This is a genomic window from Pantoea leporis (assembly GCF_028048155.1).
Lineage (GTDB): Bacteria > Pseudomonadota > Gammaproteobacteria > Enterobacterales > Enterobacteriaceae > Pantoea > Pantoea leporis.
The window spans coordinates 1-57671 of sequence record NZ_JALMEU010000002.1; the positions used below are offsets into that span (position 1 = coordinate 1).

Genomic DNA, 57671 nt, shown 5'->3' on the forward strand with positions numbered 1-57671 from the left:
ATGGCAGATAAAGAGAGTGAAAACAAGGCGTTACTCGAGCCTTTTCTGTCGGTGACAAAAAACAGCGGTGAAGTTATTCAACTCCACCCCAATAAAAATAACACCGTACAACCGGTCGCTTTAATGCGCCTGGGTCTGTTTGTTCCTACATTGAAGTCCACCGCGCGCGGTAAATCAGGCGCAATGGCATCGACCGATGCAACGAAAGAGCTAAAGAACCTTTCTTTAGTGAAATCGGAAGGTTATGAAAAGATTACCATTACCGGCGCAAGGCTGGACATGGATAATGATTTCAAAACCTGGGCCGGAATTATTCAGTCTTTCTCGCGTTATCCCTCAAAGGGCGACACCGTGACGCTGCCGTTTATCGATTTCGTTAAAATGTGCGGGATCCCTTCGGCAAATTCTTCGGCTGCGCTACGTAAGCGCTTAGATGCCTCTCTGCGACGCATTGCTACCAATACGTTGTCCTTTGAAGGTAATGGCAAAGCCTATCACACTCACCTTGTTCAATCGGCGTATTACGATCGTGAAAAGGATCTGGTGCGTATCCAGGCCGATCCAAAGTTGTTCGAGCTCTACAACTTCGACCATAAAGTGTTACTGCAGCTGCGAGCCATTTCGCGTTTAAAACGTAAAGAATCGGCTCAGGCGTTGTATACCTATCTCGAAAGTTTGCCAACGAATCCGGCGCCCATCTCTCTGGCGCGTCTGCGTATGCGTTTAAACCTGGGCTCGAAAACCACCACGCAAAATCACGTGGTGCGACGTGCGATGGAGCAGCTTAAAGAGATCGGCTATCTCGACTATTCGGAAGTGAAACGCGGCCGCTCAGTGTTCTTCATCATCCACAGCAGGACGCCAAAACTCGACGGCATCAGCAATCTTGAAAGTATCGATTCGCTGGAAGATATTGAGTTCGAAGAATGATGTTGCCCGCTTACTGTAATTAGTAATTTTCCTCAAGCTGTGTCACTTTTTGAGCAAAAGTGACACATGCTCCTCCGCCAACATTCACTGCAATCAGCTGTCCTCGCGTCATTCACTGTAATCAGCAACGTTCACTGTAATCAGAAGCCTTCTGCTTTTGTAGTGTCTTATGCGATGTTTTGCACCACGTTGTAGCCTTTCTAAGCGACTTATAAAGATAGTGAGCACTTACAAGGGCGGTGGCGTAGTACTCAACTTTTTTTTTCACTGCCTTTCTACTGATCACAGTGAACGTTTGTTGGAGCGCTCGCTATCACTGATTACAGTGAATGCGAATTAGAGGCTGCATACTGAATACAGTGAACGATCAACTGCAACTTAATGATTTCTAAATATTAAAAACGCCTGTTTCGAACTGATTCACTGTAATCAGCAATAAAACTGTGAATACAGCCAGTAAAAGTGACAGGGTTGGTCACTAAGCTGATTACAGTGAACGTTTGGTTTGCCTTCTCACTACAGTGAACTGAAACGTGAGACGCTCGTGCTGACGCTCATATACTGCTTGAACAACATGTCACGCTGTCACTGATTACAGTGAACATTACCAACTCGTCCCCTGCCCTGCCAGGTTTGCAGCATGAAACAAACTCGCTCAGCGCGTCTTTTTTTACTGAATACAGTGAACGTTGGGCGTTTTAATTAGCAGCGTGTATTTACTGATTACAGTGAATGTTGTTGACGACATTGTGGATATTTCGCTGTATCGCACATGGCGATTCCGGGCATATCAGTTTGTAGGCAAATAACACTCTACTGATTACAGTGAACGTTCGTCTTATCATGCTTATCATGCTGTACTGATTACAGTGAACGTTCTGTACAGCGTTATAACTTTTACTGATTACAGTGAATATTATCTCGGTCTGGCCAATTTGACTTACTGATTACAGTGAACGGTTTATCGCAGCGCGACAACGTCTACTGATTACAGTGAATCTTTGCCGATGACGAGTACAAGGCTTTTACTGATTACAGTGAACGTTTAGCGTTATGTGAAAACGTCTTCAGGATTTGCTGATTACAGTGAACATCTCACCAGCATGACACTTATCGTTGTTCTCTCACCTGCTTTTTATTTCCACGCATCATTTACTGATTACAGTGAATCTTCAGCCACCGCTCGCTGATCACAGTGAACCTTTTACTGATTGCAGTGAACGTTGGGCATCGGCGCATTTTTGCTAGCTGATTACAGTGAACGTTCCAGCAATTTCAGCCGCCACAACCCTTCTCCTTTCTCTACTTAAAGCATACAGGGTAGAAATCAGCTACTGACTACAGTGAATCTTTGCCCCAATCAACGATAAATCAGCGGTTCAAAATCGTACAAAAAACCAATATGGCTAAATTACCATCACTGATTACAGTGAATATTTTCGTTAACGTGCTCTTAATCAAGGTGTTTTCACATAACTTATTCTTCCTGTGCAGAAGAGATATATTTGCCTCGTGTGCTGGATTTATGTATAAAGTCGTAAATCCTACATGTGTGGAGCAAGTATGGCTAACGATGAGAAGCAAGTTCTGAAGGTCGCACAACGTTCAGAAAGAATGCTGATGAGCCTGACTGAACAGATTCAGGCGCAGAAAGAAGAATTGCGGGAAAACACGTTCTATCAGGTTTACGCTAAAGCGGCGTTAGCCAAACTGCCCAAATTAACGCGTGCGAGCGTGGATTACGCTGTCAACGAAATGGAAGAAAATGGTTATCCGTTCGATAAGCGTGCAGCGGGCAGCTCAACCAAGTATGCGATGTCGATTCAGAACATCATCGATATCTATCACCATCGCGGTGTGCCCAAGTACCGCGATCGCCACCATGAAGCCTTCAGCATCTTTGTTGGCAACCTCAAAGGCGGCGTTTCGAAAACGGTCTCTACCGTTTCGCTGGCACACGCATTACGTGCGCATCCGCATCTGCTGTTTGAAGATCTGCGTATTCTGGTCATCGATCTGGACCCGCAATCTTCCGCCACCATGTTCCTGAACCATCAACGTTCAGTGGGATTAGTGGAAGCGACCGCCGCCCAGGCGATGCTGCAGAACGTCAGCCGCGAAGAGTTGCTCAACGAGTTTATTGTTTCGTCGATTATTCCAGGCGTCGATGTGCTGCCGGCGTCAATTGATGACGCCTTTATTGCCTCGCGTTGGGAAGAACTGTGTGCTGCTCACCTGCCCGATCAAAACATCCACGCGGTGCTGTATGACAATGTAGTGGCCAAGCTGAAGAAAGATTACGACTTTATCTTTATCGACAGCGGCCCACATCTTGATGCCTTCCTGAAGAACGCCATTGCTGCTTCAGACTTACTAATGACGCCAGTGCCGCCCGCGCAGGTGGATTTCCACTCCACGCTGAAGTACTTAACGCGTTTGCCGGAGTTGATTGGCATCATTGAAGAATCGGGCGCAGCCTGCCGTTTGCAGGGCAACATTGGCTTTATGTCTAAACTGTCGAATAAAGCGGACCACAAGCTGTGTCACAGCCTGGCGAAAGAGATTTTTGGCGGCGATATGCTTGATGCTGCATTGCCGCGTCTGGATGGCTTTGAGCGCTGCGGAGAGTCGTTTGATACGGTTATCTCAGCCAATCCATCAACCTACGTGGGCAGCACTGAAGCCTTAAAGAATGCGCGTTCAGCGGCGGAAGATTTCGCGAAAGCCGTATTTGACCGTATTGAATTCATTCGCCTGAACTGAGGTTACTATGAGCGCAAAAAGAATCACTATTGGCCGAACCTTCAGCCAGACACCATTGCAGACTGAGGAAAGCGCGGATGGCCATTCTCAGACATTTATTCTGGCGACGGGTAAACGCGCCCTGTTCACGCTGGAGCACATCCCGGCGAAGGAAATTGAAGAGAAAACCTTCGTTAAGATGGAAACCAATGGCCGCGATCAGTCTGGCCTTACGCCAGAATCGCTGCGCGACATCATTCGCACCATCAAATTGCAGCAGTTTTTCCCGGCGATTGGCGTAAAGCGTGACGATCGCATTGAGATTCTCGATGGTTCACGCCGTCGTGCAGCGGCTCTGCACTGCAAAACTGGGCTTGATGTGTTGGTTACAGACGTGGCTATCTCGGCGGAAGAAGCGCGTCGTTTAGCCCAGGATATTCAGACCGCGCGCGAGCACAATCTGCGTGAGGTGGGCATGCGTCTGCTATCGCTTAAAGAGAGTGGATTGTCGCAGAAAGAGATTGCGCAAAGCGAAGGCTTATCGCAGGCCAAGGTAACGCGTGCATTGCAAGCGGCAAGCGTGCCGCTTGAGCTGGTAACGCTGTTCCCGAATCATTCAGAGCTGACCTATCCTGATTATAAATCGCTGCTGCAGGCGTATGAGAAGCTACAGGAAACCGGACAAACGGTTGATGCCCTGATCGATACTATCGGCATGGATGTTGATACCGTATGCGCGCGCGATGGATTGGCCGAAGACGAAGTGAAGAATGGCATTCTGCGTTTAGTGCGTAACGGTAGCCAGACGCTGATTCAGTCACCGGCAAAAGATAAAACCGTGGCGACGCCATTGTGGAGTTTCGCCGATAAAGACCGCTTTGCGCGTAAGAAAACGCGCGGACGCATGTTCAGCTACGAGTTTAATCGCCAGTCAAAAGAGTTGCAGGAAGAGTTGGATAAAGTGATTAACGAGACGCTCAATAAGTATCTTAATCAGTAATTGAAATGCCGCCTCCGGGCGGTTTTTTTATGCCCTTCACAATGCCTCGCCAGCGCAATTTCATCGCTAACTGTATGAAATATAGCTTATCGACGCGGAAATTTCAGCCTGAAATCGCCACTGTTTTAGCCAGCAGCTCAAGGTATCCATTAATAAATCACCAATACCGATTAACTGACTGCAGCCAATTTAACCAGCTGTGCGCGAAAGCGACAACAGCCAGCAACAGCAGAATTGCCGTCAAGCCAGCGAGTGAAAATTCATCTGCTCGCCCAATCGATTTCATCTCTATTGTTATGAAATTTAAGGATTTTTAGCTAAAATTTCAGGCTGAAATCGCCAATTAACTTTTAGTTTCAGCCACCCTCAAAAATCCATAGGCGAGATTAGCCAGATGATATTCAATGATTTATCCACAGAAAACGTGGATAACTTTCAAGACTCACCTTACTCAATTAACGTTAAAGCTGATGAAAATTGCCAGACCGCATCGCGCACGCGCACCGGTTTATTAATCAGCCCCAACGCATAAAAGCGATCGGCGATGGTCTGCTGCTCTTTGATTACTTCGAAGGCCATCGCACGTGTTTTGTGGCTGCGGCGAGTCAAGGCACGTTCAACTGATGCGATTTCCAATCCAAGCTCCTGAGCCAATAACATTGATGCTTCGTGGCGATGGCTATCGATGAACAAACCCGTTTGTTGCAAATTCTCCACCAGCTGTCTGAGGATGTCATCGTGCTGTTCAACGTAATCACGCCGCGCCAGATAGAACTGATGATTACGTACGCGCCCTTCACCATTAACCAAAACCCGCAGCTCGGGATTGCTCTCCGCGGCGCTGAGCAACGGATCCCACATCATCCAGGCATCAACCGAAAGATAATCACTTGCCGTCAGCGGATATTTTGGCGGCGTATACACCACTTTCAGTTCATCCAGACCAATGCCCGCTTCCTCCAGTAGCTGCAGCAGTAGCCAGTGAACGTTCGAGCCTTTATTAACCGATATGCGCTTACCGCGCAGATCGTTGATGGTGCGAATATCGCTGTCATGAGGCACCACAATGCCAACGCTGCTCGGCGCTGGCGGCTCCCAGGCAATATAAGTCACCGCATTGCCACTCGCCTGGGCGAAGACCGGGGGAACTTCACCGGTCGTACCAAAATCGATTTCGTTGTTTTGCAGCGCATACAGCAGCTGTGGCCCGGCGGGAAACTCACTCCACAACACGCTAATGCCTTGCTGAGCGAAACAGTGTTCGAGGCTCTGACGGGCTTTTAACACCCCGAGATTGCCAAACTTCTGATAGCCAATGCGCAGCTCACGCTCCTGCGTCCCGTGTGTATGAGATGTCGACGTAGTTACCGGCGCTTTGCGCCTTCCTTTAATCATTCCCTGATTCGCCAGATGCGTGCGCAAGGTGTGGCGGCTGATACCTAATAGCGCCGCGGCCTGGGTTTGATTCTGATCTGTCATCGACAGCGCATTGCTAATCAGGCTGCTGATAACGCGGTCAAACAGTTGTTGCGGCTGGCTGGTTAGCTGCTGCTGAAGAAAACTGTCGAGCGTTGAATCGTTTGACTCGCTAAAACCATGTTCACTGTAACCAGCAAGTCGCAGCTGTGCGGGCGTCAGCGTCTCTTCGCGGCTCAGCAATACGGCGTTATGTAGTGTGTTCTCCAGTTCACGGATATTGCCGGGCCAGGTGTATTCGCGCAGCGCTTCAAGCGCATCAGGCGAAAGACGCCGTGCCGGGCGGCCTAAGCGTCGTGCGTAGAGGGCGAGGAAGTGTTGCGCCAGCAGCGGAATGTCTTCACGGCGCTGACGCAGCGGCGGTAATGGCACCACCGCAATATTCAGCCGATAGAATAGATCTTCGCGAAAGCGTCGCTCGCGAATCGCCTGCGCCAAATCCACATGCGTAGCCGCGATAACCCGCACATCCACCTTGATTGCTTTTCGCGAGCCCACGCGCGTAATCTCTCGCTCCTGCAGCACGCGCAATAATTTAACCTGCAGTGAAGGGCTGAGCTCGCCAATCTCATCCAGCAGCAAGGTGCCGCCTTGCGCTGATTCAAACCAGCCGGGATGTGACTGCGTCGCGCCGGTAAAAGCGCCTTTCTCATGGCCAAACAACTCGGCTTCAGCCAGGCTTTCCGTCAGCGCGCCGCAGTTAACCGCGAGGAAAGGGCCGTGACGTCGCTGGCTGTGATGATGCAGATAGCGCGCCACCACTTCTTTACCTGTGCCGGTTTCGCCGACAATCAGCACGGTGGCATCTGTGGGCGCGAACTTATCCAGCAGCGATTGAAACGCCAGAGAAGCGGGATCGACTAAGCGCGGTGAATCGGTGGGATTATAGGTGGTTAACATGGCATTGAGTCCTGTAACGAGCATATCGTTAACCTAAATGCTCACGCTGACTATTAACACCATGTAAAAAGCATAAGCAGTTGCATATGCAGCAATTGCTGTTGCGCCAGAGTCGCAAATGCAACTATTTTGGTTGACGGCGACAAGGCTAACCGCCTGAAATACGGGGATTCGCGCCCGTTAACAACCTGGCACGCTTTCTGCTAAAAGCTATATAACCAAATAAGCAGTTCAAAATGATCATTTTTTAATAAAGTTATATAGGAAAAGCATAATGGCCGATTCCGCGAACGATAAAATTAATGTCTTCTGGTTTTTACCGACGCACGGTGATGGACGCTACCTCGGCACCACGCAAGGCGGACGCCCGGTCGATTTACCCTACTTGCAGCAAGTGGCGCTCGCCGCCGACAATCTTGGCTTCTACGGCGTATTAATTCCTACCGGCAAAAGCTGTGAAGATTCCTGGCTGGTGGCCTCGGCGTTAGCGCCGATCACCAAACGTCTGCGCTATTTAGTGGCGGTGCGTCCTGGCCTGCAGCCGCCAACGCTGGCAGCCCGCATGGCGACCACGCTTGATCGTCTGTCTGAAGGGCGTTTACTGATTAACGTGGTGACCGGCGGCGATCCGATTGAGAACAAAGGCGACGGCATTTTCCTCAACCACAGTGAACGTTATGAAGTCACCAAAGAGTTCCTCGACGTCTACAGTCGCCTGATGCGCGGCGAGAAAGTGGATTACGAAGGCAAACACATTCACGTTGAAGGCGCAGAAGTGCTGTTTCCGCCGGTGCAGGAAAAGGGGCCGCCGCTCTATTTTGGTGGTTCATCTGAGGCGGCGATTGATGTAGCAGCGGAACAGATCGATACCTATCTCACCTGGGGCGAGCCGCCAGCGCAGGTTGCCGAGAAGCTGGAAGTGGTGCGCGCACGTGCAGAACAGCGCGGACGTAAGCTGGAATACGGCATTCGTTTGCATGTGATTGTGCGCGAGACCGAAGAAGAAGCCAAAGCGGCGGCAGATAAGTTGATTGGTCATCTTGATGAAGAGACCATCGCGCAGGCGCAGAAAATCTTTGCGCGTATGGATTCCGCCGGTCAGGCACGAATGAGCGCGTTGCACAACGGCTCGCGCGACAACCTCTATATCTCGCCGAATCTGTGGGCGGGCGTGGGTCTGGTGCGCGGAGGCGCGGGCACTGCGCTGGTCGGCAGCCCGGAGCAGGTGGCTGAGCGTATCCGCGAATATCAGGCGCTGGGTGTCACCAACTTCATTCTGTCCGGTTATCCGCATCTGGAAGAAGCGCATCGCGTGGCCGAGTTGCTATTACCGCTGCTACCGCTGGCTAACGCACAGCAGCAGCGTGAACGCACCATTAACACCGGCCCATTTGGTGAAACCATTGGCGGCGATAAGCGTCCGTCAAAACAGACGAGCGCCAGCTAATGCAGGAGAAGGCAATGGCACGGGTAATCATTGTTGGCGGTGGCTTTAGCGGCACAGCGCTGGCGATTCATCTCGCACGAACCTCATCGAGCAGATTACTGATTACAGTGGTCGAACCGCGCGCCAACCTCGGCGGCGGCGTTGCCTATTCCACGCAGGAGCCTGCGCACCGCATCAACGTACCCGCTTCGCGCATGCAGTTAAGCGGTGAAGAGCAGGGCGCGTTTGACCGCTGGTATCGCCAACAGCCGGAATGTTCACTGGACTCAGTAGCGCACTGTGAAGACGGCGCGGTCTATCCGCAGCGCAGCCTGTTCGGTCGCTATCTGGCAGAACAGTTTGCGCAAGCTGCGCAGGCGTATCCGCACGTCACGCTGCGCCATGTTCAGGCCAGCGCCGTGGCCTGGGAAGGCGAGCAGCTGTTGCTCAGCAACGGCGAAATGTTGCGGGGTGATGTACTGGCGTTAGCGATCAGTCATTCGCCACCATCGTTGCCGCGTGCGCTGCAACCGTTCTCGGCGCATCCGGCGCTGATTGCCAATCCATGGCAGCACAGCGTATTAGACGCCATCGATCCTCAATCCTCGGTGGCGATTATCGGTACCGGCTTGAGCATGGCGGACGTGGTGGCTTCATTGGGCACCAGACAGCATCGTGGCCCGTTAATCGCCTTCTCACGCCGTGGGCAGCTCTCGCGCGATAACCTGAGCGGTGAATGGCCTGAATGGACATTAGCCCCGCAGGATGCGTCCAGCGCGCGTCTGTGGCTACGACATATCCGCGCCGAGGTTGCGCGAGCCGCGGAACAGGATTTGCCGTGGCAGCGCGTGCTCGATCAGGTGCGCGTGCAAGGCCAGGATATCTGGCAATCGCTGCCCCTGCGCGAGCAGCAACGTTTTGTCCGTCATTTGCGTTCGTGGTGGGATGTGCATCGCTATCGCATCGCGCCGCAGGTGTCAGCGGTGATCAGCGCACGTCGTCAGCAGGGCAGTCTGAAGGTGCTGGCCGCGCGGCTTAGCGACATCTCCGATGTCGGCAACCAACTGCAAATCACGCTACGCACGCGCGAGGGCGCCAGCGAAACCCACCGCCTCGATCATCTGATTGTCACAACCGGTCCCGGCCATGAAGCCTTAACTGCTAGCCAGCCGCTGCTGCAGTCGCTCAGCCAGCAAGGGCTAATCCGCGCTGACCTGCTCGGTTTTGGTATTGATGTCGATAGCCAATCGCACACGCTCAATGTTAACGGCCAGCCCAACGCACGACTGTTTGTCGTCGGTCCCGCTGCGCGTGCGCGCTTCGGTGAACTGATGGGATTGCCGCAGGTTGCCGATCACGCCGCCGCTGTGGCGAAACATATTTTACAAGAACTGCAAATCGCTCCCGCCGAGCGATGTCCCCCTTCAGCGCTTTAATCTCTCAACATCCTAAAAATTAACTGACGAACGCCGGGTCGTAACACGATCACGGCCTCGCTATGGAGATTGCTATGCCATCGCAACGTGAAATTCGCTTGAACGCATTTGATATGAACTGTGTCGGACACCAGTCGCCGGGCCTGTGGGCACATCCGCGTGACCGTTCCTGGCAATACAAAGACCTGGAGTATTGGGTCGATTTGGCGCGCCTGCTGGAGCGCGGCAAATTTGACGGCCTATTCATCGCCGACGTGCTCGGCGTTTACGACGTACTTAACGGCAACGGCGATGCGGCGATCCGCCAGGCGACGCAGGTGCCGGTCAACGATCCGTTAGCGCTGATTACGCCAATGGCGCTGGTCACCGAACACCTCGGCTTTGGTCTCACGGCGTCGCTGTCGTTTGAACATCCGTATCCGTTTGCGCGCCGCTTATCGACGCTCGATCACCTGACCAAAGGCCGCATCGGCTGGAACATCGTCACCTCGTATCTGGAGAGCGGGGCGCGCAACATTGGGCACAAAACCCAGACCGATCACGATAGCCGCTACGATTACGCCGACGAGTATCTGCAAGTGGTGTACAAGCTGCTGGAAGGCAGCTGGGAGCAGGATGCAGTATTGCGTGACCGCGAACGCCGTATCTTCAGCGACCCGCGTAAAATCCATCCCATCAATCATCAGGGCACCTTCTTCAACGTGCCGGGCATTCACCTGTGCGAACCGTCACCGCAGCGCACGCCGGTGCTGTATCAGGCGGGCGCATCGAGTCGTGGCAAACAGTTTGCCGCAGAACATGCCGAATGCGTATTTGTTGCCGCGCCGTCAAAAGTGCTGCTGAAGAAAACCGTCGCCGATATTCGCCGCCGCGCGGTGGAAGCGGGGCGCGATCCTTACAGCATCAAAATCTTCAATCTGCAAACCGTGATTGTTGGCGAAACCGATCTGGCGGCGCAGGCGAAATGGAAAGAGTACACCAGTTGGGTCAGCTACGAAGGCGCGCTGGCACTGGTATCAGGCTGGACCGGTATCGACTTCGGCCAGTATCAGCCGGATCAGGTGCTGAAATATATCCACACCAACGCCATCCAATCGGCGGTCGAAACCTTCTCCACCGCCGATCCCGATCGTCAGTGGACGGTAAAAGCGCTGGCGGATTGGGTCGGTATCGGCGGTTTTGGTCCGCTGATTGTTGGCAGTGCGGAAACTGTCGCGGATGAGTTGCAAAGCTGGGTTGAAGAGACCGACGTAGATGGCTTCAACTTCGCCTACGCCCTGACGCATGAAACCTTTGAAGATGTGGTGGAGCTGCTGATCCCGGAGCTGCAAAAGCGCGGCGTCTACAAAAAAGAGTACGCGCAGGGCACGTTGCGCGAAAAGTTATTCGCCGCCGGCCCGCAGCTGCAAGCACCGCATCCGGGCGCGGTCTATCGCGTTAAATCCTCCACGCCGCAGGAGGTCTCATGATCGAAATAGAACAGCTCAGCAAACACTATCGCGCGCCCGACGGCCGCATCACCGAGGTGCTGAAATCCATCAGCCTGCAAGTACCGCAAGCCAACATCACCGCGGTAGTTGGGCCGAGCGGCGCGGGTAAATCGACGCTGGCGAAGTGCATTAGCCTGCTGGAACAACCGAGCGCCGGCAGCATCCGCGTTAACGGCAGCGATCTTTCTCGTCTGGATGGCGAAGCGCTGCGTCAGGCGCGTCGCTCAATTGGTACCGTGTTCCAGTCTTCCGCGCTGCTGCAACGCAAAACCGCGTGGGAGAATATCGCCTTGCCGCTGCACTATCTTGGCGTGGTGGATCGCGATATCGCCGCGCGCGTGGGCGAACTGCTCGATAGCGTCGGCCTCAGCCACAAAGCCAAAGCCTATCCGGGCCAGCTTTCTGGTGGTCAGCGGCAGCGTATTGGTATCGCGCGTGCGCTGGCATTGCGCCCGTCGGTGTTGCTGGCGGATGAAGCCACTTCAGGGCTCGATCCCGAAGCCACCGTCACCGTGCTCGACCTGCTGAAAAAACTGCGTGATGACTACAAGCTGGCGATTGTGCTGATCACCCATGAAATGGACGCGGTGCGTCAGGCGGCAGATGCGGTAGCGGAAATTCGCGACGGCCAAATCGTGCAGTACGGCGTGGTGAAAGAGCTGCTGGCGCAACCCGATTCGCTATTGGGGCAGCGCCTGTTCCCGTTGGCAGCGCAGGCGGGCGATGCCGAGCTGGTGTTGCAGCTCAGCTATCGCACCGATGTGCCGGTTGTCAGCGACTGGATTTCGCGCCTCAGCCAGCAGTTTGGTCTGCGTATTGATCTGCTCGGCGCGCACGTTGAGCAGGTGAATGGTCTGCAAGCTGGCCGCCTCAAGGTGGGCATTCACTATCAACAGGAACGCGTGCCGCTGGCGCGTTTGCTATTGCAGTTGGAACAGCTGGGCTTAGTTGCCAGCGTTTCGGGCAGCGTGTTGCCATTGCGGGAGGCGGTATGAGCGTATCAGTGATGAGTCAGGATACGCCGTGGCTAGAAATCCCGGCGCTGATGCTGCCCGCTCTGGGCGAAACCGCGTTGATGGTGGCGATCGTGATGCTGTTCGTGGTCACCTTCGGCGGCATCGTCGGCGTGGTGCTGTTCAACACCTCGGTGCGCGGTCTGTTTCCGCATCGCGGCATTAATAGAGTGTTGAGTTGGATCGTCAACATGGGCCGTTCGCTGCCGTTTCTGGTGCTGATGGCGGCCATCATTCCGTTCACCTTCTGGCTAACCGGCACCACCATCGGCATTCCCGCCGCCGTTGTGCCGATGATCGCCGCGGGTATTCCGTTCTTTGGCCGTTTGGTGGACAACGCGCTGCGTGAGCTGCCCGGTGAAGTCACGGCGGTGGGCTTGGTGTGCGGCGGTTCGCGCTGGCAGATCATCCGCTCGGCACAACTTAGCGAAGCGCTGCCGGCGATTGTGGCGGCAGTGACGCTCAACCTGATCTCAATGATTGAGTACTCCGCCATTGCCGGCACCATCGGCGCGGGCGGTATCGGCTATCTGGCGGTGGTGTACGGTTATCAGCGCTTCGATAATCACATCATGATCGCCACCATCGTGGTGCTGATCGCCTTAATTCAAACCATTCAATTTCTCGGCGACCGTTTGGTCACCGCATTACGCCATCCTCAGGGGACATCGTTATGACAACACAAGATTTCGAGCTGCGTAAAACCCGCCGCTGGCCGTGGCTGCTACTGATTATAGTGGTCGTTGTACTTGCAGCAGGCGGCTGGTTCTGGCGCAGCCAACAGGCGCAGGCGGTGGTCTTTGGCACCACGCTGAAGGTGCATTTTGAACCGGCGATGGCGGGCGAGCAGAAGCTGATTGAATACGTTGGCGAGCACATCGCGCCCGATTATGGCCTGAAGCTGGAGGCGGTTGGCGTGCAGGATCCGGTGCAAGCCGATCGCGCGGTAGCGGAAGGGCAGTATGCCGCCACCGTGTATCAGCATCAGTGGTGGCTCAAGCAAGTGGTGGATGCCAACGGTTTTGCGCTCACCTCAACGCTGCCGCTGTTCCAGTGGGCGTTTGGCATCTACTCCGATCGCTACACATCGGTAGCGGATCTGCCGCAGGGCGCGACCATCGTGGTGCCGGATGATGGCGCCAATCAGGGCCAGGCATTATGGTTGCTGGCGCGTCAGGGTTTAATCACGCTCGATCCCAACGTCGAGCCGCGCACGGCCAAACTGAAGAACATTGTCGGCAATCCGCACGGTTTCGTGTTTAAAGAGCTCGATTTGCTGACCATGCCGCGTGCGCTCAACTCGGTGGATGCGGCGATTGGTTACGTCTCGCAATTTGATGCCGGTAAAGTGCCGCGCGAAAAAGGCATTCTCTTCCCGCCTGCGCCGCGCACTTTCGCCTCACAGCTGGTGATTGGCACGCCTTATCTGGACCAGGAAAACATCGAGAAGCTGAAAAAAGCCTTCTCCGATCCGCGCGTCCAGCAGTGGTTGAAGACCACCGACGATCCGCTGGTAAAAGGCGTGTTGGTGCCGGTCTCAGCCGAATAAATGGTTGTTGTTTGAACACCCGGACGCGTCAGGCGCGCCCGGGTTTTTGTGTTGGCTAAAAACATTTATCTAATTGATTTTAATGTAAATTAACATCAATAATTGTTGTTTTGGCGCAGCCAGAAAAACGCTTATAACAACCTCACCTGCACTACAAAACAACAACGTGAGGCGTTATGAGTTCTCTTCCTTTAGAAAACACCATTCCGGTTTCCGAACCGGTACGTTCGGTCAGTGATGTGGCAAGGCTGATCAACACTCGCACCAAAAATGACAACTACGCGCGCATGATTGTGTTCCTCGCGCTCGGCGGCGTGTTTCTCGACGCCTACGATCTCACCACGCTGTCGTACGGCATCGATGATGTGGTGCGCGAGTTTCAGCTCTCGCCGCTGCTCACCGGCTTAGTCACTTCCTCAATTATGGTTGGCACCATCGTCGGCAATCTGGTGGGCGGCTGGCTGACGGATAAATATGGCCGCTATTCGGTGTTCATGGCCGACATGCTGTTCTTTGTGGTTTCAGCGATTGCGGCGGGGTTAGCGCCGAACGTCTGGGTGCTGATTGGCGCGCGCTTCCTGATGGGCGTGGGCGTCGGCATCGATTTGCCGGTGGCGATGTCATATCTGGCGGAGTTCTCCAAATTCGCTGGTAAAGGCAACAAGGCATCCCGACTCGCAGCCTGGTGCCCGATGTGGTACGCCGCCTCAACGCTGTGCTTCCTGCTGATCTTCGCGCTCTACTTCCTGCTGCCGAAAGAGCATCTTGACTGGCTGTGGCGCGCGTCGCTGCTGTTCGGTGCGGTACCGGCGCTGCTGATCATCGCGGTGCGCAGCAAATTCATGAACGAATCGCCACTGTGGGCGGCGAATCAGGGCGATCTGAAATCCGCGGTGCGCATTCTGCGTGATTCCTACGGCATTCACGCCCACGAAGCGGAACACGAAGCGCCACCGGCTGCTGCGGCACCGAAAGTGAGTTTCCGCGTGCTGTTTGAGAAGCCGTGGCGCGAACGCACCATCGTCGCGGGCGTGATGAACATCTGTATCTCGTTTGAATACACCGCCATTGCCTTCTTCCTGCCGTCGATTCTGGCGCAGTTCCTCGGCGCGGGTGTGTTTGAAACCATCTCGGCATCGCTGGGACTCAACGCGCTGTTCGCCTTTACCGGCGGCCTGCTTGGCATGCGTCTGGCGTGGAAATATCCGTCGCGCCACGTCGCGATTGCTGGCTTTGCCCTGCAATTCTTTGCGCTGATCGCGCTGGCGTTAATTGGTCATCCGCAAGCCATCGCCGGAATCGTCTTTGCAGTTTTGATGCTCGGCTTGTGGCTGTTTGCCGAGGGCTTCGGGCCGGGCGCGCAGCTGATGGTCTATCCAGCGCTTTCCTATCCAACCTCAATTCGCGCCACCGGCGTGGGCTTCAGCCGCGCGCTTTCCGGCATCGGTAGCGCGTTAGCGCTGTTCATCCTGCCGCTTCTGCAAGCCGCGCTCGGCACCAATATGTTTTGGGTGGTATCGCTGGCAGCGATCATCCCGATCTTCTTCCTGCTGGCGGTGCGCCACGAGCCCACGCTGCATGACATCGACGATCTTTCACCTCAGGAGTCACCATGAGCTTACTGGCAACAGGCACCGATTATGAGGCGCTGACGGCGCACTTCCGGCCGATTTTCGCGCGCATCGCTGAAGGAACGGTAGCACGCGAGCGGGAACGTACTTTGCCGCATCAACCGATTAGCTGGCTGAAAGAGGCGGGATTCGGCACGGTGCGCATTCCGCAAGAGAAGGGCGGTTGGGGCGCATCGCTGCCGCAGCTGTTCCAGCTGTTAACCGAGCTGGCAGAAGCCGACTCGAATCTGCCGCAGGCGCTGCGCGCGCATTTCGCTTTTGTCGAAGATCGATTGAATCAGCCGGATAGCGCGGAACGCGATCGCTGGTTTGGCCGTTTTATTGATGGCGAGCTGGTGGGCAGCGGCTGGACGGAAATTGGCACGGTAAAACTCGGCGATGTCATCACGCGCGTCACGCCAGGCGAAAGCGGCTGGACGCTGAGCGGCGAGAAGTTTTACAGCACCGGCACGCTGTTCGCCGACTGGATTGATGTCTATGCGCGCCGCAATGACAATCAGGGCGATGTTATCGCTCTGGTGAACACTCACCAACCCGGGGTGACGCGTGAGGACGACTGGGACGGCTTTGGCCAGCGCTTAACCGGCAGCGGCACCACGCGTTTCGCTAACGCCCATGTCGAGCAGGAACACGTCTACGATTTCGCCACCCGCTTCCGTTATCAAACCGCTTTCTATCAGCATGTCTTGCTGGCCACGCTGGCGGGAATTGGCCGTGCGGTGGCGCGCGACGGTGCGCAGGCGGTGGCGGCGCGAAATCGGGTTTACAGCCACGGCAACGGCGGCGCTGTGCGTCAGGATGCGCAGATTCTGCAGGTGATCGGTGAAATTACCAGCCTGGCGTTTGCGGTGGAAGCCACGGTGATCCGCGCGACACATTCACTGCAATCAGCATATGTTGCCCACGTCAGCAACGATGAAGCGCAAATTGCCGCCGCGAATGTGCTGGCCGAAGCCGAAGCGGGGCAGGCGCAGGTGATTGCCAGCGAGCTGGTGACACGCGCCGCCACCGAGCTGTTTAACGCACTGGGCGCATCGGATACGCGCGTCAGCAAAGCGCTGGATCGTCACTGGCGCAACGCGCGAACTCTGTCATCACATAATCCGGTGGTGTACAAAGCGCGTGATATCGGCGACTGGAAAGTGAATGGCACCGCACCGACGGGGATTTGGCAGATTGGCAGGGGCGAGGGCTGATAAAACCCGGTGCGCGTAAATGCGCACCGGGCATGTAAGGTCGCTATTTATGACGACCTGGTTGTTGGTAATGACTTACTTCTTATCCAGCGACCAGGTCGCGCTGCGCACATCCACTTTCACCGGCAACAGTCCCACGCGCGTAAAGGTATCCGCTAACGCCTGCTGCTCATCAAACACCTGCGGCGACATGCGTGACGCGCCGTAAGGCAGACGTTTAATGGTGGTTTGCCAGATGGCTTTATCCAGGCCGGTTGATTTCGACAGAATCGCTGCCGCGTCATCCGGGTTCTTGTTGGCCCAATCGCTGAGTTTGCTCAACTCATCGACAACCTGTTTCGCAGTATCAGGATGACCTTCCGCGAACGGACGGCTGGCGAGATAGAAAGTGTAATGTGGCACTAATCCTTCCGCATTGCGGATTTCACGCGCACCGGCATTGGCTTCCACTTCGGCAAGGTACGGATCCCAAATCACCCATGCATCAATCGCGCCTTTCTGGAAAGCCGCGCGTGCATCGGCGGGCGGCAGATACACCGGCGTCACATCTTTGTAGTTAAGCCCCGCATCTTCCAGCGCTTTCACCAGCAGATAGTTAACGTCAGAGCCTTTGTTCAGACCGACACGTTTACCTTTCAAATCCGCCACGCTTTTAATGGCGGAATCTTTCGGCACCACGATGGCTTCGGTTTTTGGGTTAGCCGGTGAATGACCGAGATAGATCAAATCGGCTTTCGCTGCCTGGGCGAAGGCAGGCGGCGCATCGCCGGTTGCTGCCAAATCAATGCTGCCGACGTTTAAGCCTTCCAGCATCTGCGGGCCCGCCGGGAACTCCACCCAGCGGATAGCGATGCCTTCCTTCTTAAAGGTTTCATCCAGCGTGCCGCGATATTTCAGCAGGGCAAAGATGTTGGCTTTTTGATAGCCGATGGTGACGGTTTCTGGGTCAGCGGCAAAAGCGTGCGTGGAGAGCAGGCCAAAGCTGAGAGCTAAAGCGCTCAGGACAGGAAGTTTTGCTTTCATGATGATTCTCACGTGGTTTTTTTGCCACCTTAGCAAAGCCCTTATATAACCAATAAATAACTAATTTCGATCGCTTATAACTATTATCTATGTGATCTGGATCATTCACTGTAATCAGCAAACGCGTCCGCCATTTCCATAGATGCCCATATAATTAGCACGGTAATAATTTGTATAACAAATCAAAATGCCATTGCCAAATGCTTCTGTCAGGATAAGCCATTCCGCTGCCTGCATAAGGTTTTACCCGTTCTATGAAGTGGTTTTCACGAAGCGCAATGCTGTTTTCTGCCAAAACCTGTCTTGCTGCCTTTCTGGCTTTTTACATTGCTCTGGAACTCAATCTCGATAAACCGGCCTGGTCACTGACTACAGTGTACGTTGCCTCGCAGCTCTATTCGGGATCGACGGTATCGAAATCGGTTTTCCGTTTCTTCGGCACCCTGCTGGGCGGCTTGTTTACGCTACTGATCTACCCCGCCACGGTGCAGGATCCGCTGCTGTTCAGCCTGTGCATCTCGCTTTGGGTGGCGGTTTGTCTCTATCTTTCGCTGCACGACCGCACGCCGAAAAGCTATGTGTTTATGCTGGCGGGCTACAGCGCGGCGATCATGGGTTTTCCCGATGTGGTGTCGCCCTCGGCCATCACCTACACGGTGATCTCGCGTGTTGAGGAGATCACCGTCGCCATCGTCTGCAGCAGCCTGGTGCATCGCCTGCTGTGGCCGGTCTCGATGCGCAATCTGTTAGAGCAGAGCGTGAACCTGTGGTATCAGAACGCGCGCAAGCTGTGCAGTGAACTGGTCACGGCGATGCCGGCTGAGAAGTCGGTGGAGCGCGAAGATATCCTGATTCAGATGGCCAACTATCCGCTTAACGTCGAAACGCTCATCACGCACTGCGTGTATGAAGGCGATGCCGCGCGGCGTCTGGTGCGCTTAGTCAGCGTGCAGTATCAGCATCTCTCCTATTTCATCCCCACGCTGACGGCAATCGAATCGCGCCTCAATTTGCTGGCGCAGCAGCAAATCCGTTTCCCCGACTTTATCGCCGAGGTGTTTCAGCAATTTTTGCTATGGCTAAATGGTGAAGATCAGCTGCCGGTGCGCGACCAGCTCAGTCACGCGCAAGAGCAGCTGAAACGGGCGTGGCAACAGGGCAGGCTCAACAGTGAAGAGAGCATTTTGCTGAGCGGATTGCTGGAGCGCCTACTCAACTTTGTGCGCATCGTTGATGCCTACCAAAGCGTGAGCGAGCGCGTCAGTGAATGGACGCCCGCGGTTAAAGCCGGAAAAATGGCGCGCGCGCACAAACACGTCGATAAGGGTTTGTTGCTGTTGTCGTCGTTTACCGCGTTTATTGCCACCTTCGTTACCTGCGTATTCTGGATCGGCAGCGGCTGGGTAGATGGTGCCACCGCACCGATGATGGCGGCGGTGCTGTGCTCCTTCTTTGCTGGCATGGACAGCCCGATTGCGCCGATGAAACTGTTCCTGAAAGGGGTGCTGATTTCTGTGGTGATCAGCCTGCTATATATCACCTTGCTGATTCCGCAGGCGGTGACCTTCGAAGCGCTGGTGATTTGCCTTGCGCCGGGCTTGCTGGCGCTGGGATTGGTTATCGCCAATCCGTCAACCAACCTGATTGGCCTGATTGTCGCCACGCAGATTCCCGGGCTGATTGGCATGAGCCACAACTTCAAGCCCGATCTACAGCTTATAGTGAACGCTATTCTTTCGACGCTGGTGGGCATTACCTTCGCGGTGGTGATCACGGCGCTGATCCGCAACAAGCGCCCGTCGTGGACCGCCAAACGCGCGGTGCGCAAAGGTATCCGCGAGCTGCTGCAGTTTATCGCCACGGTGCGGCTCAACAGCGTCACGCTGACCGCGCGTCAGCAGTTTGTTTCGCGCACGCTGGATAAGGTCAACATTATTCTGCCGCGTAAGCGTGTCGATCCGGTGCCAGAGTTGGTCTCCGGCGGCAATCTGATTGCCGAAGCCTGGCTGGGCGCAAACTGCTACGACTATTACACGCGTCATCGTGAACTGCTGCTGGCGCATCACATCGAAAGCGCGGCGATGTTCCATGAGCTGAGCCAGTTCCTTAAGCGTCGGTTAAAATCGCTGCAAACCACGCCGCAGCCGGAATTGTTAGCGGAATTAAATACGTTGTTGCTGCGGCTGGAAGCGGCAGCGTTGCAGGAGAACACGCTGTTTGCGCCAATGTTCCACCTGTTCAATATTCGCTTATCGTTGTTTCCTGCAGCGCGCTGGCCGGAAAAGTTTGCGCAATAAATTGCGCTGCTACACGAACATTGCGCGTTTCGGTAGCGGCGCGATTTATCGCGCAGTTTGTCTTTTTCGCTTACAGTGCTGAGCAGCATGTTTAAAACGGAGTTAAGCAGATGAAAATGATCGGTTTGATTGGCGGAATGAGCTGGGAATCCACCGCGCTCTATTACCGTATTATCAATGAGCAGGTGAAACAGCAGCTGGGCGGTTTGCACTCCGCGCGCAGCCTGATGTACAGCGTCGATTTCCATGAAATCGAAAAGCTACAGGCCGCTGGCGAGTGGCAAAAAGCGGGCGAGATCCTGGCAGAAGCGGCGCTCAGTCTGGAAAAGGGCGGCGCGGATTTTATTGTGCTCTGTACCAACACCATGCACAAAGTCGCGCAGCAAATCACTGATGCGGTCCGCATTCCGCTGCTGCATATCGCCGATGCCACCGCACAACGCATTCGTCAGGCGGGCGTAAAAAAAGTCGGCTTGCTAGCAACGGCGTTTACCATGGAGCAGGAATTCTACAAAGGCCGACTTCATCAGTCGGAGATCGACGTTTTGGTTCCCGATGCAGCCGGTCGTAAAGTGGTGCACGACATCATTTATCAGGAACTCTGTCTTGGCGTGATCCGCGATGAATCTCGCGCGCAATACCGCAAGATTATTGCTGAGCTGGTGGAGCAGGGCGCAGAGGCGATCATTCTCGGCTGCACCGAAATCACCTTGCTGGTAAAAGCGGAAGATGCCAGCGTGCCGCTGTTCGATACCACCTTGATTCACGCAGAAGACGCCGTAAAACTCGCACTCGGGTAATTACGACCAGGTGCGCAAATTCGCGCACCTAAACTTATTTATGAGGTGCGCTTTAACTTGCGCGCCAACACCTGCAACTGCTGCGCAATCTCCGCCACATCCACCTCATCTTGCTGCGGCGTCGCGGTGGTTTCCCGCAACACTAACTCGGTTTCCAGCGTCTCCTCTGCCATATCGCCACCTTCCAGCTGCGCCAGCAAGCGATCCACGCTTACCGCGCCCAACTGCTGCAAATCCTGACGCACGGTGGTTAATGGCGGCTGATACCACGCGCTTTCCGCGGTATCGTCGTAGCCAATCAGCGAAATCTCCGCCGGGATCTTCACGCCGTGCTGATGCAGCGCGCGCATCGCGCCGAGCGCCATTTGATCGTTAGCCACCAGCAGCGCTTGCGGCAGAGTGTTGGGCAACCGCGCCAGCAGCGCCTGATAACCCGATGCCGCGCTCCAGTCACCGCTCAGCACGCAGAATGGCCTGAGCTGATGCGCCGCCAGCGCCTGTTGCCACGCGGCGAAACGCGCGCGCGCCGAGGCAGAACTTTCCGGTCCATTTAACACGCCAATCTGGCGATGGCCGAGCGCCACAAGATGATCGACCGCCTGCTGCGCCCCGGATTCGCTCTGATACTGGCACTGCGCCACTTCAGCGCTGCGCTCCACATCGAGAAACAGCACCGGCTTGTTGTCGCACTGTTGCTGAATCTGCGCAGCCTGCGCCGCATCGAGCGGCAGGTTAATGAGCAGCGCATCCACGCGCTGCGCCAGCAGTTCATTCACTGTATCCTGCGGCGCATTATCGGGATTCGCCATGGCGATAACCAGATGATAACCCTGCGCCGCCGCCCGTTGCTGAATCGCCGAAGCGATCTGCGCGGGCGCCATCAAGGCTAAATCGCTGGTGGCGAGACCCAGCGTGCGGGTGTTTTTGCCCGCCAGCTGCTGCGCCACGCGATTCGGCACATAGTTGAGCTGCTGCATCGCGGCTTCTACTTTGGCGCGGGTGCGCGGCGAAACCTGCTCGGAATGGTTGAGGACGCGGGAAACGGTTTGATAAGAAACCCCAGCCAGATGAGCAACATCGTCGAGGGTTACGGAGCGCGCAGTCATGAATCTCTCCTGAAGATTGAGCTGCGAGTGTAGCAAATTTTTCCCTGCCGACACGCACTTAAGCCGCTACACTGCCAAAGGTAAAAAGAGGAGAACCGGATGCAGCTCAATAACCATCAGATTCAGGATATCAACACCCTGGCGGCCTGGCTGGCGCTGGATCAGATGCCACAAGATGGCACGCTCGACATCGATTTAGCCATTCTCGCTGGTCACGCGGTCCTGCCGAACGTGGAAGCGGTGATTGCCGTGGCGAAAAAGTATCAGCTACCGTTATTGATCAGCGGCGGCACCGGTCACTCAACCTCGCTGCTGGTGGAGATGCTTGCCGCACATCCGCTGTATCGCCAAATCGACAGCAAAGGCAAAAGCGAAGCCGAGTTGCTGGGCGATGTCGCCCGCGTATTTGCCGCGCTGCCGGACGATTTGCTACTGCTGGAAACCGCCTCATGCAACTGCGGGGAAAACGCCGCCTTCAGCCAAAAGCTACTGGATGAGCACAGCTGGCAGCCGCAGCGCGTGCTGCTGGTGCAGGATCCGCTGATGCAGCGTCGCACCTGGGAAACCTTCCGCTATCAATGGCGCGATCGTGCGGATGCACCGGAATTTATCAGCTGGCCGGTATTTGTGCCGCAGGTGATGATGGACGCGGGCATGCTGCGCATCATCGGCGCGCCGCCGCAAGGATTGTGGTCGATGGAGCGTTTTCTGTCGCTGCTGATGGGTGAAATCCAGCGCCTGCGCGACGATGAAAACGGCTACGGGCCGCGCGGAAAAGGTTTCATCGGCCACGTCGAGGTGCCAGAAGCGGTGGAAGCCGGCTGGCAACGCCTGAAGCAGTTGCCCGGCGTGCAGTCACGGTTGTGATGTTTCGGTCGCCATGAATGGCGACCAACGTTATCGGTTCTGCACATACACCTGCAAATTGACATACACCGCGTTCAGCAACGGCGTCACTACGCCGCTGCGTGCGCCGCGCACCAGCAGATCGCCAATCACCTGATCGGCCTCAATCTCAAAGCCCTGGGTTAAATCGCGGTACATCGACGAGGTCATCGCCGCTTGAGGATTGTTCAGCGTCTCATAAATCTTCGCCGTCACCGCCGGACGCTGCTGATAACCTTCCGCGCTCAGCACCGCCAACACTTCGCCAAAAACGCCTTGCAGCAGCGCTTCGCCACCTTGTGACGTCAGCACCTGTTGCGTATTGCCACGCGCGATACAACACACCGCACCCAGTGTGCTGAGCAGCAACCATTTTTCCCACAGCTCGCTGATGATGTTGTCGGCAAACACCGTATCAAACTGCGCCGCACGCAGCGCTTCATCCACGCGCTGCAAACGCGCATCGTTGTGACCGTCCAGCGCGCCGTAATAGAGAATATGCAGCGGTGTCATCTGCATCACTTCGCCATTTTCTCCCAGCGTGGCGTTGATTTTGCACAAGCCGCCAATCACCTTGTCGCCGAAGCGCGCGCGCAGCGTATCGAAATGCCGCATGCCGTTGAGGATCGGCATGATCAGCGTGTCCGGACCGACGGCGGGCGCGATGTCATTCATCGCCTGATCCAGCGCGAAGCTTTTCACCGTCAAAATAATCAGATCGTAATGGCCATCAAGCGAACCGGCCTGCGCCAACTGCGGCTGAATCACTTCGCTGCCGCCGGGGGTTTTCAGCACCAGACCGGTTTGCTGCAACTGTTGAAAACGGCGCTCGCGCACCAGAAAAGTCACATCACGTCCTGCTTGCGCCAGACGTGCACCAAAATAGCCGCCGGTGGCGCCGGCGCCGACTACCAGAATACGCATGGTCAATTTTCCCGTTGAGAGTGAAAGTCTTACCTTAAAGTGACCGGCGACGGCTTTCCAGCCCGTAAATGCTGAATCACCTACAAGATTTTAACGATGTTTAAAAAAGGCTCAAACTGTTCGTATTTACTCGTACAATGGGTTTAGGCTGTTGCGCAGCGGCGGGCAATGGTGCGCGCCGCAGAACGAGTCGAATGACTAAGGACGCATCATGCCCCGAACCCTCCCCATCGAACGTTATCGCAACATCGGCATCTCCGCGCACATCGATGCCGGTAAAACCACCACCACCGAGCGCATCCTGTTTTACACCGGAATGAGCCACAAGTTAGGTGAAGTGCACGATGGCGCGGCAACCACTGACTGGATGGCGCAGGAGCAGGAGCGTGGGATCACCATTACCTCGGCGGCGGTGAGCTGCTTCTGGCCGGGCATGGACGGCAGCTTTACGCCGCACCGTATCAACATCATCGATACGCCCGGACACGTTGATTTCACTATTGAAGTTGAGCGCTCAATGCGCGTACTTGATGGCGCGGTGATGGTGTATGACGCGGTTGGCGGCGTGCAGCCGCAGTCTGAAACCGTGTGGCGCCAGGCCAACAAATATCATGTGCCGCGCATCGCCTTCGTCAATAAAATGGACCGTCAAGGCGCGGACTTCTTCCGCGTGGTGCAGATGATGAAAGATCGCCTGCACGCCAATCCGGTGCCGATTGTCATTCCCATCGGCGCGGAAGAGCACTTTAGCGGCGTGGTCGATCTCAACAAAATGCGCGCTATTTACTGGGACGACGCCAGCCAGGGCATGAGTTTCAGCTATGCGCCGATTCCTGCTGAGTTGCAGGCACTTGCTGCTGAGTGGCGCGAGAACATGGTGGCAGCGGCGGCAGAAGCCAGCGAAGCACTGATGGATCGCTATCTGGAGCAGGGCGATCTCAGTGAAGAGGAGGTGGTTGCCGGATTGCGTCAGCGCACCTTGCTCGGTGAAATCCAGCCGATGCTGTGCGGCAGCGCGTTCAAAAACAAAGGCGTGCAGCGCATGCTCGACGCGGTGATTGAGCTGATGCCTTCGCCGCTCGACGTACCGGCGGTGAGCGGCGTCAACGAGCAGGGCGAACACGATGAACGTCATGCGGATGACAGCGAACCGTTCTCGGCGCTGGCGTTCAAGCTGATGAGCGATCCTTACGTGGGCCAGCTGACTTTTGTGCGCGTCTATTCCGGCGTGCTGCGTAAAGGCGACAGCGTGTGGAACGCGGTGAAAGGGCGCAAAGAGCGTATCGGTCGCATCGTACAGATGCAGGCCAATGACCGTATTGAGATCGAAGAGATTCGTGCCGGCGATATCGCCGCCTGCGTGGGTTTGAAAGAGGTCACCACCGGCGAAACGCTGTGCGATCCCCATGCGGTGATCACGCTGGAGCGCATGGCGTTTCCCGATCCGGTGATTTCGCTGTCGATTGAGCCGAAAACCAAGAGCGATCAGGAGAAAATGGGCCTGGCGCTGCAGCGGCTGGCGGCCGAAGATCCGTCGTTCCGTCTGCACACCGATGAGGAATCGGGCCAGACGATTATTTCCGGCATGGGCGAGCTGCATCTGGAGATTATCGTGGATCGCATGAAGCGCGAGTTTGGCGTGGAAGCCAACATCGGTCGGCCGCAGGTTACCTATCGCGAAACCATTCGCAAAACGGTGCGCGAGGTGGAAGGCAAGTTTGTGCGCCAGTCGGGCGGTAAAGGTCAGTACGGCCATGTGGTGCTGACGCTGGAACCGCAGCAGGCGGGGGCCGGATTTGCCTTTGAAGACGCCACCAAAGGCGGCGTGGTGCCGCGCGAGTTCATTCCTTCGGTGGAGAAGGGGATTCGTGAAGCGCTGAACAGCGGTGTGCTGGCTGGTTATCCGGTGGTGGACATCAAAGCCACGCTGACGTTTGGTTCGTACCACGATGTCGATTCATCGGAAATGGCATTCCGTATGGCGGCGATCTTTGGCTTTAAAGCCGCCGCGAAACTGGCCGATCCGGTGATCCTCGAACCGCTGATGCAGGTGGAAGTGGAAACGCCGGAAGAGTATGCCGGTGGCGTGATGGGCGATTTGTCGGCGCGGCGCGGTACGCTGCAAGGCATGGATGAACGCTTTGGTGCACGCATTATTCGCGCCGAAGTGCCGCTGTCCGAGATGTTTGGCTACGCCACCACGCTACGATCGATGTCGCAAGGCCGCGCCACCTACAGCATGGAGTTTGCGCACTATGCGGAAGCACCCCGCAACGTGGCTGAAAGCATCATCGCCGCGCGCGCCTAAGCTTTAGTGTGAAATCAGACCGGGCACAGAGGTAACACTTTGTACCCGGCCTACTTTTAAATCGACCTGTCGATCGCGTGAGTGATTTAGCACCAAAAATGGACAGTTAATTTCCGCCAGGAAGCCGATAGTATTCGCAGAATCAGGGATATTTATCGGAAATTAATCATGGATGTCATTTATCTGGATCAGTCTTGCTATCACCAGCAGGGCTTAATTGCGCTGCTGGAAAATTCAAGTATCACTTGCTGTAATACGCTTCGAGAAATGAAGACACTGATGCGTGACAGGGAAAAAACCGCCACTCTTTCGCCAATCATTATTTTTGATCTGCCAGAAAACTTCCGCGCGGCGCTGGCTCAGATAGATTATCTGACCAGACTAAAAATCACCTTGAACGCGACGCTGATTTTCTTTTCAGATTCAGTGAAAAACAAGATTAACTATAGCAGCCATGCCATCGCAGCCGATTGTTTTATCGATAAAAAATCTTCAACCGGTACCATTAGTACTGAGCTGGCAATGATGCTGTGCCAGCATAAGAGCGACCAGCTAATGACGGCTCCCGGATTAAATAATCATTTAACCAGGAAGGAGTTTAACTTTCTGCGATGCTTATTCACTTACGAATCGATTGAAGATGTGGCGAAAATAACCGGGATAAATAAAAAAACGCTTTATAGCCATCAGAATAAAATCGTTAAAAAACTCAATCTGAAAAACAGCCTGCACCTCTATCAGCGTTTCACCAATAATTTTTAAATCACAAATCTAATGCATAATACCGATAATTTGATAACTGCGTCTAATCATCGCACATTCCGTAGCGGCGCGATTTATCGCGCAATAAATTGCGCCGCTACAGTGTGTGCGCTCGGTAATTGCAGTTTTTATGACATCACCGCCCGCGCCATTATTGCGTCGTCGGGGTATAAATAATTCTCAACGTCCCCTGATAACGGCCCGCTGTTTTTGACGATAACGTGAAGGCGGGTGTAACAAGCTGCATCGGCGCAGGAACGCACAGCACGGAATTGCTCTGTCCCGGTAACACCACCCGTCGCAACACACCTCTGTTGGTGCCACTCCAGATAATCTCACTGCCGTTCTCAACCACCTGACGCGCTTTGGTCAGCGGGTTGATTACTTCAATCGCATAATCGAGGCGATTTTGCGCCAGAGTTTTATCCGCGCCTGTGCGATATAGCGAAAACAACCCCGTTCCCCGGCCGGGCGCGGCTGCACCTTCGTCCTGAAACAATAGGCTAACCCGGTTGCTGTCAGAATTATTGCCGTCGTACAGGCACATATCCAGCGAACGGCTGCCGCTAACGGTGGTAGTGGCGCGCGCTCCGGGGAAGGTTTTTAAACCGAGATCCACAGTGGCGGCCGCATTGCCAAACTCAGGCAGATAGATCTGCTGGTTGCCGTAATCTGTCACCTTAAAGGTCATGTTGGCGATCCAGTCAGCCATTTTCGTCGCATTGGTACAGCCCACGTTTACGTTTTGCGAATTTCCGGTGCAGGACGTCACTGGCCACTGCATCAGCGACATTTTCAGCGTCGCGCTCCAGGTGCCCGCCGATGGGAATTTACTCAGCTCGGAAGAGGGAAGATAGGCCGAATAATCGGTGCCATCGCCACGTGGCGTGACGGCCCCGCCAAAGGCATTCATCGGCACCAGATTGGTCGCCACCACCACATTATTCAGCGAGCGTCTTTTGGTGAGATAGACATTCAGTACCAGCGTCTGTTTGGTGCTGCTTTCGGTAAACAACAGCGGCACGGGATAGGGTGACGGCGACGCTTCCAGCCAGACAGGTAATGTCAGGCAGGCACCATATTGATTGCTGGTGCGCGACTGGCAAACCAGCGTATTGCGGCCCCATTTTGGTGCGTCATTGGTATCGTAACCGCCATTTTCATTGGTCCAGATCGGCAATTGTGCCGGTACTGACATGCGGTCAAAGGTTACGGCAACGTTGGTATTGCGCCCTGAAGGCGTGAGCATGGCGGCCTGCACTTGCATGCCCGCGACGAGGGCCAATAGCGTCAACGCGCGAATAACTCTACTTTTCATTTAAAATCCCTATTGTTGTTCCGGCGAAGACGACGTGGTACGTGCCAGCGGAACCTCATCCGCCTGGCGGGTGACAATCAGCATTTTTGCTCGTTGCTGCACATCCTGCGGCACTGAAGCCAGCTCGATGGGTTTGCAGTCGCTGTCGCCGACATAGCGCACTACGTCATGGGTGCTTTTCACCTTCATTTCACAGCGGTACATCTGCATGCCGCGCACCATGTACAGATTTTTTATGCGGTGATCGGTCTCAGCGCTGAATCCGCCCTGGCCTAAACCGGACCAGCTGGCGACATTCAGCGGCGTGGCGCCTTCCAGTGGAAGCTGTTGGTTGATCATCAGCCTGCCAAGCCAGGTGTAGCGCGAAACAATATTCACTTTGCTCACCAGCATGCGGCCCGGCGCGATAAACAGCGTGCGTCGTCCGGCACCCTGGGTGATTTCACTGCGCATACCGTCGGTGGATTCGATGGAATCGTTGATGCTGATCGCGCTCTGGGTGTAAGCCGGTACGCTGAATAAAGTGCGGCCGGTGCCATGCAGGCTGGCGCTGCCCGCGCCATCAACGGAGACATCCACGCGTGTGTCGCGGCTTTCATCGCTGCTTGCCACATGCACGCCCACCGCCGCCCCGGACAGGCCGTTGCCCCATTTGCCCCAATAGAGGCCGGAACGTGCTACCGCCAATGAGGAGTTGTAGCTGCCGCTGCTGCTGAAGCGCTGAGCGGATGAACCGGACGACGCAGAGCTGAATGCCAGGCTGCCGCTGCCGTATTCGCCCGCAGTTTTGCCGTAAACGGAAGCATTCAAAGTATTTTCCTGATTACCGTTAAGGTTCACGCCGATCTCCTGCTGATTCTGCGCATCGAAATACCAGTTTTGCGCCACGTTATAGCCAACCTGATCCTTGTTGTTGCGATCGGTTTGGTAGGTCATGCCGAGCGAACTGTAGCTCGAACGTGAATCGATGGTTGGCGTGCTGACGCGCGAGAGTGAGACGGAGAGGAAGCCACCGTTGTCGCGCTGAGTTCCGCTGCTGCTGGTGCGGGTAAAGAGATTGGCGCTGGTATTAATATTGAGTCCGTTGACGCTGAAGCCGCGCCCCAGGCCAGCCTGCCAGGTGGTAGTCTGCGTTTTACTGTAGATGTTGCGGCGCGCCCACTGCGGCACGACGCCGTTATCATCCCACTGCACCGGAAGCACATTGCGGCCCTCGTTCTTGCTGGCGCTGTAACCGGCATTCAGATACCAGCTTTTCACCGGCACGCTGAACATCAGGCTGCTGCTCTGGTAGCACCCGCTAAAACCGTATTGCCCACCGTTGTTGCTGTAGCAATCCTGCGCATACAGGGCGCTGCGGTAGAAACTGAGGGAGAATCCGTCGTTATAAGCGACCTGCTGGATATTGCCGCGCGAACCTTCGCTGCCTTTCAGGTAGCTAAAGCGGGTGGTGAGGATGCCGTCGAGCAGCGGATTATCAAATCCGTGGCTCCAGTCGAGTGCGCTTTCGATAAAGCGGTTGCGGTTGGTCACGGCGACACCGCCGGTCAGCGCAGCGTCTTGCATCACAGGCACTTTGATGCCCGCCTGCATCACACGGCGATCGGCACCCGATTGCGATGCAGCGCCGTTGCCCTGCATCTCGCGATCGGGAATGGAGCCGCCTTGCACAAACCATTCAATGTTCTGGCTGGTGGCATTACCGGTGCGGCTGAAAGGAACCTGTTGGGTACGCGACAACTGATTATCTTCATAGATACGTAGCGTCACGCTGTAGCTACCATTGGGAAAGGCGCTGGTATCAAGATTTTGCGTGCCGGCATTCAGGTAAAAGGTGCCAAGCAGTTGCTGCCCGCGATAAGCATCAATACGCGACGGGCGCGTAATAAAGACAGTGACCAGCGTGCCTTGCGCCGCCTGTGCGCGGTTTATCCAGGCGAGCGTCGAACCGACGCGCGCCCCTTCGATGGTGCTGAGCGGCAGTTGGCTTAAGGTAATGTTGCCGCCGGCGTTGCTGAAGATATCGCGCGAATCCATGCGTCCGGCCTGCACATAATAGCGCTTGCCGAGATCGCGGCGCAGAAACACGTTGTTAAAACGCACTTCCTGATGACTTTGCTGCCGGTATTTTTGCGCCAGATAGTCCCAGTCAATTCCGGCATAGCTGTTTTCAGTGAATCCTAGCGCGCCCGCCCCCTGCAGCGATAACGTCTGGTCATCGCGGTTGGTGACGAAGTTAATATTCTGCTGATGAATAAACGCCGCTTCCGTTTCGGCAGTCTGCTGGTAATAGGGCGATGAGTTGTCAGCCGCAAGCGGCACAAATTCCGGGCCGAGAAACAGCGCCACTTTGGCATTATTTTCGTCATAGATTAGCGCGAGGGAATCGGTCTCCAGATAGTCACAGCCCGCTGCGCCGCCGTTGCTGCTGCATGCCTTATTACCGTTGCGTGCCAAAGGTTCACTGATGAGATGGTCTAAGCGCTTTTCCTGCTGCGGATCCTTTTGATAATGCTGCATCACCGCCCGTGCAACCTGATGCGGTTTCAAGAATCTGACGCTATCCAGCGAAACAGAAGCTTCAAACAAGCCAAGCGATTGCCCGTAAACAGAAAGGTTGACCCACAGCGTCTGGCCGGTAACCAGCGATTCAAAACCAGGCGGAACCTGCGTGGCAGCACGAGGAGCAAGAGAAGGGATCAGGGTAATGAAAGAGGCTATTAAAGCGACGTGAATATTGACCTTCATTACAGCATCCTGCTGAAAAAGAATAATAAGGGGGCCGAGCGGCCCCCGAAATAATTGATCAGTCAATGCCGACAAATTAGCTCTGCGTGGTGGCCTGCGTAATTAACAGGCTCACAACGCCGGAATAGGTGCCGGTTGCCAGCACGCCCGGCGTGGTCTGCGAAATTTTCAGTGGCAATACTGACGAACCGTTTGCGGTGCCCGCCGGGAACAGCGAGGCGTAAGTCAGGGCCGTGTTCGTGGTGGTGATCGGTTTTAAATCCGCACCCAGCGTGACGGTCAAAGGTACCGCTGTACCGGTAACGGTATTGTTAAGCTGAGCGGCACTCACCAGCGCAACGTTGATATTGGCAGTTTGCGAGTTCGACCAGATTTTGGTGTCCAGAGAATAGGTAGATAAACCACGGCCCGGAATATATTGCATATTAATGGTGCCGGGTAATGCGGTTCCGTCCGCCTGCGTCATATCCACCGTCGAATCAACATTCGCATTCACCGTAATATCTTTCTGCACCGCCTGTGCATTAAATACAGCCGTTAACGCAGCAGCGATGACTAGTGGTTTGATTAATTTTTGCATTTGTAGCTCCGTGAAAATCCTTGTACTGGCCGTAAATGACCGTCTCATGGGTAATGAACTGCTTTATAACAAACAGGTTGTTATTCCTTTAATACGTGTTGATCAGTGTCCGATAACGTACTCGGCGATATTCCGCGTATTGAGATCAACATGTTTTATTCTGACTTCCTGGGCAGCGGCTAATTCTGCTGAACTCCAGGCTTTAAAACGCAATGTCTCATCCGGATAAACCGTGGCGTGTTCTTTTTTCCACTGACAGCTGCTGCTGCTATGTTGTTTTGAGCAAACCGCGACCTCACGAATCACTACGCGAACCGTGCCAGCGTTTTTGACTTCGCCTGATGCTGATTGCGTGAGCGATAATCTGGCATTACGCGGCGGAATATGTACCAGCACGCCCCAGACTAAATTGATGCCGACCTGGTTGCTGATGTTATTATTCTGCGGCGATTTATCTTTCAATTCATCCGGGGCAGCCACGGCCTCGAAGTAAACGCGCCAGGCAGTCTCTTTTTCTGGCGGTTGTAATGAAATCAGCCGAATAATGCGTTGTGAACCGGAAGCCAGCGCGAATTTATCCGGAGTGGCGATAAGCGATGGCGAAACGGCATCTTCAACCAATATTTCTTTTTCAAACGGTGTTGCAGGGCGCTCAATTCGCTTGATGCTGACGCGAATAAACTGCGCTTCACCGCTTTGCGATAATGTCTGCACCTGTGCCGCACCCTGATTATTTAGGGTGACTTCCATCGGATAGACACTCATATTCGCCCATGCCGCTGGCATGGAAATAAAACCCATGATAATCAGTGGGTAAGCGAGTTTTTTCACCAGAGTTTTATGGCTTAAAATAGGCATTGAAAGGCCGTGACGCAGTGTCTTATGCGGTGAGTCGTCCATGATAAATCCTTATAAATTCCATCAAAAATCTGTCGGATATTCCCTGTATAAATCGGCTTAGCTATAAACCAGTCTCACTTAACCAAGTGGAATAACCGTGCGTTAAGAAAGTTCTCATAGGGGCTTTGTTAAGTCACTGTCCATTTTTGTGGTTAATTTTTTTAAGCCGTGCTACAAAGGGAATACTTGAGGAAATATCGCGACCTAACTTAATGAAATAATTGTAAAAACAAAGAACAATTTTCAGGCTTAGAAATGGGCATGTCAGCTCAGAATAAATCAAGCTTTACATAAAATAGTCCATTGATGGTAAGATCGTGCCCAGAAGGGCAAAAAGACCCATGTTAATCTTAAAATATTAACCTCAGAAATAATACCTCCATAAAGCATCATCAACCGCCTCTCAACAGGATTTAAATAAATCCAGGAGCATGAGGGTGATTTTTAAAAAATTTTGTAATTGATAACCAGGCACACCACACAGCAATATGAAAAGCAAACAGCAACTCACAGCATTAATTCACCAACGCGCAGCCGAGATTAAGTCAAATGACAACATCTCATTAGTTATGCAGAAGCATTACAAACTGTTGTTCAGACTGTATCTGACTAAGCCGCTCTATTTTAAAGTCATTTTCAAAGCTAATCGCTTTATTATTGGCTCGGCCATCATGGCGTACGCCTTCACCTCAGCAAACCCAACGCTGCGTGATGTTAAAGACTTTTGTAAAAAAACCGGTCTGATTAGCGACAACACTATTGATTCCTTTCTGCTCTTTATTCGGGTCGGTGGGCGTATGGAAGTTAAAAAGGACGCGCAGGATAAACGAAAATTAACCTACACGGTGACCCGCAAAGCGCTGGATGAAACGCGGGCTTTAATTAATACCATGATGATTCCTTACGGTATGTTGTACGACGATTTCGATGTTTCGGCTTGCCTGAAAATGGAAAACTTTCATGCGGAATACTTCAAAAATTACGCTGAAATCACGCTCAAGCATGTTTACTTGTTCGATATGGTGCCAGAGAGTAAAGCCTTCATTTTCAGGGATGCCGGGCACATGCTGTTGATGGATCTGTACATCGAGAGTCTGCAACAAAAAACCACTGTTATTGAGTACAACTATCTGAAAGCGTCAGTGAAATGTGGGGTTTCGCGTTCGCACATTAAACGCTGCCTGCAGGACGCTGAAGCAGCCGGGTTGCTGACGCTGAATAAAACCAGTAATACGCTCATTTTGCATCTCTCCTTTATGCACATGGCGCTGGATTATTTTGCGGTCTATATGGCCATGGTCGAGTACGGGTTGCGCGGTTTAACTGGCGTGCCTCAGCTACCGGCGAGCCTGTCACGATAATCTGTTTTTTCGCTGACTGGTGTATTGCCAAATCCAACAAATCGATTGCCACTATTGTCGTTTTACATTTATTTGTCCGGGTTTTAATAATTCAGCGGGAATTAATACAGGCCAGATTAAGGCCTTACATAATATTTACCTGCAATTACCAAGGACACTATGAAATTCACTTCAATAGCTTTGGCATTAGGTTTTAGCCTCCTGGGAAGCACGATTAACGCGGTAGCCGCCGACCAACCGGTAAGCGGCGGCAGCCTGACGGTCGGTGTTGAAACCGAGCCGACCACTTTTAACCCGCAGCTTAACGGTCAGGACAAAGCGGAAATCACGCTGCGTAACTTCTGGGAATCACTGCTGGCGCGCCGCCCGGATGGCAGCTTTGTGCCGTGGCTGGCGCAGAGTTATGAAGCCAGCCAGGATGGTAAAGTGATCCGCTTTAATCTGCGTCAGGACGTCACCTTCTCTAACGGCGAGAAGTTTGATGCCAACGCGGTGGCAGATAACTTCCGTCAAACTCAGGTCGCGCAATACTGCGCCGGCACCAGTTTGTGCCTGATGGGTTCGCATATTGAGAAGATTGAAACGCCGGACGATCACACGGTGGTGATCACCCTGAAAGAGGTCTACTCACCGTTTCTGTCCTTCGCTGCGGGCTTGCAGATTCTGGCGCCGGCCAGCTGGAAATCTCCACAGCTGAAATCGGGCGGCAAAGATCTGGCGGGCACCGGGCCGTTTATTCTCGAAAGCTATGAGAAAGGCCAGCAGGTGACCTACGTTAAAAACCCGAAATACAACTGGGCGCCAGCCACCGCGCAGCATCAGGGACCAGCGTATCTCGATCGCGTGACCTATCGCTTCCTGCCGGAATCTTCGGTGCGCACTGGCGCGCTGCTGTCTGGTCAGGTTGATGCCATTGAAGGCATTTCCGGTAACGATGCCGGTGAGTTCAAAGACAATCCCGACTTTACCTATCAGCATGCGTTGAACACCGGTACGCCATATTCTCTGTTCCTCAACGTGGAATATGGCCCGACGCAGGATGTGAAAGTGCGCCAGGCGTTGCTGCAAGGTCTGGATATCGATCCGCTGCTGAAGTCGGTGTATCGCGGCGAACGCACCCGCGCGTGGGGCATTACTTCGCCCATCGATCCGCTTTACAACAAAGAGCTAGAGGGCAAATACGGCAACAATCCGGATGCGGCTAACACGCTGCTGGATGAAGCGGGCTGGAAAACCCGCGATGGCGAAGGCTTCCGCACCAAAGATGGCCAGCGTCTGCGCATTGAGCTGATTCAGGCACAGGCAACGGTGCGCGACCAGCGCGATGTGCTGCTGCAGGCGATTCAGGCGCAGGCGCGTCAGCGTCTTGGCGTGGATCTCAAGCTGAACTACGTTGATTCTGGTACTTATGCCGATGTGCGTAAAAGCGGTAAGTTCGGCACCATCGCTAACTCCAACACGCCAACCGATGGCGTGGATATCGAAAACCACTATCGTCCGATCGCTCAGGGCGGCGCAATTAACTATAGCCGCGTCAACGATGAGAAGATCAATGGCTTGCTGGATAAAGCCGCCAGCACGCTGGATCTTAAGAAACGCCGCGATTTCTACAGCCAACTGCAGCAGGTCGCATTACCGCAACTGGCATTGGCAGTGCCGCTCTACGAACCGGAAGATCAGTTAGCCACCGCCAGCTACGTGCACGGCTACGGTTTCCGCAGCTATAAGCAGATGCCAGAAAGCGTTTACGATGTGTGGGTAACTAAACCGTAATATCGCCCGTTCGGTCACCCCAGGGTCGCCACAAATGGCGTAATGCTTGTCAGTTAAGCCAACGACGAGTGCGCAGACCGGGACCACTTTTGGTCCGGCGGTCCTCGCGCCGCTAGCGCGGTACCTTCACTTTGCTCGTCTGCCTGACGGACCGGCGGAGACGGGACGTCCTGTCCCGGCTCCGCCTTTCGCCCGCGTCCTGCGGGCTCTCCTGGCTTCCTCGCTGCGTTCAGCGCTGCGGATTGCCTGCCCAAAAGTGGCCCCGGCCTGCTTAAACTTCTGTGCGTGTTTTTGAAAAGGGCACATTTGCTAAAGGCGCTGGCGCGTCTGCTGCGGCAAAAGGGCTATCCGCAGCGCTGAGGCTTTTACGTAGGGCCAGGAGCCTCACGCAGAGATGCGTGAGGCAGTTCGGGGCCGGCCAGGACGGCCGATCCGCGAACGGTCCGTTTGGCACAACGTTGAAGCCGAAGGTACCGCGTAAGCGGCGCGAGGACGGCCCGTGACGCAGCAGATGTGTCAGAGCCTGCTACCTGTTCAAAGCAAAATGCTTGCTTAACTGACAGTCATTACGCCATTAATGGCGACCCTACGAGAGTTTTATTTCCGTGGGCATTATTGCATCGCAATAAAATACCATTTCCCATATTCAACAAATCGATTGCCGTTATTCTCGGTTTACTTTAATCCGCCGGATTTTAATACTTTCGGCAGGATTGAATAAGGAAACGGTCACCATGAGTCAGCTAATTGAAGTTGCCAAGCCCGACGATGCGGAAGAAATATTTGCGCTGTTGCAACGCGCCTATGCTGCGCTGGTGGCGCTGGATGTGCATTTCACCATTTCACAGGGCAACGTCGAGCAGGTGCGCCGCGTCATCGAGCAGGAAACCGTGCTGGTGCTACGCAAATGGAAACGCGCGGTGGCGACCGTCACGGTGCGTTTTCCGTGGCAGCAGGATGAACATGCGCCTTCGTCGCTGCCGTTTATTCACTGGTTCGCCGTCGACCCTGATTACAAAGGGCAGGGCTACGGCCGCGACATCATCACCTACGCCGAAGAAACCCTGCTGAAAGAGACGCTGAAAGCGCCGGGCGTCTATCTCGCCACCGCCACCAAGCATCCATGGCTGAGCGAGCTCTATCTGCGTCGCGGTTATCAACCGTTCCATCACCGCACCAATCCATTAGGCGAAGCGCTGGTGTTTCTGAAAAAGGAATTCAACCCGCCAGCCGATCAACCCATCGCCAAAATCGCCTGAATAACTAAAAAAGCACCTGCAACCACCAAGGATCTTATGAAAGCGAATTCAATCACTCTCGCGCTGGGTGTGACTTGCCTGCTGGGAAGCGCATCTCTTTTTGCCGCTGAGCAACCGCGCAGCGGCGGCAGCTTAACCTTCGGCGTCGAAACTGAACCCGTGCCGTTTAACCCGCAGCTAAATGGGCAATCCAAAGCGGAAGTGACGCTGCGTAACGTGTGGGAATCGCTGCTGGCGCGTCGAACCGACGGCAGTTTCGTACCCTGGCTGGCAGAAAGTTATGAGGTCAGTCCGGACGGCAAAGTGTATCGCTTTAGCCTGCGCCGCGACGTCACCTTTTCCAACGGCGAGAAGCTGGATGCCAATGCGGTGGCCGAGAATTTCCGCCATGTGCAGGATGCAAAGTATTGCGCCGGCAGCAGCATCTGCGCATTGGGCGCGAGAATTGCCAGCGTGGCGACGCCAGACGATCACACCGTCACCATCACACTGAAGCAGGGCTATTCGCCGTTCCTGTCGTTCGCCGCCAAATTGCAGATTCTGGCACCGGCCAGCTGGAACTCGCCGCAGCTGAAAGCCGGTGGCAAAGAGATTGCGGGCACCGGGCCGTTTATTATCGAGAGCTACGAAAAAGGCCAGCAGGTGACATTCGTACGCAACCCGCACTACAACTGGGCGCCCGCCACCGCTAAGCATCAAGGCCCGGCCTATCTGGAACGCGTGACCTATCGCTTCCTGCCGGAATCCTCGGTGCGTACCGGCGCGCTGCTGTCCGGGCAGCTGGACGCGATTGAAGGGATTTCCGGCAATGACGCCGGTGAATTCAAAGACAATCCAGACTTCACTTATCAGCACGCGCTGAATACCGGCACGCCATATTCACTGTTCCTTAATGTGGAATACGGCCCGACGCAGGATGTGAACGTGCGTCAGGCGTTACTACAAGGGCTGGATATCGATCCGCTGCTGAAGTCGGTGTATCGCGGCGAACGCACCCGCGCGTGGGGGATTACTTCGCCGGTCGATCCGCTCTACAACAACGATCTCGAAGGTCAGTATGGTAACAATCCCGCTGCCGCCAACCAGCTGCTGGATGAAGCGGGCTGGCAAACGCGCGACAGCGACGGTTTCCGCACCAAAGACGGCCAGCGTCTGAGCATTGAAGTGATTCAGGCGCAGGCAACGGTGCGCGATCAACGCGATGTGCTGCTGCAGGCGATTCAGGCGCAGGCGCGCCAGCGTCTCGGCGTGGAGATCAAACTGCGCTACGTCGATTCTGGCACCTACACCGAGGTGCGCAACACCGGCCACTTCGGCTCGATTGCTAACTCGAATACCGAAACCGACGGCATCGATATCGAAAACCACTATCGCCCGGTAAAAGCTGGCGGGCCGATTAACTACAGCCGCGTCAACAGCCCGCAAATTAACGGCTGGCTCGATCAGGCGGCAGCGACGCTGGATATTAATCAGCGCCGTAAATTCTACAGCCAGCTGCAGCAATACGCGCTGCGACAGCAGGCGCTGGCGATCCCGCTGTATGAACCAGAAGACCAGATCGCCACCGCCAGCTACGTGCACGGTGCCGGTTTCCGCAGTTTTAAACAGATGCCGGAGAACGCGTACGACATCTGGATCAGCGACCACTAACAGGAGGCGAAGATGAGTCTGGAAAGCATTGTCACCCGCACGCCACGCGCGCGTCGGCCATCGGTGTGGCGCAGCGACCTGACGCGCCGCATCGTCAGCCGCCTGCTGGGCGGCGTTCTGGTGCTGTGGGCGGCGGTTTCGCTGGCCTTTCTCGGCGTGCATCTGGCGCCGGGCGATATCGTCAGCCTGCTGATCGGTGAGCAGCTGCGTACGCCAGCCATTGAGGCGGCGATCCGCGCCGAATGGGGCCTGAACGAACCGCTGTGGTGGCAATATCTGCACTATATGTGGCGCGTGCTGCACGGCGATTTTGGCCGTTCTTACATGCTCAACACTGAAGTCAGCCATCTGCTGGCCACGCAGCTGTGGCCCACCATCAAACTGACGCTGGCGGCGCTGCTGGTCAGCATCATTTTTGCGGTGGTGATTGCCGTCGGCACCGCGCATCGTCGCATTGGCCGCCGCGTGGCTAACGGTGTCGAGCTGCTGCTGGCCTCCATGCCCTCTTTCTGGATGGGTATCGTGCTGCTGTTTATTTTCAGCTTTACGCTGCGCTGGTTCCCGGTGGCGGGCGATCGCTCGCTGTCGTCGCTGGTGCTACCGGCGCTGGCGCTCGGTCTGGCGCAGGGCGCGGTGATCGCTCAACTGCTGCGCCGCGAGCTGGAGCGCGCGCTGGATGCGCCATTCACCCTGACGCTGCGCGCGTGGGGCGTGGGGGAAATCACCCTTCGTCTGCGCCACGCGCTGCGTCATGCGGCGCTGCCTGCGGTCACGTTAACCGGCTGGCTGGTGGGCGGATTGCTGAGCGGCGCGGTGATTACTGAACAGGTATTTGGTCGTCCCGGCCTTGGCAAACTGACCGTCGATGCAGTGCTGGCGCAGGATCTACCCGTGGTGCTGGCGGTAGCGATTCTCTCGGCGCTGATCTACGTGGTGATGAGCACCCTGGTTGACATCCTGTCGCTGTGGATTGATCCGCGTCTGCGCGGGGAGAGCAAATCATGATTGCCGTGCTTCAACGTCTTCCGGTTGCGCTGCCCGCCGCGGTGTGGGCAGCGATTCTGTTTCTGATTGTATTGGCAATCGCGGTGATCGCGCCGCAGTGGCTAGCGCACAGCGATCCGCTGCTGGCCGATCCGGTTAACGCGCAGCTGCCGCCGTCGGCGCAGCACTGGCTGGGCACCGATCAGCTGGGGCGCGATCTGCTGACGCGCGTGATCTACGGCAGCCGCTATTCGCTGCTGATCAGCGTGGCGGCGATGGCGCTGGCGGTGGTGTTTGGCACTTTGCTGGGATTGGTGGCGGCGCTGGCGCGTGGCGTGGTTGATGAGCTGTTGAGCCGCGCGGTGGATGTGATTTCCGCCTTTCCCGATCTGCTGCTAGCGCTGATGCTGATCGCCTTTACCGGGCCCGGCACTAACAACCTGATTATCGCGCTCGGCGTCGCATCGGTGCCGCGTTTTGCCCGCGTGGTGCGGGCACAAACCTACAGTGTGATGACCTCCGGCTATGTTGAGCAGGCGCGCACGTTTGGCCTGTCACGCTTCACGCTGATCACGCGTCACATCCTGCCGCACGCCATTGCGCAGGTGCCGGCGCTGGCTACGCTGGGGCTTGGCACCGCGATTATCGGCACTGCCGGATTGAGTTTCCTCGGCATGGGGCCGCAGCCACCGACCGCCGAATGGGGCCTGATGCTGGCGGAAGGACGCAATTATCTGCGTAACGCGTGGTGGATCGCCGTGTGGCCGGGCGTGTTTATCACGCTGACGGTGATTGCGGTGAATACGCTGGGGCGTTACTGGCAGGCACGTTTTGAAGGACGATCCGCATGAGTCAGCCGTTTATTGATATCCAGAATCTCTCGATCCGTTTTGGGCCGCAGCAGGTGGTGAAAAACCTCAACCTGCAGGTCGCGGCGGGCGAATCGGTGGCGCTGGTCGGGGAATCCGGTTCCGGCAAAACCCTGACCGCGCGCAGCCTGCTTGGCCTGCTGCCGGAAGGCGCGGTGTTAACCGCTGACCGTTTCACCATTGACGGCCGCGATATGCGCCACGCCAGCCGCAGCGACTGGCGCGCGCTGCGCGGTCGCCGCATTGGCTATGTGTTGCAGGACGCGCTGGTGTCGCTCGATCCGCTGCGCCGCATTGGTCAGCAGCTGAGTGATGCCCTAAGCGCCGCCGGTCATCGCAACAATTTGCAGGACAAAAGCCTCGCACTGCTGAAGGCGGCAGGCATTCACGATGCCGAAAGCCGCCTGGAACGCTATCCGCATCAACTTTCGGGCGGCCAGCGCCAGCGTGCGTTAATTGCTACCGCGCTGGCCGGTACGCCAACCTTATTGATCGCCGATGAACCGACCACCGCGCTGGATATGACGGTGCAGCGCCAGATTCTACAGCTGCTGGCGCAGCGCCGCCGCGACGGCCACGGCCTGCTGCTGATCAGCCACGATTTGGCGGTGGTGGCGGAACTGGCGGATCGCGTGCTGGTGATGCGCGATGGCGAAGTGGTGGAGCAGGGCAACAGCGGCCCGTTGCTCCATCGTCCGCAACACGCCTGGACGCAGCGCCTGCTGCGCGCGGTGCCAACGCCCGCCACGCGCGGTCTGCGCCTGAGCGCGGCTGAGCCGACGCCGCTGCCGCCGCGCCCGACACGCATTAGCGCACCGTTGCTGGAAGGCATCGGCCTGCATAAAGCCTATGGCGATCGCCTGGTGCTCAACGACATCAACTTCACGCTGCACGCCGGAGAGACGCTTGGCGTGGTCGGCGAATCCGGCTCCGGCAAAACCTCGCTGGTGAAAGTGGTGATGGGCTTAACCGAACCGGACAGCGGCACCCTCCTGCTGGAAGGTGAGCGCTGGGATCGTCTGCCGGAGAAAGCACGCCGCGCCCGGCGTGCGCGGCTGCAACTGATCGCGCAGGACCCGTTCAGCTCATTCGACCCGCGCTACACGGTGGAGAAAATTATCGGCGAAAGCCTCGATAGCGCCGGGATTTACGGCGATGCGCGGCGTCAGCGCGTGCGTCAACTGCTCGATGAAGTGCAGCTCGGCGACCGCTTCCTGCAGCGCTACCCGCAACAGCTTTCCGGCGGTCAGCGCCAGCGCGTGGCGATTGCGCGCGCTTTTGCACCGAATCCGGCGCTGCTGGTGGCCGATGAACCGGTCAGCGCGCTCGACGTTTCGGTGCAGGCGCAGGTGCTGGATCTGCTGGCCGATATGCAGGCTGAACACGGCACCGCGCTGCTGTTTATCTCTCACGATCTCGGTGTGATCCAGCATCTGGCGGATCGCGTGCTGGTGATGCAGAACGGGCAAGTGGTGGAGAGCGGGGCGCTGCAGCAGGTGTTCGCCGCGCCGCAGCATCCGTGGACGCAAAAACTGTTACAGGCGCTGCCGGTCATTCCTGACTGGCAGCCCACGAACGCATACTAAGGAGAGCAGAATGAGTCAGACACAACGCCAGCTGCGGCTGGGCGCGATTATTCAGGGCGTATCCGGCAACATGTCGGCATGGCGTCATCCCGATGCGGTGGCGGATGCCAGCATTAACATCGATTACGTGCTGGATCTGGCGCGCAAAGCTGAGCAGGCGAAGATCGATTTCCTGTTTGTCGCCGATGGCTTGTACATCACGCCGCAGTCGATCCCGCACTTCCTCAACCGTTTTGAGCCGATCACCTTGCTGTCGGCGCTGTCGCTGGTGACCCAAAAAATCGGTCTGGTCGCTACGCTTTCCACCTCCTACAGCGAGCCGTTTACCGTGGCGCGCCAGTTCGCCAGCCTCGATCATCTGAGCGGCGGTCGCGTCGGCTGGAACGTGGTGACGTCGCCACTGGAAGGTTCGGCGAAAAACTTCTCGCGCAGCACCCATCCAGAGCACGACGAGCGTTACCGCGTTGCCAGCGAGTATTTGCAGGTGGTGAAAGGACTGTGGGATTCGTGGGAAGGCGATGCCTTTGTGCGCGACAAACAGAGCGGAGAATTCTTCGCCGCCGACAAGCTGCATACGCTAAATCATAAAGGACACTACTTCTCGGTGCAGGGACCGCTCAACGTCGGTCGCTCGCCGCAGGGCCGCCCGATTGTGTTCCAGGCGGGCGCGTCGGAAGCGGGCAAAGCCTTTGCCGCCGAAGCCGCCGATGCCATTTATACGCGCCAGGAAACGCTGGAGCAGGCACGCAAATTTCGTGAAGATGTGCGCCGCCGGCTGGTGGCACGCGGGCGCGATGCCGATGATATCCGTGTGTTCCAGGGCATCAGCGTGATTATTGGCGAAACGGAACAGGATGCCGAGCGCCGCTATCAGCAAACCGCCGAGCTGGTGACCATCGATAAAGCGCTGGAGTATCTTGGTCGCTACTTCGAGCATCACGATTTCAGCCAGTACGCGCTGGATGAAGCTTTCCCGGACATTGGCGAGCTGGGCAGCAACAGCTTCCGCAGCACCACCGACAAGATCAAACAGAACGCGCGCGAACGTGGCTTAACGCTGCGCCAGGCGGCGCTGGAAGAAGCGACGCCGCGTCCGACTTTCCTGGGTACGGCGGAGCAGGTTGCCGAAGGGCTGACAAACTGGTTCCTGCAGGGCGCAACCGACGGCTTTATCGTGCGTGGCGGTACGCCAACGGCGTTTGATGATTTTGTGGCGCAGGTCATTCCGCTGTTGCAGGCGCGGGGTATTTATCGCAAAGAGTATGAAGGCGAGACGCTGCGTGAAAACCTCGGCTTGCCCGAACCCGAGAATTAGTTTACGGCGCAGCGGCACAGGGTCGAAGTGGCTTAAAGGTCAAATGAACGCGATGAATCGCGCCGCTACGAATATGTGCGCTTTATGTGTACGGTAATCAATCACCGCACATTCCGTAGCGGCGCAATTTATTGCGCAATGTTGAACATTACAACGCCGTCACGCCCAGCGCGGCGGCGCGATCTTTCCACTCCCGCACTTCGTCATAAAACGCCCGATCGCTCACGCTGAATCCACTAATCAAACTCTCCGCTAACAGATCCTGATAACGCTTTTCGCTGGTCAGTTCGCTCAACGCACTGCGCAATTTCTCGAGGGTTGCTGCATCGGTTTTGGCTGACGTAATCAGCGGCAGCGCGGCGCACAGCGGTGTTTCGCCGATGATCTCCAGCCCCGCCAGCTCCTGCGGGAAATTACGGCGCAGCAGCGCCCAGGTGATGCAATCAATCGCCGCGATATCCGCCTCGCCCGCGCGCAACGCCGCCAGCGACTGACGATGGCTGCCGCTGAAGCGGGTTGCGCTGAAGAATTTCCCGTCCTGCGCCAGCGGCGCAATCACGTAGCGCAGCGAGTTGAAACCGGAGTGGGAATCGTTGCTGTTGCACACCGCGCGCCGTCCGCGAAAGTCGCTTAGCGTCAGGTTCTCATCTGCGCTGCGCACTACCAGCCAGCTGCGATAGCGCTGGCCGTCGCAGCCCTGGGCGCTGGAGAGGAAGGTGCCAACCAGCTGCACATCGGGCAGCAGCTCCACCAACGGATAACCACAGGTTTGGCTCAGCAGCAGCTGGTCATCGCGCCAGTGCGGCAGTAAATCCTGCGGCCAGCTAACTTCAGCTGGCACGCCGCGTTGTTGCAGCAGCGTCGTTAGCGCTGAGGTCAGGCCGATAGTCGCCTGATGGTTGATGTCGTACATCGGTAACGAAAGAGTGGGCATCCTGTGCATCCTTTTGCGTACCCGGATGGGCATTAACCTCGACCGATTTGCGCCAGAAGCGGGTTATCCATTCGCCATAACCGGCGACGCGAAAACCGTGGTTACGCTGGTGATAACCATCGCGATACAGCAAATAGACTTTGCGTAATCCGTACCACGGCAAACCGGGTAGATCGTGATGTACAGAATGATAGTTGAGATTGAGGAACAGCAAACGCCATGGCAACGCGGCTTCGTTATTGACCGAGCGCGCCAGCGGCTCCTCGTCGGCACGATGCTCGTAGAAGGATCGCACTTTGGTCAGCATCAGCGCCGGATAACTCACCGTCAGCACCAACCACAGCGGCGAGAAGCCATGCAGCGTCATCCAGTAAAACAGCACGCTCAGTAAGGTGAGATGAATAATCCACATCGCCATCGCCGGTTTATCGCGATCAATAAAGGCATGCGCCAGTTTTTTTAGGGTGGCGGCCATATCCAGCAGCGGGCCGATCAGCAAACGTCCGGGAAAGGTGTTGCGCAGATGAATCACCTGCTGCTGCCATGGCTTGAGTTGCGCCCAGCGCGCCGGCGAAAGGTAGTAGGTTTCCGGATCTTCATCGGGATCGGTCAGCGTGTGGTTGCGGTGATGCGCCAGATGCGAGTCGCGGTATAAGCCATACGGATACCACACCGCCAGCGGCAGCGTGCCGAACAGCTGGTTGAGACGGGGAAAACGCGTCGGGTGGCCGTGAATCAACTCGTGCTGCAGCGACATATACCAGGTGGTAAACAGGACCAGCAGCAGCGTGCTCAGCGTTAACCCCAACGTTCGCCAATAGACAACGCTGGCGAACCAACCGCCGTACACCGCCACCATCAATAGCCACGTTGGCAATTCGCTACGCCACAACCAGCTGCGCGCCAGTTGATGCACCACGTCACGCTGTTGCGCACTGAGATAGGCGGATGTCCCTTTACTCATGGTGAAGCCGAACCTGTAAACAGTGATTAGGCTTTTGGCGATGATTGATCACCGTGATGAACACAAAGAATCTCTTTTCTTAGTTATGCAAAAAAGTTGATGAAGCGCGCGAAATCTATTGGCTATCAGTCACCTCGTCTGTGGCGTAACCTTGCTGCATTGAAAACGTTCGAGCCGGCGCGGCTCACGAGGAGAATTTCAGCATGAAAAAGATTGGCTTCTTATCTTTTGGTCACTGGACCCCATCATCACAATCCGCCACCCGTTCGGCGCAGGACGTACTGCTGCAATCGATTGATTTAGCAGTCGCCGCCGAAGAGTTGGGTGCCGATGGTGCTTACTTCCGCGTGCACCACTTTGCGCGTCAGTTAAGCTCGCCGTTTCCGCTGCTGGCAGCGGTCGGTGCGCGCACCAAAAAGATTGAAATTGGTACCGGCGTGATCGACATGCGCTACGAAAACCCGCTATATATGGCGGAAGATGCCGGTGCGGCGGATCTGATTTCCAACGGGCGTCTGCAGCTCGGCCTGAGCCGTGGCTCGCCGGAGCAGGTTATCGAAGGCTATCGCTACTTTGGCTTTGATCCGCAAAACGGTGAAAGCGATGCCGATATGGGCCGTCGCCATACCGAGGAACTGTTGGAAGTGCTGCGCGGTGAAGGTTTTGCTAAACCCAATCCGCAGCCGATGTTCCCCAATCCACCGGGCTTGCTGCGTCTTGAGCCGTTCTCGGCCGGTTTGCGTGAGCGTATCTGGTGGGGTTCTGGCTCCAACGCGACATCTATCTGGGCGGCGCAGCAGGGCATGAACCTGCAAAGCTCCACCCTGAAAGATGATGAAACTGGCGAGCCGTTCCACGTGCAGCAGGCGAAGCAGATTCGTGCTTATCGTCAGGCATGGGAAGCGGCGGGCCATCAGCGTACGCCGCGTGTTTCGGTGAGCCGCAGCATTTTTGCGCTGACCAACGACACCGACCGCGCCTACTTTGGTCGCAGTGGACAGGATCGGGATTCGGTGGGTTTCCTCGACGAGAAAACCCGCGCCATCTTTGGTCGCAGTTATGCCGCCGAGCCGGATCAGTTGATCAAACAGCTGGCGCAGGACGAAGGGATTGCCGAAGCGGATACGCTGTTGCTGACCATCCCGAATCAGTTAGGCGTGGATTACTGTGCGCACGTGATTGAGAGCATTTTGACCCACGTTGCACCGGAGTTGGGTTGGCGTTGATATAATAAATTGCGTCGCTACAACAGATGCACCATTCCGTAGCGGCGCGATTTATCGCGCAATAAATTGCGCCGCTACGATCACCGATTAATTACCCATCAAAACGCTGTTTCCAGTGAATCTGTGACGCAATAATCATCATCCACCAGCGGCAGATAGCGCCATTTATCAAAGGCGGTACAAGGATGCGAAATACCGCAGCCGACCCAATCGCCTACCTGCAGCGGCTCATCCTCCGGCAATAACAGATAAGCATGCTGATCGTTCACATCACTGATACGCAAATGCGCCGCCGCGCGTGGGGCGCTGCCATCGGCGTTGCGGATCCACAGCGGATTGGGCAGATCCTGATCGAACGGGACATCGCGGCGGCCAAAATCGACGAATGCCAGGCCCGGCTCCGGACGCGACAACACGCGGCCCCAAATCTCCAGCGCGGCAGCAAAATGATGCGTTGCGCCCGGCTGAGCAAAGGGCGCGATGCGTGCATAGAGTCCGCTGTCGTGCGCCATATAGGCGCCGGACCGGATCAGCGGCGTCATCGGCAGCGGCAGTTTCGCCGCGGTGAAGCACGCTGTCACCACATCAAACCAGGCGCCGCCACCGGCGCTGAGGATGATGTGGTCGCTGGTAAACAGCTGCTTTTCCGCCAGCAATTCAGCGGTAGCGATCATCATCTGGCAGTAATCCTTCACACGCTGAATGCCGCGTTCATCGCGGCCTGCACCGAGCGCGCCTTCATAACCGGCGACGCCCACCAGCTTGAGCGCCGGGCAGGCGGCGATCGCTTTGGCAATCGCCAGCGCATCTTGCTGAGAACGACAACCGGTGCGGCCGCCGCTGACAGACATCTCCAGCAGCACCGAAATCTGGCTGTCGCCGAGGTTCTGCGCCAACAGCTTCACGCCCTGTAGCGAATCGACGTAGCACAGGAAGCCGTGATCGGGATGCTGCTGTTGCCATTGCGCAATCCAGCGAATACCCGCCGGATCGACCAGCTCGTTGGCAAGAAACACATTGCGGATACCGAACTGACGCAGCGCGCGCACCTGCGCGGGCGTGGCGGCACCCAAACCCCACGCGCCGCCTTCGCTAATCGCGCGGCGCAGAACGGCAGGCGACATCGAGGTTTTCCCGTGCGCGGCCAGCATCACGCCGTTTTCGCGGCAGAAGTCTGCCAGCTGGCGCAGATTGTTCTCCAGCGCCGACTGTTTCATGATCATCAGCGGCGAAAACACCTGATCGCTGCTCAGCACCGCCGTGCCGAGAGCCAGCGGCGACTCGCCGGCTCCGGCAACCGATTTAAAACGTGGCGCGGTTAGCTTCGCATCCAGTAATCCATCCGCCTGCAGCGGAAAGCGAATCGACATAGATCCTCCTGTTAGTGCTCAAGTACGCGCGATAAAAACTGCTGCGTGCGCGGGTTATGTGGATTGACGAAAATCTGCTCGGGCGAACCTTGTTCGGCAATCACGCCCTGATCCATAAACACCACGCGGTCAGCGGTTTTGCGCGCGAAGCCCATTTCGTGTGTCACCACCACCATCGTCATGCCTTCACGCGCCAGGCTGCGCATCACTTCCATGACTTCGCCTACCAGTTCTGGGTCCAGCGCCGAGGTAGCTTCATCGAAGAACATGATTTTCGGTTCTACCGCCAGCGCACGGGCAATCGCCACGCGCTGCTGCTGACCACCGGAAAGCTGCGCCGGATAGTGATGCGCGCGCTCGGCCAGTCCGACGCGCGTCAGCGCCGCCATGCCGCGTTTATTGGCTTCGGCTTCCGACAGCTTTTGCGCTTTGATCAGCGCCAGCGTGACGTTGCCGAGCGCGGTTTTGTGCGGGAACAGGTTGAACTGCTGGAACACCATGCCAACGTGACCGCAGATTTCGCTGGCGCGCTTGCGTTGGTGCAGCGGAACGTCGTTGACCCACACTTCACCGCCGTCGGCCACTTCCAGCCCGCTCATGATGCGCAGCACGGTACTTTTGCCAGAGCCGGATGCGCCAATCAGCACCAGCACTTCGCCCGGTGAAACATCCAGGCTGATCTCTTTCAGCACCTGGGTTGCGCCAAACGATTTGGTTATCCGGCTTAAGGTAATCGCGGATTTGCTCATGAGATTTGGCTCCTGGTTTGATGATGTTGAACCCAACGGGAAAGCGGGAAGCAGACGGCGAAGTAGAGCAGGGCGACCAGACCGTAAACCACCACCGGCTGACCGATGCGATCGACAATCGCCTGGCCCTGATGCATCAGTTCGGACATGCCGATCATGCTGACGATCGAGGTGTCTTTGATCAGGGAAAGATACTGACCCGCCAGCGGCGGCAGCACGATGCCGCGCGTTTGCGGCAGGATCACGCTCATAAAGGTCTGACGCTTCGACAGGCCCAAAATCCATGACACTTCCCACTGGCCTTTTGGCACCGCTTCGATGCCGGCGCGGAACACTTCCGCGATATACGCGCCCTGATAGATGCTCAGGCCAAGAATACCGGCGGCAAACAGGTTGATGTCATAGCCGAAATAGGCGACGCCGAAGTAGATGAACATCAGCGTGATCAGCACCGGCGTGCCGCGAAACAGCTCGGTGTAGATCACCGCAATCTGCTTCAGAACGGGTAAGCGGCTGGTGCGCAACACCGCCGCCAGCAAGCCCAGCAGCGTGCTGCCAATGATCGCGGCCACCGACAGCAGCAGCGTGATACCGAGCCCTTTTAGCAGAATCGGTAACGAACTAATGATTAACTCGTTCATAGCGCGTTCTCCCGTTTTACTGGATTAGTCAGCCATTTTCTTGCCCACCACCAGGCGGACTTTTTTACCGGGGTCACCAGCGGCGGGTGGAACATGCGCCGTCCTGCCATCGTTCCCACCCAGGAGAACAGGTTGCTCAGCACCAGATAGACCAGGGCAACGACGCTAAATGTCTGGATATAAAGAAGCGTGCGCGCATTAATCACTGTGGCGGTGCCGGTCAGTTCGGGCAGCGCAATCGCAGACAGCAAAGAGGTGCCGAGCAGCAGCTGAATCAGGTTGTTGATAATGGCGGGCCAAACCGCGCGCGCCGCCTGCGGCAGCACCACAGTGAGAAACACCTGACGACGGGGAATGCCCAGCACCCATGCGGCTTCAAGCTGGCCTTTCGGCACCGATTGAATGCCTGCGCGGAAGGTTTCGGATAGGTAGGCACCGACGTTAATCCCCAGCGCCAGCACGCCAGCGGTAAAGGCGCTCATGGTGATGCCGAGCGACGGCAGACCAAAGAAGATGATGAAGATCTGCAGCAGCACCGGCGTGTTGCGGATGAACTCAACGTAGCAGTGACTGATCCAGCGCAGCGGGGCCAGCGGCGACGCTTTCGCCAGCGCCGAGAGCAAACCTAGCGCCACTGCCAGCGCAAACGCCAGCAATGTCACTTGCAAGGTGAGCCACGCGGCGGCAAGAAAAGTGTCGGCGTAGCGCCACAGTGTTAGCCATTGATAACTCATGGTTCTGCTCCTTCGGGCGGCGCAGCAGCAGTTGCCGCGCCGCGTGGGGATCAATATTGCGGATTCAGCGGGTAACGCGGTTTGTTGCCGAACCATTTCTGATACAGCTGGGCGTTTTCACCGGAGGCGTTAATTTCAAACAAGAATTCGTTGAGGTAGTTGGTCCAGACCTGATCGCCCTGCTTCACGCCAAAGGCATTGTATTCCAGCGGCACCAGCGCTTCATTGGTCACGGTTAACGTTGGGTCGAGCTTGGCCTGATAGGCGAGGAAGTTGTTATCCTCGATCATCGCATCAGCCTGCCCCTGTTTCACCGCGAGGATGGCAGCCTGCGATGAGTCGTACTCCTGAATCTTCACGTCAATGCCCAGGTTGCGCACTTCGTCACCGTTGGTCGAGCCTTTCACCGTGGCGATGGTTTTGCCGCCCATATCGTGTGCGGACTGGATGCCGCTGTTCTTGCGCACCAGCATCGCTTCACTCGCCACCACATACGGGTTGGTGAAGCCGATCTCTTTGGCGCGTTCCAGATTGCGGGTGAAGTTGCAGAACACCACATCCACTTTATTGGTTTGCAGATTAGGAATGCGGTTGGCGCTGGTGGTGTTGACCATTTCCAGTTTCACGCCCATCTCTTTGGCCAGCGCTTTGGCGAGATCAACATCGTAGCCGTCCGGGTTACCGTCTTTATCGTAAAAACCGAACGGGGCGAAACTCAGGCAGTCGCCGACGCGCAGCGTGCCACGTTGCAATACGGTTTGCAGCGCTGATTGCGGCGCCGCGCCCGCTTCTTTTTTGTCTTCGGTTGGCGTACAGCCCGCCAGCGTCAGTAATACCAGCGCGCCGGCTAGCGCGTTGAGGCTCACTTTTAGCGATGTTGTCTTCATTGTTATGCTCTCTTTAGAAATTTTGACGAGACGGTGTAATACCGTTATTTCATAGCAAAATAGAAAGGCATCAATTAATAACAGGCTGTCCTGGTGTGGGCGGAGAAAGTAAACATTCGCCAGCCTGTTTTAACCGTAATATTTATTTACGATCGGCGCGGAAGCATTTCATATCGACTTCGACTTTGCAGTCGACGACTAAATCCTGCACGCTACAAATACGCGCCGGGGGATTTCCGCTAAATATCTCACTGAATACTTTATTAAATGAACTGAAATAACGCGCATCAGTTAATACCGCCGTGACATGCACCACATCCTCGACGCGATAACCGGCTTCGCGCATGATGGTGAGACAGTTTTCGAACGCCAGCTGCGTCTGTTCGATGATGCCACCTTCCACCACTTCGCCGTCGCGCATCGGCGTTTGGCCGGAGATGTAGAGCCAGCCATCGGCTTCAACCGCGCGGGCAAACGGCAGTTTCTGCCCGCCGGTACCGGTTCCGCCTTCTACGCCATAACGTTTAATCGTCATCCCTTTCTGCTCCTGTTGCAGCGAATATCTGCTTACTGTGTTGTCTGGTATACCAGACTGCTATCTGCAATACTGGATAGGGCAAGATTTGCACAGGAAATTTTCTTTTGCAATATGTGCACAGCGATTTAATTTTTTGTGATGTCGTCGGGATCGCAAAATAAAATTAACTTTTGTCTGTGTTTATATTGGAGTGTGATCGTTATCGTAGTTTTATAAACGTTGAGTGAGCGTATTGCGCCATAATGAGGCACCAAAATTGATCGTGCTAATTAATGGCAGGTAATTAATATTTATTTAATCCGGGATGGGTAAAAGCCGATGCGCGGTGTATCATGCCCTTCTTTCATTGCCTTTAGCTGTTGTACCCATGCCATCAAGGAGTGAGTTTATGCCGGACGAAAAACCCTCGCGGGCGCGCGGAGTTGACCGGGTTATTGATATCTTTCGGCAGTTGCACAGCGCACGTCAGCCGATGTCGATGCGCACGTTGATCGACGCCACCGGCGCACCTCGTTCCAGCATCTATGAATTAGTCAGCATGCTAAGTGAAGCTGGTTTGGTGGAGCTGGATGCCGAAGGCGCAGTGTTCTTTGGCCGTGAGATGCACTATTACGGTGCGGATTATATGGCGCATAACGATCTGATCCGTCGGGCGCATCAACTCATGGTGGAGATTGTGGCGCGCCACGGTGAAACCGTGCAGCTCTGCATGCTGGAGGGCAACAAATACACCGTGGTGCTCTCTGAGAGCAATGCGCATCCGTTCAAAATCACTTCGGATATCGGCGTGCGTGTGCCGATTACCTGGACCGCGACCGGGCGTTTGCTGCTGAGTAACTGGTCGGACAGCGCGATTCTGGATTTGATCCCGGAGGAGGATTATCGCCTCGCCAGCGGCCAGATCCTCGATAAGCAGGCGTTTCTTGATGAAATTCATCACGCTGGAAAACTCGGTTACTGCATGACCGAAGGCTTGTCGGAAAGCTTTACCTGCTGCATGGCGGCGCCGATCCGTTCGCGCAGCGGTCAGGCGGTGGCGGCAATCTGTTTTATGGTCAGCCGCGATACGCCGCAGGAGCGTCGCCAGATGCTGTTGCAGGAACTGATCACATCCGGACAAAAACTCTCTGATTTCACCTAACAGCACCTGCATAAAACTCTGTTACAACTGATTGAAGTGGCGTTTATTCTCGCCACTTAAGGTTGTGTTAAGGTAATTGATAATAATAACTATTCTTTTTACCACGGAGTTTTGGCATGAAAACGCGCCTGCTTTTGGCAATGGGATTACTGGCTTCAACGGCGGCGGCTGCCTCCACGTATCCGCTGACCGTCACCGATGTGGACGGCAACACGCAAACCATCAACAAAGAGCCGCAGCACATCATATTGCAGGATGGGCGCGACATTCTGACGCTGGCGCTGCTGGATCGCGACGATCCGTTTAAGCGCGTGGTGGCGTGGAATAATCTGCCGAAAAAGCAGGACACGCAAACCTGGGATGTACTGAAAGGGCGCTGGCCGGAAGCGACGAAAATCGTCGATATGGGTTTTAACGATCAGGGCCAGGTCAATCTCGAAAGCGTGCTGGCGCAGAAACCTGATTTGATGATTGCGCAACTGCGCGCCAAACCGGCGTTACAGCAATCGGGCGTGCTCAGCACCTTGCAAAATCTGCATATTCCGGTGGTGTTCCTGGATTATGAACTGCATCCCGCGCAGAACACCGCGCCGAGCGTGACGCTGCTCGGTAAAGTGTTGAACCGCGAAAGCCAGGCCAGGGCTTATACCGATTTCTATCAGCAGAAATTCACGCGCATCACCCAAGGCGTGGCGCAAGTAAAAGAGAAGCCAACGGTGTTTATCGAGCCGATAGCCGGGAATAGCGACAACTGCTGCTTTACGCACAGCCACAATGGCTGGGGCGGATTGGTGGAAGCGGTGGGCGGCAAAAATATCGGCTCTGAACTGCTGCCGGGCAATGCCGGATTTGTGGCGCTGGAAAAAATCATCGCCATGAAACCGGATGTCTACATCATGACCGGATCGAAACGTCCAAACGCTAATGTGTTGCCGTTTGGTTATGGCGTGCAGCCGGAAGAGGTGAAAGCCACCTTCCAGACGCTGCTGAAGCGCACCGGCCTGGCGCAGATCGAGCCGGTGAAACAGGGCCGCGTATATGGCGTGTACCACCACTTCTATAATCATCCGTACAACATCATCGGCATGGAAATTCTGGCGAAAGATCTCTATCCGCAGCAGTTTGCCGATCTCAAACCGAACGCGGATTTCCGCACCATCGTTAAAAATTTCACCACGTTGCCGGATAACGCCATCGATTTGAGTTATCCCGACAACCAGTAATCGCAGGTTTTCCCCGTTCGCCGTAAGGTCGCCATTCATGGCGACCAATCCGCTCCATCAACATTCCTCAATGACAACGTTAATTGTTATGTTATAACATAACTAAAAACACCATTGCGCGTATGCCTATACGTCTTGTGAACCTTGTCATTCAGAGGAGTTGCTATGTCAGCATTAACCCAAAATCAGGATGGTTTCAAAAAACTTCCCGTCACCGTGCTTTCCGGCTTTCTCGGCGCAGGTAAAACCACGCTGCTCAATCATATTCTCAATAACCGCGAAGGCCGTCGTGTGGCGGTGATCGTCAATGATATGTCGGAAGTGAATATCGATGCCGCGCTGGTGCGCGAGGGCGGGGCAGAGCTGTCGCGCACCGACGAAAAGCTGGTGGAAATGAGTAACGGCTGCATCTGCTGCACATTGCGTGAAGATTTGCTGCTGGAGGTTAATCGTCTGGCGAAAGATGGCCGCTTCGATAATTTGGTGATCGAATCGACCGGCATTTCTGAACCGTTGCCGGTGGCGGAGACCTTCACCTTCGCCGATGAAGAGGGGCAGAGTCTGTCTGAAGTTGCCTCGCTCGACACCATGGTGACGGTGGTCGATGGCTTTAACTTCCTGCGTGACTATGAATCGAATGAGAGCATTCAGTCGCGCGGAGAATCATTGGGCGCTGAGGATGAGCGCACGGTGGTGGATTTGCTGGTCGATCAAATCGAGTTCTGCGATGTACTGATTCTTAACAAAACTGACCTGATTAACGAGACGGAAAAAGCGCGGCTGATGGCGATCCTGACGTCGCTCAATCCGCGCGCCAACATTATCACCTCTGAATTCGGCAAAGTGGGATTGGATCAGGTGCTCAACACCGGTTTGTTTGATTTTGATGCCGCCGCGCAGGCGCCGGGCTGGCTGCAGGAGTTGCGTGGAGAACACACGCCCGAGACCGAAGAGTACGGCATTCGTAACTTCGTGTTCCGCGCGCGTCGTCCGTTCCATCCGATGCGCTTTGCTCACTTGATTGAAAATGAGATGCACGGAGTGGTGCGTTCCAAAGGCTACTTCTGGCTTGCCAGCCGTCCGCGTCATGCCGGTTCGTGGTCGCAGGCAGGCGGCGTATCGCGTCAGGGTTTAGCCGGCATGTGGTGGGCCAGCGTGCCAAAAGATCGCTGGCCGGAAGATGCGGAAAACCTTGGCTACATCTTAGAAAACTGGGTTGACGGCAGCGGCGACGCGCGACAGGAACTGGTGTTTATCGGCATAGAAATGGATGAAAACGCGCTGCGTAGCAAACTGGAACAGGCGCTGTTAACCGATGAGGAAATGGCGCTCGGACCCGATAACTGGGTGGAATTCCCCGACCCGTTCCAGCCATGGTTTAACTGATTAGTCAGGTCGCCATTCCTGGCGACCTTCATAATTACACATTCCCAACCCACATCGACACCTCAACCCCATCGTTAAACGGCAGCGACATAAAACCACGATTACTGTGCACCAGCTCCAGATACTCCGGGCTGAAGTCGGCATCGTCGGCAACAATCAGCGCGCCGGGACGCAAAAACGGCTGCACCAACGTTACAATCTCCGGGTAAATCGCTTTTGCACCGTCCAGCACCAGCATATCGATGGTGGCCGGAAGATCGCGGCTCAATGTCTGCAACGCATCGCCCACGCGTACCTCAATCAAATCGCTGACGCCGGCATCGGCGAAATGGTTACGAGCTAACGCCACTTTCCCCGGTTCAAACTCGCAGGTGATGATGTTACCGCCGCCGTTATCGCGCAGCGCCGCCGCCAGATGCAGCGTGGAAATGCCGAATGAGGTGCCAAATTCAACGATGGTTTTGGCATTGCTGCTGCGCGCCAGCATATACAGCAACTTGCCGGTTTCACGTGATACCGCTAACGGCACCTCTTTTAGATGTCCATAAAGTTCCAGGTAATCGGTTTTGCTGTGTAGCAGGCGATGTTGCTCGGCGTCAGTCATGGTTCTGAAGGCGTTATTGGTAGGATGCGCCATATTATCGGCCAGTTCAAACAGGTAATTCAGCAGCGGCGCCAGTGGCGCAGAGGTTAAGGTATTCATGTTGTTCTCCGTACAGACAAATGGATTTTGCTGTGCCAACAGAATACGATGAATTATTCGCATTTCACTATTCGTGTTCAGGAGATGATAGTGACTGAACCACGTAACATTAAGATTTCACAGAGAAAAAGACCCAGGCAGGCGCGTTCCAGCGAGCTGGTTTCCGCCATTTTGCAGGCGGCTACTCAGGTTTTGGAGCTGGAAGGCGCCGCGCGTTTCACCACGGCGCGGGTGGCGGAACGCGCGGGCGTCAGTATTGGATCGCTGTATCAATATTTTCCCAATAAGGCAGCTATTCTTTTCCGATTACAAAGCGAAGAATGGCTACGCACTAGCGATTTGTTAGGTGCGATTCTGCGCAATACCGCCAACACGCCGCGTCAACGACTGCACGATCTCACACTGGCGTTTTTGCATTCGGAATGTGAAGAGGCGGCGATGCGCACCGCGCTGAATGACGCCGCACCTTTGTATCGTGATGCGCCGGAAGTGCAGGAAGCGCGCGCAGCGGGTGAAAATGTCATCAGCGATTTTCTGCGTGAAGTATTACCGCACTCAGAGGAAAGTGAACGATCGCGCGCCGCAGATTTATTGAACAGTACGCTGGGCAATGTTGGGAAACATTTTTCCGAATCGCCGCGCACGCCAGCAGAGATTCAGGCTTACGCGCAAGAGATGGCGGCGATGTTTTGTGCCTGGATCAGGGAAAAAGGCGCCGATTTACAGTAAAAGATGGACTGGAAATCTCTGAAAGCGGTTAACAAACTCATTATTCACATTCTCAATAATCCACACCGCGAGTAAGCTTAACAAAACTTTATTGAGCCGAATGAGCAAACGGGAGAGCAAAATGGCAGTGAAGATGATTGCGGTGGATATGGATGGCACTTTTCTCGATGACAACAAACAATACAACGCGCAGCGCTTTGCGCGTCAGTATGCGTTGCTGAAAGAGAAGGGCATTCGTTTCGTGGTCGCCAGCGGCAATCAGTATTATCAGTTGCTGCGCTACTTTCCTGATATCAAAGACGAGATCGCTTTTGTTGCGGAAAACGGCGCCTGGGTTTCTGACAGTAATGAAGAGATCTTCTGCGGCGAACTGGCGCAGGAGCGCGTGCATCAAATTCTCGACATCCTCGCCAAAGAGCCGGACATCAGCACCGTAGTCTGTGGCCGCAACGGCGCGTACGTGCACACCTCAATGTCCGACGAAGTGATTGCCATGTTGGCGAATCACTATCATCGTCTGGAAAAGCGCGACAATCTCTACAATATCGACGACACCATCTTTAAGTTCTCGCTGAATCTGGCGCACGAAGGCGTTGATGCCTTGATGGAACGTCTGCACGCTGAGTTGGGCGCGATTGAAAACATCATGCATCCGGTTTCCAGCGGTTTTGGGTTTGTGGATTTGATCATTCCTGGCTGCCACAAAGCGCACGGAATCGCGCTGCTTCAGGAAAAATGGGGCATTGATGATTGTGAAGTGGTGGCGATAGGCGACAGCGCCAATGACATCGAAATGTTGCGTCAGGCGTGCTACAGCTTCTCAATGGCGAACGCCGCCGCGCCAGTCAGCGCTGTGTCGCGTTACAGAACCGAAAGCAACAATGACGAAGGCGCGCTTAACGTGATCGCACGCATTTTGGCGCGCGAAGTGCCGTTTGGCTGATGTTACTGATGCGGAGCGTCATTGCAGGCAATGACGCTCAAGCAGAATGGTAGTTGTTAATTCATCTCACTTACTAGTACCCGTCATATACCTCATTGAGAAAGGGTTATAACGCATATACCCGCCTGATTTGTCAAAAGTGACCAGTGTTGTCGTTCTAATCTTTCCTTTATATATAAGACAACCAAGTGTTATTGGAATTTAATCCAAAATTTACTGTTAAGATAAAAGCATTATAATGCAATGGTTTGAGGGCTTTTTTACCT

The 57671-nt window shown here is 55.5% G+C and carries 47 protein-coding genes; 30 read left to right on the plus strand and 17 right to left on the minus strand.

The annotated features are described in order from the left end of the window. From MWH02_RS07305 to MWH02_RS07315, 3 genes are all read left to right on the plus strand, one after another. Nucleotides 1-930 (plus strand): RepB family plasmid replication initiator protein, encoded by a 930-nt coding sequence (locus tag MWH02_RS07305; RefSeq protein WP_007886110.1) that lies wholly within the window; start codon nt 1-3, stop codon nt 928-930. Between the two features lie 1563 nt (nt 931-2493). Continuing rightward, on the plus strand, nt 2494-3693 hold the full coding sequence (locus MWH02_RS07310) for an AAA family ATPase (RefSeq protein WP_008109176.1): 1200 nt from the start codon (nt 2494-2496) through the stop codon (nt 3691-3693). Between the two features lie 7 nt (nt 3694-3700). After that, nucleotides 3701-4672: a ParB family protein gene (locus tag MWH02_RS07315; RefSeq protein ID WP_110867047.1), complete on the plus strand. Its 972-nt coding sequence runs from the start codon at nt 3701-3703 to the stop codon at nt 4670-4672. Between the two features lie 447 nt (nt 4673-5119). Here MWH02_RS07315 and MWH02_RS07320 read toward each other — a convergent pair whose 3' ends face one another. After that, complete coding sequence (locus MWH02_RS07320) at nt 5120-7048, minus strand: sigma-54-dependent Fis family transcriptional regulator (protein ID WP_271460183.1); 1929 nt, start codon at nt 7046-7048, stop codon at nt 5120-5122. A gap of 274 nt (nt 7049-7322) precedes the next feature. Between MWH02_RS07320 and ssuD the strand changes: the two genes are divergently transcribed. From ssuD to MWH02_RS07360, 8 genes are all read left to right on the plus strand, one after another. Then, nucleotides 7323-8495: an FMNH2-dependent alkanesulfonate monooxygenase gene (ssuD, locus tag MWH02_RS07325; protein ID WP_101761167.1), complete on the plus strand. Its 1173-nt coding sequence runs from the start codon at nt 7323-7325 to the stop codon at nt 8493-8495. Nucleotides 8496-8509: 14 nt separating this feature from the next. Further along, entirely contained in the window at nt 8510-9910 is a 1401-nt protein-coding gene (locus MWH02_RS07330; RefSeq protein ID WP_439652359.1) for an FAD/NAD(P)-binding protein, read from the plus strand. Between the two features lie 74 nt (nt 9911-9984). Next, a complete protein-coding gene (locus MWH02_RS07335; protein WP_271460185.1) occupies nt 9985-11379 on the plus strand; it encodes an LLM class flavin-dependent oxidoreductase in 1395 nt (464 codons plus the stop codon). After that, nucleotides 11376-12395 (plus strand): methionine ABC transporter ATP-binding protein, encoded by a 1020-nt coding sequence (locus tag MWH02_RS07340; RefSeq protein ID WP_271460186.1) that lies wholly within the window; start codon nt 11376-11378, stop codon nt 12393-12395. Before MWH02_RS07335 ends, MWH02_RS07340 begins: the two co-directional genes overlap by 4 nt. After that, a complete protein-coding gene (locus tag MWH02_RS07345) occupies nt 12392-13090 on the plus strand; it encodes a methionine ABC transporter permease (RefSeq protein ID WP_271460187.1) in 699 nt (232 codons plus the stop codon). Before MWH02_RS07340 ends, MWH02_RS07345 begins: the two co-directional genes overlap by 4 nt. Further along, the gene (locus MWH02_RS07350) at nt 13087-13962 is read left to right on the plus strand and encodes a MetQ/NlpA family ABC transporter substrate-binding protein (protein WP_101761172.1); all 876 of its coding nucleotides are present in this window, start codon (nt 13087-13089) and stop codon (nt 13960-13962) included. The genes MWH02_RS07345 and MWH02_RS07350 overlap by 4 nt, the downstream gene beginning before the upstream one ends. Nucleotides 13963-14138: 176 nt before the next feature. Beyond that, nucleotides 14139-15578: an MFS transporter gene (locus tag MWH02_RS07355; protein WP_271460188.1), complete on the plus strand. Its 1440-nt coding sequence runs from the start codon at nt 14139-14141 to the stop codon at nt 15576-15578. Further along, nucleotides 15575-16789, plus strand: coding sequence for an acyl-CoA dehydrogenase family protein (locus MWH02_RS07360; protein ID WP_271460189.1), 1215 nt, complete (start codon nt 15575-15577; stop codon nt 16787-16789). Before MWH02_RS07355 ends, MWH02_RS07360 begins: the two co-directional genes overlap by 4 nt. Nucleotides 16790-16864: 75 nt before the next feature. Here MWH02_RS07360 and MWH02_RS07365 read toward each other — a convergent pair whose 3' ends face one another. Further along, nucleotides 16865-17812, minus strand: a complete 948-nt coding sequence (locus MWH02_RS07365; RefSeq protein WP_271460190.1) for a sulfonate ABC transporter substrate-binding protein — start codon at nt 17810-17812, stop codon at nt 16865-16867. A 254-nt stretch (nt 17813-18066) separates the two neighbouring features. Between MWH02_RS07365 and MWH02_RS07370 the strand changes: the two genes are divergently transcribed. Together MWH02_RS07370 and MWH02_RS07375 are read left to right on the plus strand one after the other, a co-directional pair. Then, nucleotides 18067-20109, plus strand: coding sequence for an FUSC family protein (locus MWH02_RS07370; RefSeq protein ID WP_271460191.1), 2043 nt, complete (start codon nt 18067-18069; stop codon nt 20107-20109). Between the two features lie 110 nt (nt 20110-20219). Then, nucleotides 20220-20909: an aspartate/glutamate racemase family protein gene (locus MWH02_RS07375; protein ID WP_217547766.1), complete on the plus strand. Its 690-nt coding sequence runs from the start codon at nt 20220-20222 to the stop codon at nt 20907-20909. Between the two features lie 38 nt (nt 20910-20947). Here the strand turns inward: MWH02_RS07375 and MWH02_RS07380 are convergent, their stop codons facing one another. Continuing rightward, nucleotides 20948-22015, minus strand: a complete 1068-nt coding sequence (locus tag MWH02_RS07380) for a LacI family DNA-binding transcriptional regulator (RefSeq protein WP_271460192.1) — start codon at nt 22013-22015, stop codon at nt 20948-20950. A gap of 99 nt (nt 22016-22114) precedes the next feature. Here MWH02_RS07380 and MWH02_RS07385 point away from each other — a divergent pair, with 99 nt between their 5' ends. Next, nucleotides 22115-22882, plus strand: coding sequence for an ElyC/SanA/YdcF family protein (locus MWH02_RS07385; protein WP_271460193.1), 768 nt, complete (start codon nt 22115-22117; stop codon nt 22880-22882). A 30-nt stretch (nt 22883-22912) separates the two neighbouring features. Here the strand turns inward: MWH02_RS07385 and MWH02_RS07390 are convergent, their stop codons facing one another. Beyond that, nucleotides 22913-23824, minus strand: a complete 912-nt coding sequence (locus tag MWH02_RS07390; RefSeq protein ID WP_271460194.1) for a ketopantoate reductase family protein — start codon at nt 23822-23824, stop codon at nt 22913-22915. 211 nt (nt 23825-24035) lie between these two features. On the opposite strand from MWH02_RS07390, the gene fusA reads away from it, so the two are divergent. Beyond that, nucleotides 24036-26132, plus strand: coding sequence for an elongation factor G (gene fusA / locus MWH02_RS07395; protein ID WP_271460195.1), 2097 nt, complete (start codon nt 24036-24038; stop codon nt 26130-26132). Nucleotides 26133-26300: 168 nt separating this feature from the next. Next, nucleotides 26301-26894 (plus strand): LuxR C-terminal-related transcriptional regulator, encoded by a 594-nt coding sequence (locus tag MWH02_RS07400; RefSeq protein ID WP_271460196.1) that lies wholly within the window; start codon nt 26301-26303, stop codon nt 26892-26894. A gap of 151 nt (nt 26895-27045) precedes the next feature. Here the strand turns inward: MWH02_RS07400 and MWH02_RS07405 are convergent, their stop codons facing one another. From MWH02_RS07405 to MWH02_RS07420, 4 genes are all read right to left on the minus strand, one after another. Further along, nucleotides 27046-28212 carry a CblD like pilus biogenesis initiator family protein gene (locus tag MWH02_RS07405; RefSeq protein WP_271460197.1) on the minus strand — a complete coding sequence of 389 codons (1167 nt, stop codon included), beginning with the start codon at nt 28210-28212 and terminating at the stop codon, nt 27046-27048. Nucleotides 28213-28221: 9 nt separating this feature from the next. After that, nucleotides 28222-30960: a TcfC E-set like domain-containing protein gene (locus MWH02_RS07410; RefSeq protein ID WP_271460198.1), complete on the minus strand. Its 2739-nt coding sequence runs from the start codon at nt 30958-30960 to the stop codon at nt 28222-28224. 76 nt (nt 30961-31036) lie between these two features. After that, nucleotides 31037-31540 carry a CS1 type fimbrial major subunit gene (locus MWH02_RS07415; protein WP_101761189.1) on the minus strand — a complete coding sequence of 168 codons (504 nt, stop codon included), beginning with the start codon at nt 31538-31540 and terminating at the stop codon, nt 31037-31039. 102 nt (nt 31541-31642) lie between these two features. Then, nucleotides 31643-32440 carry a fimbrial protein gene (locus MWH02_RS07420; protein WP_271460199.1) on the minus strand — a complete coding sequence of 266 codons (798 nt, stop codon included), beginning with the start codon at nt 32438-32440 and terminating at the stop codon, nt 31643-31645. Between the two features lie 488 nt (nt 32441-32928). On the opposite strand from MWH02_RS07420, the gene MWH02_RS07425 reads away from it, so the two are divergent. The 8 genes from MWH02_RS07425 to MWH02_RS07460 all read left to right on the plus strand — a co-directional run bounded on the left by MWH02_RS07425 (nt 32929) and on the right by MWH02_RS07460 (nt 43237). Continuing rightward, a complete protein-coding gene (locus MWH02_RS07425; RefSeq protein WP_271460200.1) occupies nt 32929-33801 on the plus strand; it encodes a hypothetical protein in 873 nt (290 codons plus the stop codon). A gap of 159 nt (nt 33802-33960) precedes the next feature. After that, a complete protein-coding gene (locus tag MWH02_RS07430; protein ID WP_271460201.1) occupies nt 33961-35574 on the plus strand; it encodes an ABC transporter substrate-binding protein in 1614 nt (537 codons plus the stop codon). A gap of 734 nt (nt 35575-36308) precedes the next feature. Further along, a complete protein-coding gene (locus MWH02_RS07435; RefSeq protein WP_110867071.1) occupies nt 36309-36833 on the plus strand; it encodes a GNAT family N-acetyltransferase in 525 nt (174 codons plus the stop codon). A 36-nt stretch (nt 36834-36869) separates the two neighbouring features. Further along, nucleotides 36870-38483, plus strand: coding sequence for an ABC transporter substrate-binding protein (locus MWH02_RS07440; protein ID WP_271460202.1), 1614 nt, complete (start codon nt 36870-36872; stop codon nt 38481-38483). Nucleotides 38484-38495: 12 nt separating this feature from the next. Then, the gene (locus MWH02_RS07445) at nt 38496-39488 is read left to right on the plus strand and encodes an ABC transporter permease (protein ID WP_271460203.1); all 993 of its coding nucleotides are present in this window, start codon (nt 38496-38498) and stop codon (nt 39486-39488) included. Continuing rightward, on the plus strand, nt 39485-40318 hold the full coding sequence (locus MWH02_RS07450; protein WP_154157335.1) for an ABC transporter permease: 834 nt from the start codon (nt 39485-39487) through the stop codon (nt 40316-40318). The genes MWH02_RS07445 and MWH02_RS07450 overlap by 4 nt, the downstream gene beginning before the upstream one ends. Continuing rightward, complete coding sequence (locus MWH02_RS07455) at nt 40315-41922, plus strand: dipeptide ABC transporter ATP-binding protein (RefSeq protein ID WP_271460204.1); 1608 nt, start codon at nt 40315-40317, stop codon at nt 41920-41922. The genes MWH02_RS07450 and MWH02_RS07455 overlap by 4 nt, the downstream gene beginning before the upstream one ends. Nucleotides 41923-41932: 10 nt before the next feature. Then, a complete protein-coding gene (locus MWH02_RS07460) occupies nt 41933-43237 on the plus strand; it encodes an LLM class flavin-dependent oxidoreductase (RefSeq protein ID WP_271460205.1) in 1305 nt (434 codons plus the stop codon). A gap of 148 nt (nt 43238-43385) precedes the next feature. Here MWH02_RS07460 and MWH02_RS07465 read toward each other — a convergent pair whose 3' ends face one another. Together MWH02_RS07465 and MWH02_RS07470 are read right to left on the minus strand one after the other, a co-directional pair. Beyond that, entirely contained in the window at nt 43386-44171 is a 786-nt protein-coding gene (locus tag MWH02_RS07465) for a phosphate/phosphite/phosphonate ABC transporter substrate-binding protein (protein WP_439652360.1), read from the minus strand. Next, nucleotides 44068-45135: a fatty acid desaturase gene (locus MWH02_RS07470; RefSeq protein WP_271460207.1), complete on the minus strand. Its 1068-nt coding sequence runs from the start codon at nt 45133-45135 to the stop codon at nt 44068-44070. The genes MWH02_RS07465 and MWH02_RS07470 overlap by 104 nt, the downstream gene beginning before the upstream one ends. 203 nt (nt 45136-45338) lie before the next feature. Here MWH02_RS07470 and MWH02_RS07475 point away from each other — a divergent pair, with 203 nt between their 5' ends. Then, the gene (locus MWH02_RS07475) at nt 45339-46361 is read left to right on the plus strand and encodes an LLM class flavin-dependent oxidoreductase (protein ID WP_137387124.1); all 1023 of its coding nucleotides are present in this window, start codon (nt 45339-45341) and stop codon (nt 46359-46361) included. Nucleotides 46362-46459: 98 nt separating this feature from the next. Here the strand turns inward: MWH02_RS07475 and MWH02_RS07480 are convergent, their stop codons facing one another. From MWH02_RS07480 to MWH02_RS07505, 6 genes are all read right to left on the minus strand, one after another. Beyond that, the gene (locus MWH02_RS07480) at nt 46460-47731 is read right to left on the minus strand and encodes an alanine racemase (RefSeq protein WP_271460208.1); all 1272 of its coding nucleotides are present in this window, start codon (nt 47729-47731) and stop codon (nt 46460-46462) included. Between the two features lie 11 nt (nt 47732-47742). Beyond that, on the minus strand, nt 47743-48480 hold the full coding sequence (locus MWH02_RS07485) for an amino acid ABC transporter ATP-binding protein (RefSeq protein WP_271460209.1): 738 nt from the start codon (nt 48478-48480) through the stop codon (nt 47743-47745). Then, complete coding sequence (locus MWH02_RS07490) at nt 48477-49121, minus strand: amino acid ABC transporter permease (RefSeq protein ID WP_154156654.1); 645 nt, start codon at nt 49119-49121, stop codon at nt 48477-48479. The genes MWH02_RS07485 and MWH02_RS07490 overlap by 4 nt, the downstream gene beginning before the upstream one ends. Then, a complete protein-coding gene (locus MWH02_RS07495; protein WP_271460210.1) occupies nt 49118-49855 on the minus strand; it encodes an amino acid ABC transporter permease in 738 nt (245 codons plus the stop codon). The genes MWH02_RS07490 and MWH02_RS07495 overlap by 4 nt, the downstream gene beginning before the upstream one ends. A 50-nt stretch (nt 49856-49905) precedes the next feature. Next, nucleotides 49906-50742, minus strand: a complete 837-nt coding sequence (locus MWH02_RS07500; protein WP_271460211.1) for an ABC transporter substrate-binding protein — start codon at nt 50740-50742, stop codon at nt 49906-49908. Nucleotides 50743-50884: 142 nt separating this feature from the next. Beyond that, nucleotides 50885-51277 (minus strand): RidA family protein, encoded by a 393-nt coding sequence (locus MWH02_RS07505; protein ID WP_008109150.1) that lies wholly within the window; start codon nt 51275-51277, stop codon nt 50885-50887. Between the two features lie 391 nt (nt 51278-51668). Between MWH02_RS07505 and MWH02_RS07510 the strand changes: the two genes are divergently transcribed. The 3 genes from MWH02_RS07510 (at nt 51669) to zigA (ending at nt 55030) form a co-directional block, all read left to right on the plus strand. Next, the gene (locus MWH02_RS07510; protein WP_271460212.1) at nt 51669-52421 is read left to right on the plus strand and encodes an IclR family transcriptional regulator; all 753 of its coding nucleotides are present in this window, start codon (nt 51669-51671) and stop codon (nt 52419-52421) included. 116 nt (nt 52422-52537) lie between these two features. After that, on the plus strand, nt 52538-53644 hold the full coding sequence (locus tag MWH02_RS07515; protein ID WP_271460213.1) for an ABC transporter substrate-binding protein: 1107 nt from the start codon (nt 52538-52540) through the stop codon (nt 53642-53644). A gap of 165 nt (nt 53645-53809) precedes the next feature. After that, complete coding sequence (gene zigA / locus MWH02_RS07520) at nt 53810-55030, plus strand: zinc metallochaperone GTPase ZigA (protein ID WP_271460214.1); 1221 nt, start codon at nt 53810-53812, stop codon at nt 55028-55030. Nucleotides 55031-55064: 34 nt separating this feature from the next. Here the strand turns inward: zigA and MWH02_RS07525 are convergent, their stop codons facing one another. Beyond that, nucleotides 55065-55733 carry an O-methyltransferase gene (locus MWH02_RS07525; protein ID WP_192235324.1) on the minus strand — a complete coding sequence of 223 codons (669 nt, stop codon included), beginning with the start codon at nt 55731-55733 and terminating at the stop codon, nt 55065-55067. Between the two features lie 90 nt (nt 55734-55823). Here MWH02_RS07525 and MWH02_RS07530 point away from each other — a divergent pair, with 90 nt between their 5' ends. Both MWH02_RS07530 and MWH02_RS07535 read left to right on the plus strand, forming a co-directional pair. Then, entirely contained in the window at nt 55824-56462 is a 639-nt protein-coding gene (locus MWH02_RS07530; protein WP_271460215.1) for a TetR/AcrR family transcriptional regulator, read from the plus strand. Between the two features lie 121 nt (nt 56463-56583). Next, nucleotides 56584-57405, plus strand: a complete 822-nt coding sequence (locus MWH02_RS07535; protein ID WP_222234145.1) for a Cof-type HAD-IIB family hydrolase — start codon at nt 56584-56586, stop codon at nt 57403-57405. Nucleotides 57406-57671 lie beyond the last annotated feature (266 nt).

Coding starts and splice junctions, on each gene's coding strand:
- MWH02_RS07500 (WP_271460211.1), bottom strand. CDS start 50,742: ATGAAGACAACATCGCTAAAAGTGAGCCTCAACGCGCTAGCCGGCGCG.
- MWH02_RS07445 (WP_271460203.1), top strand. CDS start 38,496: ATGAGTCTGGAAAGCATTGTCACCCGCACGCCACGCGCGCGTCGGCCA.
- MWH02_RS07480 (WP_271460208.1), bottom strand. CDS start 47,731: ATGTCGATTCGCTTTCCGCTGCAGGCGGATGGATTACTGGATGCGAAG.
- ssuD (WP_101761167.1), top strand. CDS start 7,323: ATGGCCGATTCCGCGAACGATAAAATTAATGTCTTCTGGTTTTTACCG.
- MWH02_RS07355 (WP_271460188.1), top strand. CDS start 14,139: ATGAGTTCTCTTCCTTTAGAAAACACCATTCCGGTTTCCGAACCGGTA.
- MWH02_RS07385 (WP_271460193.1), top strand. CDS start 22,115: ATGCAGCTCAATAACCATCAGATTCAGGATATCAACACCCTGGCGGCC.
- MWH02_RS07450 (WP_154157335.1), top strand. CDS start 39,485: ATGATTGCCGTGCTTCAACGTCTTCCGGTTGCGCTGCCCGCCGCGGTG.
- MWH02_RS07365 (WP_271460190.1), bottom strand. CDS start 17,812: ATGAAAGCAAAACTTCCTGTCCTGAGCGCTTTAGCTCTCAGCTTTGGC.
- MWH02_RS07435 (WP_110867071.1), top strand. CDS start 36,309: ATGAGTCAGCTAATTGAAGTTGCCAAGCCCGACGATGCGGAAGAAATA.
- MWH02_RS07340 (WP_271460186.1), top strand. CDS start 11,376: ATGATCGAAATAGAACAGCTCAGCAAACACTATCGCGCGCCCGACGGC.
- MWH02_RS07400 (WP_271460196.1), top strand. CDS start 26,301: ATGGATGTCATTTATCTGGATCAGTCTTGCTATCACCAGCAGGGCTTA.
- MWH02_RS07430 (WP_271460201.1), top strand. CDS start 33,961: ATGAAATTCACTTCAATAGCTTTGGCATTAGGTTTTAGCCTCCTGGGA.
- MWH02_RS07470 (WP_271460207.1), bottom strand. CDS start 45,135: ATGAGTAAAGGGACATCCGCCTATCTCAGTGCGCAACAGCGTGACGTG.
- MWH02_RS07305 (WP_007886110.1), top strand. CDS start 1: ATGGCAGATAAAGAGAGTGAAAACAAGGCGTTACTCGAGCCTTTTCTG.
- MWH02_RS07455 (WP_271460204.1), top strand. CDS start 40,315: ATGAGTCAGCCGTTTATTGATATCCAGAATCTCTCGATCCGTTTTGGG.
- MWH02_RS07475 (WP_137387124.1), top strand. CDS start 45,339: ATGAAAAAGATTGGCTTCTTATCTTTTGGTCACTGGACCCCATCATCA.
- MWH02_RS07525 (WP_192235324.1), bottom strand. CDS start 55,733: ATGAATACCTTAACCTCTGCGCCACTGGCGCCGCTGCTGAATTACCTG.
- MWH02_RS07420 (WP_271460199.1), bottom strand. CDS start 32,440: ATGGACGACTCACCGCATAAGACACTGCGTCACGGCCTTTCAATGCCT.
- MWH02_RS07320 (WP_271460183.1), bottom strand. CDS start 7,048: ATGTTAACCACCTATAATCCCACCGATTCACCGCGCTTAGTCGATCCC.
- MWH02_RS07495 (WP_271460210.1), bottom strand. CDS start 49,855: ATGAGTTATCAATGGCTAACACTGTGGCGCTACGCCGACACTTTTCTT.
- zigA (WP_271460214.1), top strand. CDS start 53,810: ATGTCAGCATTAACCCAAAATCAGGATGGTTTCAAAAAACTTCCCGTC.
- MWH02_RS07345 (WP_271460187.1), top strand. CDS start 12,392: ATGAGCGTATCAGTGATGAGTCAGGATACGCCGTGGCTAGAAATCCCG.
- MWH02_RS07490 (WP_154156654.1), bottom strand. CDS start 49,121: ATGAACGAGTTAATCATTAGTTCGTTACCGATTCTGCTAAAAGGGCTC.
- MWH02_RS07510 (WP_271460212.1), top strand. CDS start 51,669: ATGCCGGACGAAAAACCCTCGCGGGCGCGCGGAGTTGACCGGGTTATT.
- MWH02_RS07335 (WP_271460185.1), top strand. CDS start 9,985: ATGCCATCGCAACGTGAAATTCGCTTGAACGCATTTGATATGAACTGT.
- MWH02_RS07460 (WP_271460205.1), top strand. CDS start 41,933: ATGAGTCAGACACAACGCCAGCTGCGGCTGGGCGCGATTATTCAGGGC.
- MWH02_RS07315 (WP_110867047.1), top strand. CDS start 3,701: ATGAGCGCAAAAAGAATCACTATTGGCCGAACCTTCAGCCAGACACCA.
- MWH02_RS07415 (WP_101761189.1), bottom strand. CDS start 31,540: ATGCAAAAATTAATCAAACCACTAGTCATCGCTGCTGCGTTAACGGCT.
- MWH02_RS07485 (WP_271460209.1), bottom strand. CDS start 48,480: ATGAGCAAATCCGCGATTACCTTAAGCCGGATAACCAAATCGTTTGGC.
- fusA (WP_271460195.1), top strand. CDS start 24,036: ATGCCCCGAACCCTCCCCATCGAACGTTATCGCAACATCGGCATCTCC.
- MWH02_RS07375 (WP_217547766.1), top strand. CDS start 20,220: ATGAAAATGATCGGTTTGATTGGCGGAATGAGCTGGGAATCCACCGCG.
- MWH02_RS07330 (WP_439652359.1), top strand. CDS start 8,510: ATGGCACGGGTAATCATTGTTGGCGGTGGCTTTAGCGGCACAGCGCTG.
- MWH02_RS07370 (WP_271460191.1), top strand. CDS start 18,067: ATGAAGTGGTTTTCACGAAGCGCAATGCTGTTTTCTGCCAAAACCTGT.
- MWH02_RS07535 (WP_222234145.1), top strand. CDS start 56,584: ATGGCAGTGAAGATGATTGCGGTGGATATGGATGGCACTTTTCTCGAT.
- MWH02_RS07380 (WP_271460192.1), bottom strand. CDS start 22,015: ATGACTGCGCGCTCCGTAACCCTCGACGATGTTGCTCATCTGGCTGGG.
- MWH02_RS07410 (WP_271460198.1), bottom strand. CDS start 30,960: ATGAAGGTCAATATTCACGTCGCTTTAATAGCCTCTTTCATTACCCTG.
- MWH02_RS07440 (WP_271460202.1), top strand. CDS start 36,870: ATGAAAGCGAATTCAATCACTCTCGCGCTGGGTGTGACTTGCCTGCTG.
- MWH02_RS07425 (WP_271460200.1), top strand. CDS start 32,929: ATGAAAAGCAAACAGCAACTCACAGCATTAATTCACCAACGCGCAGCC.
- MWH02_RS07515 (WP_271460213.1), top strand. CDS start 52,538: ATGAAAACGCGCCTGCTTTTGGCAATGGGATTACTGGCTTCAACGGCG.
- MWH02_RS07310 (WP_008109176.1), top strand. CDS start 2,494: ATGGCTAACGATGAGAAGCAAGTTCTGAAGGTCGCACAACGTTCAGAA.
- MWH02_RS07465 (WP_439652360.1), bottom strand. CDS start 44,171: ATGCCCACTCTTTCGTTACCGATGTACGACATCAACCATCAGGCGACT.
- MWH02_RS07350 (WP_101761172.1), top strand. CDS start 13,087: ATGACAACACAAGATTTCGAGCTGCGTAAAACCCGCCGCTGGCCGTGG.
- MWH02_RS07360 (WP_271460189.1), top strand. CDS start 15,575: ATGAGCTTACTGGCAACAGGCACCGATTATGAGGCGCTGACGGCGCAC.
- MWH02_RS07405 (WP_271460197.1), bottom strand. CDS start 28,212: ATGAAAAGTAGAGTTATTCGCGCGTTGACGCTATTGGCCCTCGTCGCG.
- MWH02_RS07390 (WP_271460194.1), bottom strand. CDS start 23,824: ATGCGTATTCTGGTAGTCGGCGCCGGCGCCACCGGCGGCTATTTTGGT.
- MWH02_RS07505 (WP_008109150.1), bottom strand. CDS start 51,277: ATGACGATTAAACGTTATGGCGTAGAAGGCGGAACCGGTACCGGCGGG.